This is a genomic window from Siccirubricoccus soli (assembly GCF_024178315.1).
Classification (GTDB): domain Bacteria; phylum Pseudomonadota; class Alphaproteobacteria; order Acetobacterales; family Acetobacteraceae; genus Siccirubricoccus; species Siccirubricoccus soli.
Genome location: NZ_JAMZIK010000086.1, coordinates 1 through 57376, shown reverse-complemented (window position 1 = coordinate 57376; position 57376 = coordinate 1). Strand labels below are relative to the sequence as shown.

Below are 57376 nucleotides of genomic sequence, written 5' to 3'. Positions count from 1 at the left end.
CTGGCCTTCTCGCCGGACAGCCGCATGGTCTACGTCACCCTGCAAGGGGCGCGGCGGCTGATGGCGATCGACCTGACCACCCGCCGTCCGACCTGGACGACCGAGGTAGGGCCGCAGCCGGCTGGGGTGCTGTGGCACCGCGACAGGCTGCTGGTCGGCATCATGGGCAGCGACCAGGTGGCGGTAGTGAACCCGGCCGATGGCAAGCTGGAGCGCGGGATCCAGACCGCCCGCGGAGCCCATACCGTCTTCGCCTCCCCCAATGGCGGACCGCTCTATGCCACCAGCCGGGTGGACAGCCGGCTGACGGTGCTGGACCCGGAGACGTTGGAGGTGAAGGCGCGGTGGGAGCTGCCGGGCGGGCCGGACTGCATCGCCTTCGCGCCGGATGGCAAGCTTTGGGTCACGCTGCGCTGGGTGGCCCGCGTGGCGGTGGTGGACCCGGCAACGGGGGAGGCGGAGACCATCCCGGTCGGGCGGTCCCCGCATGGCGTCTTCGTGCAGCCCCGGCAGCTTCCCCTGCCGCCGGCGCCGGTGCCCGTGGTGGAGGCGCCGGCCACCCCGGTGATGGTGCCGGGGGTGGTGCCGGCCGCGCTGCGATGAGCGGGGTCGAGGGAGGCTCTGCCTCCCTCGAGCTCCCTCCGCCAAAGGCCGAAGGGCCTTTGGAAACCGGGAGTTTTTGCCCGGCGGTGGAACCTGCCGACTCAAGGGATCCAAGGGCCTTTCGGCCCGTGGCAGGGGGTCCCGAGGGGGACGGCGTCCCCCTAGGACGCCGGGCCCTGCTGGCGGCCCTGGCCGTCCCCACCTCCGCCCCGCCCGTCTATCTGACGATCGACACCGGCTGGGGCCGCGAGGCCGAGGCCATCGCCGCCATTCTCCGCCACCACCAGATCCGCGCCACCCTGTTCCTGGCGAACGAGCCCAGCTTCACCGGCGAGGACACGCTGTCCGATGCCTGGGCTCCTTTCTGGCGCGCCCGCGCCGCGGAGGGACACGTTTTCGCCAGCCATACCTGGCGCCACTGGTATTTCCGCGGCGACCCTGGCCCCGGCCGGGTCCGCTACGCGTCCCGCCAGGGGCACGGGGCGGAGGTGCTGGACGGCCCCGCCCTCTGCGCCGAACTCCGGCGCCCGCTGGACCGGCTGCGGGAGATCGCCCCGGCGGCGGAGATCCTGCCACTTTGGCGCGCCCCGGGCGGCATCACCACCCCCAATGCCCTGGCCATGGCCTCTGCCTGCGGCCTGACTCATCAGGGCTGGACCGCCAATGGCTTCTGGGGCGATGAGCTGGACGGCACCCGCCACCCCAACCCCGCGCTGGCCCGCCGTGCCATCGAGCGCACGCGGCCGGGGGAGGTGGTGGTGCTGCATTGGGGTGTCCGCAGCCGGCAACCTCCCTTTGCCGCGGTGCTGGAGGAGGTGGTAAGCGGCCTCCTTGCCCGTGGCCTGCGCTTCGCCACGCTGCCGCCCACAGGGGTCAGATGATCGAGGACACCTACGCCGCCTTCACCGGCTGGCTCTTTGAGCACACGCTGCAGCCCGTGCTCTACGCCACGGGGATGATGGACTGGGCGGAGGACCTCTTCGCCTGGCTGGACTTCGCCCTGCGCGGCCTGTTCGGCATCCTCGTCGTCTATTTCGTCTGCCGGCCGCTGGAGGCCTGGCGGCCGGTAGAGCCGCGGCAGGATGGCGCCGCCATCCGCACCGACATGGTCTATACCTTCCTCAGCCGGCTCGGCGTCCTGCCGCTGGTCGCCTTCGTCCTGCTCGCCTCCCTGCAATCGCGCTGGGAGGGGTGGCTGACGGAGGTGGGGGTGATGCCGCCGACGCTGGAGGAGCTGTTCCCGCCGCTGCGGGACCACCCGCTGCTGGCGCTGGTCGCCTACGTCATCGTGCTGGATTTCGGCGAGTATTGGCGCCACCGGGCACAGCACGGCTTCCGCTGGTGGTGGGCGCTGCATGCCATCCACCACGCCCAGCGGCAGATGACCTTCTGGACCGATGACCGCAACCACGTGCTGGATGATGTGCTGGCCGCGTTGTGGTTCGGCGGGCTGGCGCTGCTGATCGGCGTGCCGCCGGGGCAGTTCCCGCTCATCCTGCTGTTGCTGCGGCTGGCGGAGAGCCTCTCCCACGCCAATGTCCGGCTCAGCTACGGGCGGGTGGGGGAACGGCTGCTGGTCTCGCCGCGCTTCCACCGGCTGCATCACGGAGAGCTTTCGGCCGGGGCTTCGGGGAAGAATTACGCGGTGCTGCTGCCGATCTGGGACTGGATCTTCGGCACCGCGGATTTCCGCCGCGACCACTACCCGCCGACCGGCGCCGCCGATGCTGGGGAGGCGATGGAGCGCGGCGGCTGGCTGCGCCAGCAATGGGCGGGGTTCCAGCGGCTCGCCCTGACGATTGCAAGGCGGGCCTAAAATTCCCCACAGAACCGCTGCGCGGCTTGGTGGGGGCCAGGGTCGCTTTGCTTTCCAGACCTCGCACAGCCTTCCGCGGCGAAGCCGCGGAAGGGCAACAGGCAGCGGGGGCTTCGATGGGCAGTTTTCAAGTCGGAGCCCGGTCGCCAGCCCGCATCTTCACCAAGGCCGACATCCACCTGCCTATCGCGCCGGCGGAGGAGGGGCGCGCCCCCTCTCCCCTCACTGGCAGCGGAGGCCGGGGGAGAACCCAACGAGATTTCAGGACCCTCAGCCCATGCCCATTCCCCGTCGCGCCCTCTTTGCCACGCCGCTTCTCACCCTCCCGGCCCAGGCCCAGCCTGCGCCATTCGCCGCGCTGGAGGCCCGGCATGGCGGGCAACTCGGCGTCGCGGTGCTGGATACCGGCAGCGGCCGCGGCCTGGCCCATCGCCCCGATGAGCGCTTCCCCCTGACCAGCACCTTCAAATTCCTCGCCGCCGCCCTGGTGCTGGCCCGCGTCGATGCAGGGGAGGAGCGGCTGGACCGCCACCTCGCCTATGGCGAATCCGCCCTGGTGACCTATTCCCCCGTCACCGGCCCGGCCGCGGCGCGCGGCGGGCTGACCATCGGGGAGGCCTGCGAGGCCGCCGTCATCCTCAGCGACAACACCGCCGGCAACCTGATGCTGGACAGTTTCGGCGGTCCCGCCGGCCTCACCGCCTGGCTGCGCCGCATCGGCGATGCCGAGACGCGGCTCGACCGCCGCGAGACCGAGCTGAACGAGGCCGCCCCCGGCGACCCGCGCGACACCACCACCCCGGCAGCCATGCTTGCCACCATGCGGAAGCTGCTGCTGGGCGAGGTGCTCTCCCCTGCCTCCCGCGCCCGGCTCCTCGGCGGGCTGGAAGCCTGCCGCACCGGCGACAGGCGGCTGCGCGCCGGCTTCCCGGCCGGCTGGCGCGCCGGCGACAAGACGGGCAGCGGCAACCGCAACGCCACCAACGACATCGCCATCGCCCACCCGCCCGGGCGCGCGCCCCTGCTGGTGGCGGCCTACTACATCGGCGCCGAGGCCCCGATGGCCCAGCGCGAGGCGGTGCTGGCGGAGGTCGGGCGCCTCGCTTCTGCTTGACCGGGCCGGTGGTGCCCGCATCATGCGCGGCACCACCCCGGAGACCGCCATGCATCGCCGCCAATTGCTGGCCGCCGCGGCCAGCCTTGCCGCGCCTGCGGCCCTAGCCCAGCAGCACCAGCATCACGGGGCGGAGCTGCGCCCCATCCCGCCCGCGGCGGACCAGTATCACAGCCTGCAGGGCGGCACGCCGCACCACATCACGCCCGACCAGGCGGCACAGCGGGTGACGGACAGCCCGGCGCCGGCCGGGCCGCCTGGCCGCTGGGTGAGCCGCGCCGCCCTGCCCATTCCGCGCAGCGAGATGGCCTGGGCGACCGAGGCGGCCGGCCGCATGCATGTCATCGGCGGCTATGGCGAGGGCCGCGTCGATCGCGGCTACCACCATGTCTATGAGCCGGCAGGCGACCGCTGGTTCGACGCCGCCCCCCTGCCGCGCGGCGCCAACCATGTCGGCGTCGCGACGTTGGAGGGCCGGGTCTATGCTTTCGGCGGCTTCATCGAGCAGAACCGCAACCCCGATGCCAATGGCTATGTCTATGACCTGACGAGCGACCGCTGGACAACGCTGCGCCCCATGCCGCGGCCGCGCGGGGCGGTGGGCGTGGTTCCGCTCGCGGGCAAGCTGCATGTCATCGGTGGCGCCAGCGCACCGACCATGGAACGGGCCAGCGTCGGCTGGCATGAGGTGTATGACCCGAAGGCGGATAGCTGGGAGATGCGCAAGGCCCTGCCCGGTGCGCGCGACCATGTCGGCATCATCGCGCATGAGGGCGCAATCCATGTGATCGGTGGCCGCTTCAACACCTTCGAGTACAATACCGGCCTGCATCATGTGTACCTGCCGGCCCGGGACACCTGGGAGGAGCGCGCCCCGCTGCCGACGCCCCGTTCCGGCCATGGCCTTGTGCTCTATCGGGACCGCTTCTTCGCCATGGGCGGGGAGGGCGGCATCCTGGAGCGGGGCGTGCCGCGCAATGCCAAGGTCTTCGGCCAGATGGAGAGCTACGATCCGAAGACCGACACTTGGCAGCACCACGCCCCGATGCCGACGCCGCGCCATGCCGTGGCGGCTGTCACCATCGGCGACTGGGTGTATGTGGCCGGCGGCGGCGCCGTCCTCGGCGGCAGCGTACAATCCTCGATCCACGAAGCGTTTACGCTAGGCTGACGCGCTAGAGCCTGCAGACTCACAGAAATAGATGGGGGGCGCGGGGGGAATACCTTCCCCCCGTCATTTTTCCTTATGTTCGATGCCATCATCCTCGGCGCCGGCGCCGCCGGCCTCATGGCCGCCGCCACGGCCGGCCAGCGCGGCCGACGGGTGCTGCTGCTGGACCACGCGCCGGAGCCCGGCCGGAAGATCCTCATCTCCGGCGGCGGCCGCTGCAACTTCACCAATCTGCAGTGCGCGCCGGACCGTTTCCTCTCGGCCAACCGGCATTTCGCCCGCTCGGCGCTCGCCCGCTACACCCAGCAGGACTTCATCGCCCTGGTGCGCCGCCATGGCATCGCCTTCCATGAGAAGACGCTGGGGCAGTTGTTCTGCGACGGCTCCGCCCGGCAGATCCTGGCCATGCTGCTGGCCGAGGCGCGGGCGGGCGGGGTCGATCTGCGCCTGGGCCATCGCGTCACGGCCGTGACCCGCAGCGCCCGCTTTCGGGTCGAGACCGACCATGGCGCGTTCGAGGCCCCGGCCCTGGTGCTGGCCACTGGCGGCCCCTCCATCCCGAAGCTCGGCGCGACCGGCTTCGCCTATGAGGTGGCGCGGCAATTCGGCCTGCCGGTCGTGCCGCCCCGTCCGGCCCTGGTGCCGCTGACCTTCGAGGGCGAGGCCTTGGCGCTGATGCGCCCGCTCTCCGGCGTGGCGCTGGAGTGCATCGCCCGCATCGGCCGGGCGAGCTTCCGGGAGGCGATGCTGTTCACTCATCGCGGCCTCTCCGGTCCGGCGATCCTCCAGGCCTCCTCCTACTGGTCCCCTGGCGAGGCGCTGAGCCTGGATCTGCTGCCGGGCCAGGACGCTGCGGCCCGGCTGCGCGAGGGGAAGCGCACCCGGCCGCGCGCCGAGCCCCGCACCCTGCTGGCCGAGCTGCTGCCCCAGCGCCTGGCCGCCGCCCTGACGCCGCTGCACCTGCCGCCCAAGCCCCTGGCGGAAGTGCCGGACCGCGCCCTGGACGCGCTGGCCGCCCTGCTGAAGGCCTGGCGCCTGACGCCTGCGGGCACCGAGGGCTATGCCAAGGCGGAGGTGACGGGGGGCGGCATCGACACCGCCGCGCTCTCCTCCCGCGACATGCAGGCCAAATCGGTGCCCGGCCTGTTCGCGGTGGGGGAGGCGGTGGACGTCACCGGCTGGCTCGGCGGCTATAATTTCCAATGGGCCTGGAGCAGCGGCTGGGCAGCGGGGCAGGTGCTCTAGATCTCCCCACGACACCGCTGCGCGACGCCGCGAGGGCCCGGGTTCGCTGAATTCCCCAGGTCTCGCACAGCCTTCCGCGGCCAAGCCGTGGAAGGGCAGCGGGGAGCGGCTGGCCCGGCAGGGGTACTTGGTTCTCCACGACGCCTCGGCGCCGAAGGCGGGCGTGCCGAGACCTTGTTGCCCACTGCCGCAGGCAGCGCCCCTTCCGGCGAAGCGGCTACAGCGCCAGCCGTACCAGCCCGGCCACCGCCACCACGCCGAGCGTCTTCACCACCCCGAGCTTCAGCCGGAACAGGCAGAGCGCCGCCAGCACCGCCAGCATCGCCGCCAGCGGATCAAGGCTCGCCGGCACCGGCACATCGAGCGCCAGCGGCCCGAACGGCAGCCGCACCACCTCGGCGAAGAGCACCCGCAGCCCGAACCAGAGGGCGAGGTTGCCGATCACCCCGACGACCGCCGCCGTCACCCCGGCCAACGCGCCCTTCAGCTTCGGCGCGTCATGCAGCCGCTCCACGAAGGGGGCGCCGAGGAAGATGAAGGCGAAGCAAGGCAGGAAGGTGACCCAGAGGGTCAGCGCCGCCCCCGCCACGCCGCCGGCCACACCCCCCGCCGCATGGCCGGCCAGATAGCCGACGAATTGCAACACCAGGATGAGCGGCCCCGGCGTGGTCTCCGCCAAGCCGAGGCCCGCCAGCATCTGGTCCGCCGTCAGCCAGCGGTAATGCTCCACCGCCTCCTGCGCCACATAGGCCAGCACGGCATAGGCGCCGCCGAAGGTGACGACGGCCATCTTGGAGAAGAACCAGGCGATGTCGCCCCAGGGGGCATGGTCCATCAGCAGCGCGACCGGCCAGACCCAGAGCGCCAGCGCCGCCAAGCCCGCCCGCCGCGCCGCGCCGCCGAGGCGCGTCATCCGCCCCGGCTCCGCGGCCTGCAGCGCATCCAGCAGGGCAGGGGGGCCATCCGCCGCGGCGCCATGCCCGCCGCCGGCGAGGCCGCGCGGCACGGCGTAGCCCAGCAGCGCCGCCGCCAGCACCACCACGGGGAAGGGAAGCTGGAAGGCATAGAGGGCGAGGAAAGCCGCCCCCGCCAGCGTCCAGGGCAACGTCCCGTGCAGGGCGCGCTTCGCCACCCGCAGCAGCGCCTCCAGCACCAGCACCAGCACGGCGCATTTCAGCCCGAAGAACAGCGCCGCCACCAACGGCACCTGCCCGAGCGTGGCATAGAGAATGGACAGCGCCAGCATGACCAGCGCGCCTGGCAGGATGAAGAGCAGCCCCGCCGCGACGCCGCCCGCCACCCCATGCATCAGCCAGCCGAGATAGGTGGCGAGCTGCGTCGCCTCCGGCCCCGGCAGCAGGGTGCAGAAATTCAGCGCATGCAGGAACCGGGCATCGGAGACCCAGCGGCGCTCCTCCACCACCTCCCGGTGCAACAGCGCGATCTGCCCGGCCGGCCCGCCGAAGGAGAGGCAGCCGATCCTCGCCCACACCCGGATCGCCTCGCCGAGGCTGGGGAAATCTGCCCCCGACATGGCGGCAGGTGCCGCTGCCGCTTCCTTGCCCGCCATGTCCCGCCCCCGCCGTCGCGCACCCTTCTGCCACAGGATGGCAGCGAGGGCGTGCCCGGCCACATTCTAACCGAGAGATCATCGTCGGACGTTGCCGCGATGACGCGCCGCGATTGACCGCGCCGCGGCCGCCCGGGAGACTGGCCCCCCGACCCGGAGGCCCGCATGCCGCCGCGCCACCTTCTGCTCTGCCTCCCGCTGCTGCTCGCCGCCTGCGCCGGTGCCGGGGATAAATTCGGCTCGCCGGCGGTGCCGGCGGGCGGCGTCGGCACCGCCAGCGCCGCGGTCACCGCCTTCATGCATCTCTGCGGCCGGCTGGAGCCGGAGGAGGTGGAGCGGCGGGCCCGGACCTACGGCTTCGTCGCCATCCATCCCAGCCGGTTGCCGAGCGGCGCGCCGCTCCCCGCCGGGTCCCGCATCATGGCGCGGCCGCAGGGCGCCCCGGCCCTGCTGTTCTGGAGCGATGTGGGGCCGGGCTGCGAGCTGGCGGTGGGCGGGGTGGACCCGGAGGCGCTGGCCACCGAATTCGACACCATGCTGCGCGGGCTGGGGCAGCGGCCGGAGCTGGCGGTGAATACCAACCTGCCCCTGCCGCCCGACCCGGGCGGCGAGCTGCGGGTGCAGCGCGTGGCGCTGGTCTCGCCGCGGGCGCTGCTGCCCTCGCCGCCGCGGCTGATGGCGCTGCGCACCGCCAACGCCCCCCGCACCATCCAGGCAGTGCTGACGCTGCGGGTGATGACCCCGGGCGCGACCGCCGCGGCGCCGCCCGGGATGCTGGCTACTCCGCCGCCATCGCTGGGGGCGCCGAAGGGCTGAACACGGCCTGCTCCAGCTCCGCCATCCGGGCGCGGGTGGCGGCGGCGTTCCGGGCCTTCACCGGGCCGTAGCCCTTGATGCCGGCAGCCGCTTCCGCCCAGTCGCAGATCGCCGCATGGGTGGCGGGGGAGAGCGGCACCAGCAGCCGCTCGATGCCCGCACGGTATTCGGCGATCAGGGCGCGCTCCATGCGCCGCTCCTCGGTGCGGCCGAAGGGGTCGAGCGCGGTGCCGCGCAGCACCTTGCCATGGCGCAGCCAGCCCATCGCCTTCCCCATCCAGGGGCCGAACACCATCTTGCGCGGCTGGCCCGTCACCGGGTCCGGCTTCGCCAGCAGGGGCGGGGCCAGGTTGAATTCCACCCGTTGCGTGCCGGTGAAATGGCTGTCGAGGAAGCCCTGCCATTCCGGCAGGGAGTGCAGCCGCGCCACCTCATACTCGTCCTTGTAGGCCATGAGGCGGTAGAGCTGCGTCGCCACGGCGCGGGTCAGCCGCTCCTGCCCCGGCGCGTCGCGCCGCTCCGCCTCCCGCACGCGGGCGACGAAATCGGCGTAGTCCCGGGCATAGGCGTCGCTCTGGTACTCGGTCAGGTCGGCCACGCGGCGGGCGATGAGCTGATCCAACGGCAGCTCCTCCGGCCGCACCGGCGCCGGCGGGGTCAGCGCCGCCTGGCGGCCGAGGGCGAAGGCGGCCTTGTTGCGCTCGATCTGCGCGCCGTTCAGCTCGAGGGCGCGGTTGATCGCCTCCGCGCTCAGCGGCACCAGCCCGCGCTGGAAGGCGATGCCGAGCAGCCAGACATTCAGGTAGATGAGGTCGCCCAGCGCCTCCTCCACCACCTGCACGCCGGGCACCGTCACCACTTCCCGGCAGGCGCTGCGGACGCTGGCCAGCATGCCGTCGCGGTCGTAGCGGGTGGCGGGGTTGAGGACGAATTGCGCGGTGGGCTGCAAATCGTCGTTCAGCACCGCGACGGTGCGTTCGCTGCCGAGCAGGGGGCGGGCGGTGCGGCCCTGCGCCACCACCATGTCGGCGGAGAGCAGCAGATCCGCCTGGCCCATGCCGATGCGCGGGCTGTCGATCGTCTCCGGCGCCGCGCCGGGGCGGCCGATGCGGAGCTGCGCGAAGACGCCGCCGCCCTTCTGTGCGAGGCCGAGCATGTCGACCGAGCGCGAGGGCCGCCCTTCCAGATGCGCCGCCATGCCGAGGATGGCGGAGAGTGCGGTGACGCCCTGGCCGCCGACGCCGGCGATGAGGATGTTGAAGGCCGGTTCGCCTGCGCGCGGCTCGGGGATCGCTGGCTCCGCCACCGCCTCGCCGAGCTTCGGCACCGGCTTCTTCACCGGCTCCGCGCCGACCAGCGTGATGAAGGAGGGGCAGAAGCCCTCGACGCAGGAGAGGTCCTGGTTGCAGGCGCTCTGGTCGATCTGCCGCTTGCGGCCGAACTCGGTCTCCAGCGGCTCGACGGCGAGGCAGTTGGAAGTGCGGGAGCAATCGCCGCAATCCTCGCAGACGCGCGGGTTGATCGCCACGCGCTTCTCGGCCACCGCCTGGGTGCCGCGCTTGCGCTTGCGGCGCCGCTCGGTCGCGCATTGCTGGTCGTAGATCAACACCGTCACGCCCGGCACCTCGCGGAGCTGCCGCTGCACCGCATCGAGGTCCCGCCGGTGATGATACTCGATGCCTTTCGGCATGGACTCGTCGCCCTGGTGCCGGGCCGGATCGTCGGAGACGACGACGATCTTCTCCACGCCTTCGGCGGCGACGAGCTGGGCGATCTCCGGCACGCCGAGTTCGCCATCCACGGTCTGGCCGCCGGTCATCGCGACGGCGCTGTTGACCAGGATCTTGTAGGTCATGTTCGCGCCGGCGGCGACCGCCTGGCGAATCGCGAGGCTGCCGGAATGGGCAAAGGTGCCGTCGCCGATATTCACGAACATATGCGGTTCGGAGACGAAGGGGGCCATGCCGAGCCAGGGCATGCCTTCCGCACCCATATGCGTGTAGAGGTCCGTCTTCCGATCCATGTAGATCGCCAGCGTATGGCAGCCGATGCCGGCCATGGCATGGCTGCCTTCCGGCACCCGCGTGCTGGTGTTGTGCGGGCAGCCCGGGCAGAAATGCGGCGTGCGGTCATGCACCGGCGGCGCCTGCAACTGCGCAATGCGGTCGAGCCGGCGGATGGCGTCGCGGAGCTGCTCGGTCTGCAGCTCCTCCGGCAGCCGGGCGGCCAGCGCCCGCAGCACCGCGCCGGTGTCCAGCTCCGTCAGGTCGGAGAGCAGGCGGCGGCCTTCCTCGTCCCGCTTGCCCACCACCCGCGGCCGGTCGTCCAGCGCATAGAGGGCGTCGCGAAGCTGCGGCTCGATCACCGGGCGGCGATCCTCGACCACCATGATCTCCTCGAGGCCGCGGGCGAAGGCGCGGGCGCCCTCGACATCCAGCGGCCAGGCGAGGCCGACCTTCCACAGCCGAAGCCCGGCCATGCGCGCCAGCTCCTCGGTGATGCCGGCATCGTGCAGCGCCTGGCGCAGCGTGGCGTAGCCCTTGCCGCGCGCGGCGATGCCGAAGCGCGCGCGCGGGCTGTCCATGACGATGCGGTTCAGCCCATTGGCCCGGGCGAAGGCAAGGGCGGCCGGCAGCTTGAAGTGCCGCAGCCGCTCCTCCTGCGGGATGGCGTGGTCGCGCAGGCGGATATGCACGCCATCCGGCGGGAAGGCGAATTCCGGCGTCACCGCGGCGTAATGCGCCGGGTCCACCAGGACGGTGCCGGCGCCGTCCATCGTCTCCGCCACGCATTTCATGCCGACCCAGAGGCCGGCGAAGCGCGACATGTCGATGGCCTTCAGCCCGAAATCGAGGATCTCGTGCACCCCGGAGGGGTCGAGCACGGGGATCTCGACATCCATGAAGGAGTATTCGCAGCCGGAGGTGATGGTGGACGACTTGCAGGAGGGATCGTCGCCGGCCAGGGCCAGCACGCCGCCCTTCGGCGAGGTGCCTGCGCTGTTGGCATGGCGCAGCGCGTCGCCGCTGCGATCGACGCCCGGGCCCTTGCCGTACCAGATGCCGAAGACGCCATCGAATTTCTGGTTGCCATAGAGCGCGATCTGCTGCGTGCCCCAGATCGCGGTGGCGGCCAGATCCTCGTTCAGCCCGGGGCGGACGACGATGTTCGCTGCGTCCAGCCGCGCCTTCTGGCGCATGAGCTGCATGTCGTAGGTGCCGAGCGGGGAGCCGCGATAGCCGCTGACATAGCCGCCGGTGTTCCAGCCCAGGACGCGGTCCAGCTCATGCCGGATCAGGGGCAGGCGGACCAATGCCTGGATCCCGGTCAGCAGCAGCGCCTCTCCCGACTTCTCCCACCGGTCGTCCAGCGTGGCGTCGGGGCGTTGAATGCTGCCCATGGTGTTCGTCTCCAGACCCTTGGACGTGAAATGTCGGGCCGGGAGGCGCCCAGGACAAGCCCCCGGCGGCCCGGCTGCTATCGGAAGGATGCGCCGGGTCGTGCGGAGTTTTCTGCTGAAGTTTGGCCCTGGCCGGCGGCGAGGCAGAAGATCCTTCCGGAACTGCGCGGGGTTGCCGTAGAATCCTACCGAGGGCCGGGCTGCTGGTGCCGGCCGGATGCCCGATAGCTGGCGGACGGCCCAATTCTCGGCATGGGCTGGCCGCTCGACGGGACAGAAGACGGCCGGAGGTCGGGCAGGTGAGTCCGGGGAGACATTGGCGGTACTGCCGCTCCTGCAACACCACCTCGGGGACACGCTCCTGGCATCCACCTCCATGGATCGCCAGTGGCGGGAGGGCCGCGCCCGGACAGCGATGGAGCTGATGGCGGCCGCCGAATTGGGCGGGCGCGTCATGGCGATGCTATGACCGCTCTCCACCCATTGCCGCCCTGAGCATGGGACCCAGCGTCGGATCGCGAAGCTGCCATGGACCCGCCCCGTCTCGACGCCACCGACCGTCGCATCCTGCGCGCCCTGCACCGCAATGCCCGGCTGACCAATGCCGAGCTGGCGGAGCAGGTGGGACTCTCGCCCTCGCCCTGCTGGACACGGGTGAAGCGGCTGGAGCAGGCCGGGGTGATCCAGGGCTATGTCGCGATCCTGGACCAGGCGCAGTTTGGCCTGCCCGATACCGTCATCATCGAGGTGATGATGGAGCGGCATGACGAGGAAAGCCTGCGGCGCTTCGAGCAGGCGGTGACCGAGATGCCGGAGGTGATCGAGGCCTGGCTGGTGACCGGCGAATACGACTACGTCATCAAGGCCGCGGTCGGCGGCACGGCGGGCTATGAGAGGCTGTTGCGGGAGAAGCTCTACCGCCTGCCCGGGGTTCGCCACACCCGCACCAGCTTCACCCTGCGCTGCCTGAAGCAGAGCTGGACGCCGGCACCCTGAAGCCGCCCCTGGCGTCCGGGCCTCACATCACCCAGACCCCATCCGTGGCCGCCGCGGGAGGGCCGGCCGCCTGGGCGAGCCCGCCGGCATCGGTGCGCCACTCCCCGCTGCCCGTCGCGGTGGAGCTCCAGAGCCCGTCCGGATGCAGCGCCGCCTGGTGCGCCAGCCCTTCGTCGCTCAGCGCCAGATCCACGGCGAGCTGCGCCCGATCGAGGCCGGAGGCGAGGCGCCCGGTCTGCAGCGCCAGTTCCGCCCCGCTGGGCGCGCGGCCAAACACCGCGTCGAACAGCGCCGCCACGAAGGCTGCATCGCCCGGCACTCCCAGCCCGGCGCCGCCGAGGGAGGCGGCAAGGTCCACCCAGGCCAGCCCCGCTTCGGCCGCGGCCGTCGCGGCGCCCAGCGCCGCGCCTTCCGCCGCCTCGCCCGTCACCGCCACCTGCAGCGCCGCCGCCTTGGCCGCCGGGCTGTCCACGGCGTAGTCCACCTGGCCATCGGCCAGCTTCACCTGCTCCACCCCGGCAACCCAGACCTCGCCCTGGCCGTTCTGCAATTGCCGCACGCCCTCGCCATAGGCGTTGTCGGTGCCGACCTGCCGTGCCTCGAAGGCGCCGCGCAGGGTGGTGCCGTCGGCGTCCAGGGTGAAGCCGGCCAGGCTCTCGCCCGGCAGCAGCAGGGGGATGACGCTCTGCTGGTCCTCCGGCATGCGCACGGTGATCGGCAGGGCGAAGCTGGCGCTGTTCAGCCCGTCCGAGACCTCGATGATGATGGTGCGCACCGGCCCCTCGTCCAGGCCGAGGCTGACCCCGCTCTTCAGCCGCAGCGCGTTGTCCACCACCTCGAAGCGCCAGGCATCCTCCTCGGGGAAGCTGAAATGGAAGCTGCCGCTGCTGTCGGGGTCGGTCACCGCCAGGGTGCCGATGGTGGCGCCGATTGCCCCGGCCGTCACCGCGCCGCCGGTGGCGAAGGCGAGGGCGATGGGCGGGGTGTCGTCCCGGTCCAGCACGGCCACCTGGTAGTGCTGCGGCAGGTCCTGCACCGAGTCATCGGCGAAATTCAGGCGGAATTGCAGGTCCACCAGCGGGTTGCCGCCGTGGAAGGCCTCGAAATCCAGCAGACCGGCCGGGGTGACGGCGAGGAGCTTGGTCGCCGGGTCCCAGCGGGCGCTGAAATAGAGGCCGTGGCTGCCGATGACCTCGACGCCGGCGAGGCCGGCGAGGTCGCCAGTGAGGCTCAAATTGCCAACCCAATCGCCGACTTGGCTGTTCTCGGCGATGGCGCTGGGCAGGACTCCGTTCACGGTTATGGCGCGGGGCATGGCTGAGGGTCTCCGGCGTCTCCCTTCATGAGACGTATGAGACCTGAAGGATCTCTTATGGGCGTGTTTTTGATACGCCGGCCTTCGGTATATCGATCCCGTTCCAGAAAGCGGCGATGCCGTCCCGCAACCGGGGCTGCCGGCAGGCAGGCTGCCGCCGGTGCGGGGCCAGCGGCCGGATCGCGGGTGACGGCGCCCCCGACCCGGCGCTACATCCGAGGGCAATGCAGACCGTCCCCGCCAGCACCGCCCCACAGCTTGCCCCCCTGGCCTTGACCATGGGCGAGCCCGCCGGCATCGGCGCCGAGATCGCCGCCGGCGCCTGGGCGGCGCTGCGCGCCACCGGCCCGGCCTTCTTCCTGATCGACGATGCGGACCGCATCGCCGGTGTGCCGGTGCGCCGCATCGCCGCGCCGGAGGAGGCCGAGGCTGCCTTCCCCGCGGCGCTGCCGGTGCTGCACCGCCCCCTGCCGCGCCCGGCCACCCCCGGACGGATCGACCCCGCGAATGCGCCTGCCGTCATCGGCTCGATCGACGAGGCGGTGGCGCTGGCCAAGGCTGGCCGCGCCGCCGGGGTGGTGACCAACCCGATTCAGAAATCCGCCCTCTACGCCGCCGGCTTTCGCCACCCCGGCCATACCGAATACCTGGCGGAGATCGCTGGCACCGGCGTGCCGCCCATCATGCTGCTCGCTTGCCCGGAGCTGCGGGTGGTGCCGGTGACGATCCACGAGCCGCTGAGGCAGGCCATCGCCCGGCTGACGCCGGAGCTCATCGTCGAGACCGCCCGCCTCACCGCCGCCGGGCTGCGGCGGGATTTCGGCATCGCCGCGCCGCGGCTGGCCATTGCCGGCCTCAACCCGCATGCGGGCGAGGACGGCACGCTCGGCACCGAGGATCGCGACATCGTCGCCCCTGCCGTCGCCGCGCTGCGGGCCGAGGGGATCGATGCGCGCGGCCCCATCCCGCCCGACACCATGTTCACCGCCAAGGCGCGGCCGGGCTACGACGTGGCGCTCGGCCTCTATCACGACCAGGCGCTGATCCCGATCAAGACGCTGGACATGGCGGGCGGCGTGAACGTCACGCTCGGCCTGTCCATCACCCGCACCAGCCCTGACCACGGCACGGCGCTGGACATCGCCGGCACCGGCCGGGCCGATCCTGCCAGCCTGATCGCCGCCCTCCGCCTGGCGGCGGAGATTGCGAGGAAAAGATGCGCCTCTCCGTGAATGTCGATCACGTCGCCACCCTGCGGAATGCCCGTGGCGGCACCCATCCGGACCCGGTGGAGGCGGCACGCGTCGCCATGGCGGCCGGCGCCGATGGCGTGACCGTGCATCTGCGCGAGGATCGCCGCCACATCCGCGACCGCGATGTGGAGCGCATCAGCGCCGAGGTGGCGACGCGGCTGAATTTCGAGATGGCAGCGACCGAGGAGATGGTCGCCATCTGCGCCCGCCTCCGCCCCCCCGCCTGCTGCCTGGTGCCGGAGAAGCGCGCCGAGCTGACCACCGAGGGCGGGCTGGACGTGCTGCGCGCCGGACCCTTCCTGGCCGAGGCGGTGAAGCGCCTCGCCGGCAACGGCACCGAGGTCTCGATCTTCATCGAGCCCGACCCGGCGCAGATCGAGGCCGCGGCGAAGCTCGGCGCTCGGGCGATCGAGCTGCATACCGGCACCTATGCGGATGCCGCGCCCGAGGCGCGCGGGCCGATCCTGGCGCGGCTGAAGGCAGGGGCGGCGGTGGCGGCCTCGCTCGGCCTGCACTGCCATGCGGGACATGGGCTGAGCTACGAGACCATCGGCCCGATCGCGGCGATGCCGGAGGTGGCGGAGGTCTCCATCGGCCACTTCATCATCTCGCAAAGCGTGTTCGAGGGGCTGCCTGCGGTGATCGCCCGCTTCAAGGCGCTGATCGCCGCGGCGCGGGGCTGAGGCGATGGCGGAGCCGGCGCTGACGCTGTTCATCTTGCCCGACTCCAGCTCCATGGCGCCGCATATCGCGTTGCGCTAGGTGGGCGCGCGTTTCGCACGGCGCTCGCTCTTCTTCACGCGGCGGGAGCACCAGGGGCCGGACGTCCTGGCGGTGAACCCGGAGGGCAAGGTGCCGGTGCTGCTGGTGGATGGGCGGCCGCTGACGGAAGGTGGCCGGCATCCTGTTCTGGCTGGCGCGCCGGTATCCGGCGGCGGCGCTGCTGCCGGCGGGGGGAGGAGGCCTGGGTGGTCTCCTGGATGTCCTTCCTCGCTTCGACGGTGCACCCGGCGCGGCGCCAGGGGGCGACGCATGCGAATGCCGTCTGGGCCCTGGCGGAGCAGCGCCTGGGCGGCGCCGATTGGGCGGTGGGCGGGCGCTATTCCATCGCCGACATCCATCTCTTCCGCCTCTATTGGCGCTTCCGTCCCGTTGCGATGACCGGCGCCCTGCCGGGGCTGGAAGCGCATTACGTGCGGATGATGGCGCGCCCCGCGGTGCAGGAGACGATCGCGGTGGAGGCGGGGCTGGGTTACGAGTTGCCGGCCTAGGCTGGGGGAGGGCGCTGCCCTCCCCCAGAACCCCCACCCGCCAAGGGCCGAAGGGCCCTTGGAACCCTTAAGTCTCGGCCCGGCGGTTGAAGCGCTAAACTCAAGGTTTCCAAAGGCCCTTCGGCCTTTGGCGGGGTGAGCTCGAGCGGGGCAGCGCCCCTCTCGACACCGCCTTTCCACCCTGCGACCCTCCTTCCAGAAGCTACGGGAGGCGACATGGTGCAGTTCACCCTGAACGGCGCGGCTGTCACGCTGGATATCCCGCCCGATACCTCCCTTCTCCACGCCCTGCGCGGCCCTGCCGGCCTCTCCGGCCCCCGCTTCGGCTGCGGCACGGAGGGCTGCGGCGCCTGCATGGTGCTGGTGGAGGGCGTGCCTGCCTATGCCTGCACCCTCGCGGCTTCCGCCTGCGCCGGCAAATCCGTGACCACGGTCGAGGGGCTCGGCACGCCGGACGCCCCGCACCCCCTGCAAGCCGCCGTCCTCGCCGAGCAGGCCGGGCAATGCGGCTATTGCCTCTCCGGCATCCTCGTCAGCGCCGCCGCGCTGCTGGCGAAGACGCCCGATCCGGATGAGGTGGCGATCCGCGCCGCGCTCGACCCGCATCTCTGCCGCTGCGGCAGCCACAACCGGATTGTCCGCGCCGTGCGGCGGGCGGCGCGGGAGATGGCGGCATGAGTGCGCCCGATCGCGGAGAGCCGGAGGCCCGCAGCGAGACTCGGCCGCACCTGCCATCAAGCGGCTTCACCAACGTGACGGGCGGCCCGCCGCCCGGCGCGCCGAAGCTGCCGGGCAGCCTCAACGCCAATCGCCGCCTGTCGCAATGGCTGGCCTTCCACGCCGATGGCCGCGTCACCATCACCCCGGGCAAGGTGGAGATCGGCCAGGGCATCCTGACCACGCTCTCCCAGATCGCGGCGGAGGAGCTGGACGTGGCGCTCTCCCGCGTTACCGCCCGCGCCGCCGTGGCGCCGGAGGCACCGGATGAGGGGGTGACCAGCGGCAGCCTCTCCACCCAGGACAGCGGCAGCGCCATGCGCCATGCCTGCGCTGCAGCGCGGGGCATCTTCCTGCAGGTGGTGGCGCAGCGCACCGGCATTCCGGTGGAGGACATCACCGTGGACGACGGCATCTTCCACGGCCCCGCCGGCCCCATCGGCAGCTACTGGGCGCTGGCCGATGCCGCGCTGCTGGACTGCGAGGCCCCGGCCGAAGCGCGCGTGAAGCCGGCTGCCGCCCGTCGCATCGCCGGCACCTCCGTGCCGCGGCTCGATCTGCCGGACAAGGTCTTCGGCGCCGCGCGCTATGTGCACGACCTTCGCCTGCCGGGCATGCTGCATGCGCGCGTGGTGCGCCCGCCCTCCCGCGGCGCCGCGCTGACCGCGCTGCGCGAGGGCCCCTTGCCCGGCGAGGCGCGGGTGGTGCGCGGCGGCAGCTTCCTCGCCGTGCTGGCGGCGACGGAATGGGACGCCGAGACGGCCGCTGCGCGCCTCGCCGCCCGCGCCGAATGGGCGGAGCGCGACACGCTGCCGGAGCAGGCGGGGCTGCCGGACTGGCTGCGCGAGGCCGCCATGCGCGGCGAGCGCAGCGAGGTCGCCGCCCGCGGCACGCCGCCCGCCACCGTGTCACGCAGGCTGAAGCGCCAATTCCACCGTCCCTACCTGGCGCATGCGTCCATTGGCACGAGCTGCGCCGTGGCGCGCTGGCAAGGGGAAGCGCTGGAGGTCTGGAGCCACTCCCAGGGCCCCTACAACCTCCGCGCCGATCTCGCCAAGGCGCTGCGCATCCCGGATGCGCGGGTCACCGTGCGCCACATGGAAGGCGCCGGCTGCTACGGCCATAACGGCGCCGATGACGTGGCGCTGGATGCGGCGCTGGCCGCCCGCGCCGTGCCCGGCACGCCGGTCCGCCTGCTCTGGTCCCGCGCCGAGGAACTGGGCTGGGCGCCCTTCTCCCCCGCCATGCTGGTGGAGATCGAGGCCGATACGGATGCGCAGGGCAGGCTGCTGAGCTGGCGCAGCCACATCATCAGCAACGGCCATTCTAGCCGCCCCGGCCGCGCGCCGGAGCCGACGCTGCTCGCCGCCTCGATGCTCGCCGAACCCTTTCCGGTGAAGCCCAGCATCAACCCGCCCATGGCCGGCGGCGGCGGCGCCCCGCGCAACGGCGTGCCGCTCTACGCCATCCCGCATCTGGCCATCGAGACGACGCGGCTGCTGGAGATGCCGATCCGGACCTCCGCGCTGCGCGGCCTCGGCGCCACGCTGAATGTGTGGTCGATCGAGAGCGTGATGGATGAGCTGGCGGAGGCGGCCGGCGAGGACCCGCTGGCCTACCGCCTGCGGCATCTGGAGGATCCGCGCGCCATCGCCGTGCTGGAACGCGCGGCAGAGCTGGCGAACTGGGCCGGCCGAAGCAAGCGGGAAGGCTGGGGCATGGGCCTCGGCATGGCGCGCTACAAGAACAGCGGCGCCTGGGCGGCCGTGGTGGCGGAGATCGAGGCGCGGGAGCGCATCTTCTGCCGCCGCCTCTGGGTCGCCGGCGATGTCGGCGAGACGGTGAACCCGGACGGCGCGGCGAACCAGTATGAGGGTGGCGCCATCCACGGCGCCAGCGTGGCCCTGCTGGAACAGGTGCGCTTCGACCGCCGCCGCGTCACCAGCGACAATTGGGATGCCTATCCGATCCTCCGCTTCTCGGAGGTGCCGGAGGTGACGACCAGCCTGATCGATCGGCCGGACCAGCCCTTCCTCGGCGCGGGAGAGGCGGCCATGGCGCCGACCATCGCGGCGATCGCCGGGGGTATCCATGATGCGCTGGGCCTCCGGCCCCGCGCGCTGCCCTTCACGCCGGAGACTCTCGCGGCCGGCATATAGGCCAGAGAAGGCCCGACCGGATCGACCGCTGCGAAGGAGGTGGTCCCCCTTCGAGCAGCAGGCCGGAGCGGCTTGCGTGAACCCGGGCAAAGGCAAGCCGCCCCTTCGTGCCGGCCCCGCAGGTCCTGGGCTTCCGGGCTCCGGAAGGCCGCTTGGGCGCCGGCTCGGTGTCCTGCGCGAAGGATCGCGCAGGATGTCAGGACGCGAGACGAGCCGGCACCAGCGGCACCCCGAGGGCGGTTGGTCGTGACCGACCAACCGCCCTCGGTCGCCGCCGGGCCGCCGCAGCGGCCCCGGCGACGGTTCGGGACCGATGCCGCCGGTATCAGGCGATGCCGATGTCGCCCAGCGACCGGCCCTCATACACGCCATAGCTCAGATAGTGCTGCAGCGGGTTGACGCCGGCGGCCGCCACATCCGGATTCGCCGCCAGATAGGCGGTGGTGTCGAAGCCGGCCGAAGGGTCGCGCCCCTCGTGCCAGCCATAGAGATTGTAATGGGTCAACGGGTTCAGCCCGGCAGCGGCGACGTCCGGATTCCGGGCGAGGTAGTAGGAGGTGTCGAACAGGTAGGAAGGGTCGCGCCCCTCGTGCCAGCCATAGAGATTGTAATGGGTCAACGGGTTCAGCCCGGCAGCGGCGACGTCCGGATTCCGGGCGAGGTAGTAGGAGGTGTCGAACAGGTAGGAAGGGTCGCGCCCCTCGTGCCAGCCATAGAGATTGTAATGGGTCAACGGGTTCAGCCCGGCAGCGGCGACGTCCGGATTCCGGGCGAGGTAGTAGGAGGTGTCGAACAGGTAGGAAGGGTCGCGCCCCTCGTGCCAGCCATAGGCCTCATAATGGGCGGCCGCGCTCAACCCGGCCGCGCCGACATCCGGGTTGGCCAGCAGGTAGTATTGCGCATCCAGCCCGCCGGCGAGCGAGAAGCCGACCGCGGGATGCGCCGCCCGCCCTTCCGCCTGGCCATAGGACAGGTAGTGCTGCAGCGGGTTGACGCCGGCGGCCGCCACGTCCGGGTTCTGCGCCAGGTAGAGCGAGGTGTCGAACCGCGCGGAGGGATCCCGGCCCTCGCGCCAGCCATAGGTCATGTAATGGAAATAGGCGTCGAGCCCGGCGGCGCGCACATCCGGATTGGCCGAGAGATAGCCGTTGTAGTCGAAGAAGCCCGGCTGGATGACGAGTTGTCCGCTCGAGAGGTCCCAGACGGTGCCGGTGCGCTCGAACACGACGCTCTCGATCGCACCCCGGAAGGCCGGATTGACCCCGGTGTTGAAGAAATTCTCGAGCGTGATCGCCTGGGCGTTGTTGGTCTGGCTGATGACCAGGTCGTTGGAGGCGCGGACGGCGCGGAAATCCAGCTCGGAATAGTCGGCGGCGATGCGGATCTGGTCCACCCCCGCGCTGTCCGCGATGGAATCGCGGCCGAAGGCGCCAAAGAACAGGTAGGTGTCGTTGCCCTCCAGCCCGCGCAGCGTGTCATTGCCGCCGAGCCCGAAGATGGCATCCGGGCCGGAGGTGGCGGTGATCGTCTCGTTGGCGTTGGTGCCGACGAAACCCGGGTTCAGGAAGGCCGCGCCGCTGGCCAGGTTCCAGATCGCGCCGTTCTGGGCGAAGGCGACGCTCTCCACCGCGCCGCGGAAGGCCGGGTTGACGCCAGGGTTGAAGTAGTTCTCGAGGCTGATCGACTGGCCACCATTGACCTGCAGGATCCGCAGGTCGTCGGAGACGCGGGAGAGGCGGAAATCGGCGCTGGAATAGTCGGCGCCGATGAGGATCTGGTCCACGCCGGTGGTGTCGTAGACCGTGTCGATCCCGAAGGCGCCCCCGAAGATGTAAGTGTCGTTCCCATCCAGGCCGCGCAGTGTATCGTTGCCGCCAAGGCCCGTGAGGGTGTCGTTGTCCGGCGTGCCGGTAAGCGTCTCGCTTGCATTGGTACCTGTGAAAGCCGCCATGCCGAACGTCTCCCGCCCATAAAGTTGAGGTAATTTGTATACAATCACTCGACCGGGATGCGCTTGTAATGGAGATTATGATCACTTTTTCGTCACGACTTCCATGCGTGGACGCGGGGGCTGGCTTGGCAGACGGCAGGGCCTGCAATGGCGCAGGCCCTGTCCGAATCGCTGGCGCCCTTGCGCCGCAGCCCGACGGGATGAGCCGCCCATGACGTCCGGGACCATCGCGCTGAGCCTCGCCTGCGTCGCAACCGACCGGACCCGGCCGATCCTGGACGGCCGCGTCAGCATCCCGGGCGTCAACCTCACCCCGCTGCCGGGAGAGCCGGAGGACATCTTCCGCCGGGCGCTGCGCGACCGCGCCTTCGAGGTGACGGAGCTCTCCATGGGCTCGCACATCGTCACCACGGCGCGGGGCGACAGCCCCTATGTCGGCGTGCCCGCCTTCCTCTCCCGCGCCTTCCGCCACGCCGCCATCACCATCCGCACGGATCGTGGCATCCGCAGCCCGGCCGACCTGGCCGGCCGGACCATCGGCCTGCCGGAATACCAGCAGACGGCGGCGCTCTGGGTCCGCGGCATATTGCGGGAGCACTACGGCGTGGATACGCGCGGCATAAGCTGGCGCACCGGCGATGAGCGCGTGCCCATCACCCTGCCGCCCGGCGTCGATGTCCAGCCCCTGGGCCGGGACCCCGCCGAGGCGCTGGCCAGCGGCGCCGTCGATGCGCTGATCTCCCCCCGCCCGCCCACCTGCCTGACGGAGGGCACCGCCCCGGTCGCCCGCCTCTGGACCGATACGCGCGCCGAGGAGATCGCCTGGCACAAGGAAACCGGCTTCTTTCCCATCATGCACTGCCTCGCCGTGCGGAAGGACGTCGCCGAGCGCCATCCCTGGCTGCCCCTCGAGCTGCATCGCGCCTTCCGCAAGGCGCGCGACCTGTCCCTTGCGGAGCTCCGGCTCACCAACGTGCTGCGGGTCTCCCTGCCCTGGATCGCCGACGCCTATGCCGAGCAGGCGGCGATCATGGGCGGCGATCCCTGGCCCTATGGCTTCGCCCGCAACCGCGGGGAGGTGGAGGCGATGATCCGCTTCGCCGTGGCCGATGGCCTCGCCGTCCGGCCGATCCCGCCGGAAGCCCTTTTCCACCCCAGCACCCTCGCCGAGGCCTGAGTCGGCCCGCCGCCCATGCCGATCCTCCTACACCTCCCATAGCTGCGTGGGATTGGCCGGGTCGTGCCGTGCCGCCCGGCCTCGCGCCACCTTCGGCTACGGCATGACTCGGCCATGCCCGAAGCGCCTTCCCTCTCGGCGGCAGGGAGGCGGCCGCACCCATCATGGCACCGGGGCTCTCGCCGCGGCTGTCGTTGGCCCAGCTCCTCGCCAGCCCGGCCGCTGCGGCAGGCGCGGGCAGCCGCCGCTACCGCACCCCGGCCCCCGGCCACAGCACCACGCGCAGCGTCTGGGCCAGGATCAGCAGGTCGAACAGGAAGCCCTGATTCTTCACGTAGTGCAGGTCGTAGGAGAGCTTCGAGCGGGCATCGTCCAGCGAGGCGCCATAGGGGTAGTTGATCTGCGCCCAGCCGGTCAGCCCTGCCTTCACCAGGTGCCGCTCCTCATAGAGCGGCAGGGCCTCGGCCAGCTTGCGGGTGAATTCCGGTCGCTCCGGCCGCGGCCCCACCAGGGACATGTCGCCGCGCAGCACGTTGAGGAGCTGCGGCAGCTCATCCAGCCGCGTGCGCCGCAGGAAACGGCCGATGCGGGTAATGCGCGGATCCTGTGCCTCGGCCCAGACCGCGCCGAAGCGCTCCGCGTCGCGGCGCATGGTGCGCAGCTTCAGGATCTCGAAGAGCCGCCCGCCCTGGGTCACGCGCTTCTGCCGGTACAGCACCGGCGCGCCGTCCTCCGCCAGCACGGCCAGCATGGCGGCCAGCAGGAAGGGTCCGGTCAGCAGCAGCAGCACCAGGCTGGCGGTCACGTCCAGCAGCCGCTTCAGCGCCAGGTCGATCGGCCCGAAGGAGAAGCCGTCGTTGAAGACCAGCCAGCCCAGCTCGATGCGCTTCACGTCGATCCGGCCGATCTCCTTCTCAAGGAAGCGGTGGTATTCCTGGACCGGGTAGCCGGCGGTGCGGCAGGCCAGCAGCGCCATCATGTCCAGCCCCCGCCGGTCATCCGGCGCGACCACGATCTGCTCCGCCCTGGCCCGCCGCGCCATGCCGAGGAATTCCGCCCCGGCGGGCAGGATGAGGTTGTCCGGATTGGCGGCCAGGCGGGGATCGATCTCCCCCATGCCCGGCGCATGCACGAAGGTCACCTCGTAATTCAGGGTGCGGCCTTCGCGCTGCAGCAGCAGTGCCAGCTCCCAGGCCCGCTGCCCGGCACCGATGACCAGCAGGCGCCGGCGGAAGGCGCCGCGGCGGCGCAGCACGAAATGCATCACCCGGGAGGCGAAGCCGGCGCTGACGAAGGCGGTGAGGGCGGCCAGGAGCAGCCCCGCCCCGGCCGGGCCGCCGAGGGGTGGCGGCAGCATGGCGGAGGCAAAGGCGACGGAGAGCGCCGCCAGCACCGCCGCCAGCGGCGCCCGGCCCATGGATTTTCGCGTCTCCACCAGCGCGTCCCGGCGATAGAGGCCGAGGGCGTAGAGGAAGAGCAGGTAGCAGGCCGGGTAAAGCAGCAGGGTGAAGGGGCTGGGCCGCGTCCCATCCGGCAGGCTGCCCAAGGCCACCAGCAAGGCGGCAGGCCAGGCCAGGGCGGTGAGGCCGGCATCCAGCAGCAGCAAGGCCGGTCCGGCGGTCAGTCCTGGGCGGGTGGTCGTGGCCATGGCGGGTTGGGGGTCCTTTCGGCGCCCGCACAGTCTAGCGTGTTTTTGTTGAAGGAACCTCTCCGGCGGCGCCTACAGGTTGTAGGCCCCACCTCGGCCGAGGGGCGCCAGCCACACCCCGCGGCGGGAGCCCTGCCGCATGGCGGAGGCCGACCGCCGGCGGCGGACCGTCCATTCAACGGGCGGGGGCGGCGAGACCGCCCGGCCTGCGGAGGGCTTCCGGATGCCAGGCCCCAAGCCATGCCGCGCCTGCCTATCGGGCTGCCCCCGGCGGCCCGGCCGCATGGCAGAGGCCGGCATCCGGCGGAGCGGCACCCCCGGTGAAGCAAGGTCGGACCATCCCGGCCTTCGGGGGCTTCGGGATGCCGGCCCAACGCCATGCCGCGCCGGCCAACCGGGCCCCGCATGGCGGCAGCGCCGGACCGGCCCCCCACCCGCGCCGGGACCGGCCCGATACTACGGCCGCCGCCGCCCGTCAGGCATGCAGCGCCGTCGGCACATCCTCGCCGAAATAGGCCCGCTCCAGCCGATGCGGCAGATCCTCCTCCTTCGCGTCGGCCGCCAGCACGATGCGGCCCTGCGCCATGGCATAGACGCGGTGGGAGACGGCCAGCGTCTTCTCGATGAGCTGCTCCACCAGCAGCACCGAGGTACCCTTGGCGCAGAGCTCCCGTACCACCCCCAGCACGCGGTCCAGCAGCACGGGGGAGAGGCCGGCCGAGGGCTCGTCCAGCATCAGCAGCTTGGGCCGCCGCACCAGCCCCTGCGCCACCGCCAGCATCTGCTGCTGCCCGCCGCTCAGCGCGCCGCCGCGGTCCCGCCGCTTCGCCGCGATCTCCGGGAAGAAGGCCAGCGCCTCCTCGATCCGCGCCGCCCGCTCCCCGCGCGGCAGGTCGTAGCCGGCGAGCTCCAGATTGTCGGCGACCGAGATCTGGGTGAAGACGCGGTGCCCCTCGATCACATGCACCATGCCGGCGCGGGCGGCGTCCCGCGGGCTGGCATTGGTCAACGCCTGCCCGTCGAAGGTCACGCTACCGGCCGTCACCGGCAGCAGGCCGGAGAGGGCGCGGAGCAGCGTCGTCTTGCCCGCGCCATTGGGGCCGAGCAGGGCCACCACCTCGCCCGCGCCGATGCCGAGTTCCACGCCGTGCAGCACGGCGATCTTGCCATAGCCGGCCTCGAGGCCCCTGACCTCGAGCAGGCTGCGCTCAGGCGCCGAGATAGGCACTGACGACCTCCTTGTGCACGCGGATCTCGGCCGGCGTTCCCGCTGCGAGGACCTTGCCGAGATTGAGCACGGTCACCTGGTCGCAGATGTCGAAGATGAGGTCGGCATGATGCTCCACCAGCAGCACGCCGGTGCCATGCCGGCTGATGCCACGGATCAGCGCACCGAGCCGGCGGATCTCCTCGGTCGAGAGGCCGGCCGCCGGCTCGTCCAGCAACAGGAAGGCGGGGCGGAGCATCAGCGCGCGGGCGATCTCCATGAAGCGCAGCTCACTGTGCTGCAGCCGGTCGGCGCGGGCCTCGGCCAGGCCGGCAAGGCCCACCGCCTCCAGCGCCAGGCGGGCGCGGGCCTCGAATTCCCGCTCCTCCTGCCGCTGCCGCGGCAGGGCCAGCAGCGCCTCGGCGAAGCCCGTCCTGCCGTCGGTCGTGCCGCCGATCATGACATTCTCCAGCACCGAGGCCTCGCCGATCAGCCGCGGCGTCTGGAAGGTGCGGGCGATGCGCAGGCCGGCGCGGCCCTGCGGCTTCCCGGCCGGCAGGGGCGCCGGGCCGATCGCCATGCTGCCGGCCTCCGGCCGGTAATAGCCGGAGATCACGTTGAGCGTCGTCGTCTTGCCGCTGCCATTCGGGCCGATGAGCCCATGCACCTGGCCGGGCGTCACCTCCAGGTCCACGCCGTCGATGGCGCGCACCCCGCCGAAGGCGAGCACGATGCCGCGGAGGGTGAGCGGCGCCGGCACCTCCCGCCGGCCGAGCAGCGCGTCCAGCGCCGCCGGCTGGGGGCCGATGACCCGGTTCTCCGGCAAGTTGCGCCGGTTGCGCGGGTCGATCAGCGCGGCGATGCCGCCCGGCATGGCGAGCACGATGACCAGCAGCAGCGCCGCGTAGAGGAAGGTGGACCAGGCGGCCAGCGGTGCCGCGATCTCCGGCAGCACCGTCAGGATCGCCGTGCCAAGCAGCGGCCCGAGGATGGAGCCGCGGCCGCCGATCAGCACCGCGATGAAGAAGAGCAGCGAGAGGTCGAAGGTGAAGGCGTCCGGCGTGATGTAGGTCTGCAGCGTGGCGAAGAGCCCGCCGGCCATGGCCGCCAGCGCGCCCGCCAGGATGAAGACCAGCACCAGCAGCTTCGGCTTGTGGATGCCGGAGGCCTCCGCCGCCACCTCCGCATCCCGCACCGCGACCAGGGCGCGGCCGAAGCGGCTGCGGGCGATATTGGCGGTGAGCCAGGTGCAGATGGCGGCGAAGCCGAGGCAGAAATAGAGGAAGCCCCAGGTGGTGTCGAAGGGCGCCGGCAGCATCGGACCGGCGATGCCGATGCCGCCCCCCGTCACGTCTTGCCAGGCCAGGGTGATCTGGGTGACGATGGTGGCGAAGCCCAGCGTGGTCATCGCGAAGTAGAAGGTGCGCAGGCGCAGCGCCGGCAGGCCGACCACCACGCCGAACACTGCGCCGGCAAGCCCCGCCACGCCCAGCGCGGCGAAGGCCGGCAGCGGCGGGAGGACATTGCCCGCAGCCAGCACGCTGGTGGTATAGGCGCCGATGGCCAGCAGGGCGACATAGCCGATGGCGAGCTGCCCGGCATAGCCGACGATGAGGTTCAACCCGGCGACCAGCACCCAGTAGATCGCCATGCGGGTGGTGATCAGGCCCCAATACTCGTTGCCCGTCAGCGGCATGGCCAGGCCGATGGCGAGCAGCAGCAGGAAGGGCCAGAGCGGCCTCAGCGGCCCCGCCAGCCTTGCCGCCGCCGCCGCGCGCGGCGGTGCGGTCCCGGTCGTCGCATCCATGTCAGACCCTCCGCGCCGCCTGCGCGCCGAACATGCCCTGCGGCGCGGCGAGAAGGACGATGATGAACAGCGTGAAGACGGCGACCGAGGAGAAGATGCCGCCGACCAGGAAATTCGCCGCCTGCTGGAACAGGCCGAGCAAGAAGCCGCCGATGACGGCGCCGCGGTTGTTCCCGAGCCCGCCCAGCGCCACCGGGATGAAGCCGTAGAAGTTCAGCAGCGGCCCATTGGCGAAGAAGGCGAGGAGGAGCTGCCCGCCGGCGAAGCCGGCCAGCGCGCCGATGGCGCCCGCCAGCGCATAGCTGGCGATGCGCAGGTTGCGCTCCGGCAGGCCGAGGGCGCGGGCGGCGAAATTGTCCTCGGCGATGGCAACGAAGGCGCGGCCGACCAGGGTACGGCGGTAGAGATATTCGAGGCCGAGGATGGTCAGGATGCAGACGGCCACGGGCAGCCAGTATTTCTCGTCCCAGATGCCGCTGCCGAGGTCGAGCAGGCGGGGGAAGGGCTGCGGCTCGGTGCTCCATTCCATCGCCGTCATGTGCTGGATCAGCAGCGCGACGGCGAGGGTGGTCAGCACGTAGAGGTGTTGGTCGAGGCTCTTCAGCACCGGGCGGACGGCGACGATTTCCGTCACCACGCCGATCAGCGCGCAGCAGGCCAGGGTGAGCACCAGGGCGGGCAAGATGGGCAGGCCCAGGCGCAGCGTGAAGAGCGAGCCGAAGACGCCGCCGAGCATGCCGAGCTGCCCGGCGGTGAAGCTCATGACGCGGGAGGTGGCGAACATCGTATTGTAGGTGATGCCGATCAGCGCATAGACGGCGCCGACCGCCAGCCCCGAGGCAATGATGGAAGCGAGCATCTTTCTCCTCCCGCGCCGCCGGCTCAGTAGCCCGGGGCCAGGGCGAAGGCGCCGTTCTTCGCGGAATTCGCCGCGGACATCACGACCTCCTCGGTCGGGTAGCCGTTATGCTGCGTCGGCGAGTAGGTATAGGTGCCGTAATAGCCGGGATAGGCCTTCAGCCCATTCCAATGCTCGATGATCGCTTCCTTGGCGGTCGAATTGCTCGCCTCCACCGCCTTGGCGATCAGTTCCACGGCGTCGATCGCCGAGGACACCCACCAGAGCAGCGAGTCCTGCAGGTTCACCTTGCCGGCCAGGCGCCGCACCAGTTCCGCCGTGCGCGGCGGCAGGTTGCCGGAGGCGTCGTAGGAGCAGCTCTTGTAGCCGATGGCGTAGACCTTCTCCCAATTCGCCGGGCGCTCCACCAGGCTGCCGACCTCGCCGGAGGACATGGCGGGATGGCCGACGAAGGGCACGTCCCAGTTCATGTTCGCGCGGGTGTTGAGCAGCCGCGCGATCAGTCCGGTGGACACCGACCAGAAGACGATGGCCTCGGCCCCGGCATTGCGGGCGCGCAGCATGTCCGGCGTCATGTCCGGCTGGGTGGCGTCGATATTCGCCTTGTACACCACCTCCGCCTTGTCCCGCTGGAAGGCGGCGACCGACGCGTTTACCGCGCTGACGCCATAGCCCGTGGTGTCGCCGATGACCGCCACCTTCTTGGCGTTGACGCGGGTCAGGCAGTAGCTGCGCACCGCGTCGTCCCACTGGGTGTTGGACGGGGTGAGGCGGAAGGCATTGGGATAGCGGCGCTCGTCGATCAGCGTATCGACGACGCAGGGGTGGATGTTCGGCATCTTCGCCCGCGCCATGATGGCGGTGACGGCCAGGGATTCGCCGGAATTGGTCGGCCCCCAGATGGCATGGACGCGGAGCTGGCTGATCATCTCCTGCGTCGCGTTCACCGCCTTGGTCGGGTCGCCCTGGGTGTCGCGGGTGATGATCTCGACCCGGCGGCCCTTCACGCCGCCGGCGGCGTTGATGGCCTCGGCGGCGAAGAGCACGCCGCGATTGAAGCCGATGCCGGGGGCGGAGCTGGGGCCGGTGAGGGCGGCGAGCCAGCCGATGCGGATCGGCTCGTTCTGTGCCAGGGCGGGGGTGGCCAAGTGGGTGCTGAAGGCGGCGCCGGCGGCGAGGCTGGTGCCGCCCAGGGCCAGGGCGCGGCGGGTGATGGTCATGGCGGTCTTCCTCCGGTGGCGATGGGCCGCTGCGCCGCGGCCCTTATGATTGCAGGTGGCGAATGTAGTCGCGGTTCAGGGTGAAGCCCCAGCCCGGGCGTTCCGGAACCAGGGCGTCGCCCGCCTCGAATTCCAGCGTCTCATCGTAGAGGCGCGAGAACCAGGGCATGTATTCGAGGTAGATCGCATTCGGCAGCGCGCCGAGGACCTGGATGCTGGTTTCCGGGAAGAGGTGGCTGGAGACGGCGATGTCGTGGCTCTGCGCCATATGGCCGATGCGCATGAATTCGGTGACGCCGCCGGCACGCTGCAGATCCGGCATCAGGATGTCGGCCGAGCGGAGATCGAGCATGCGGCGGAAGCCGTAGCGGGTGTATTCCGTCTCGCCGCTGGCGATCGGCGTGTCGAGCTCTGCCGCGACGCGGGCGAGCCCTTCGAGGTCCCAGCAGGGCAGGGGCTCCTCGAACCAGGTCAGGCCGTAGGGTTCGATCATCCGGCCGAGCCGGGTGGCCTGCGCTTCCGTCAGCCCCTGATTGGCGTCCGCCATCAGCGCGATGTGGGGGCCGATCGCCTCCCGCACCGCCCGCACCCGCGCCGCATCCTCCGCCGGGTCGGGCTTGCCGAGGCGCATCTTCACGGCGCGGAAGCCCTGCGCGACGAAAGCCTGCGCCTCGGCCACCAGCTCCTCCACCGTGTGGGAGAGCCACAGCCCGCCCGAGTGATAGGCCGGCACCCGGTTCCGTGCGCCGCCGAGCAGGCGGTAGAGCGGCAGCCCCGCCGCCTTGCCGAGCGCATCCCACAGCGCGCCGTCGATGGCGGAGATGCCCATCACCGCCACGCCCTGATGGCCGATGAAATTGATGTCCTTCCAGGCGCGCGCCCAGAAGCCGGCGATGTGCCCGGCATCCTGCCCGACGACCAGCTCGGCCAAGCTGTCCACCATCTGCCGCAGCACCGCGGTGCGGCGGTTGTTCAGGGTGAAGATCAGGTTCTCGCCGGTGATCCCCGCATCGGTGCGAATGGTCGCCAGGATGACGCCGAACTGGGCGATGGCGCCGAGCGCGCTGCCCAGGGGCTTGTCGAGCGGCAGGACGACCGGGGTCGTCTCGAGGGCGGTGACCTTCATGACGGCGTCCTCGCCGCGGTGCGCGTGGGCGGGGCGGAGAGATAGCGGGCGAGGATTGCCGGATCCGGGTCGCAGCCGAGGCCCGGGCCCTGCGGCACGGTCACCTGACCGTTCCGCGCGCGCACCCAGGGGTCGAAGGGGTTGGCCTCCATCTCCAGCCACAACACCTCGACCAGCGGCCGCTCGCAGAGGGCGGCGGCGATGTGCAGGGTGGCGACGAAGCCCGGGCCGAAATAGGGGCAGTGCGGCACCACCTCCACGCCCTGCGCCTGGCAGAAGCGGAAGACCCGCAGCATCTCCCCGATGCCGCCGACCTTCGTCACGCTGGGCTGGGCGATGTCGATGGCACCGGCCTCCACCAGCGCCTTGAAGCCGAAGAGGCCGGCGGTGTTCTCCCCGGCGGAGAGTGGGATGCCGTGGCGGCGCAGGCTGGCGAGGCCCCGCGAATCCTCGGGCGGCCAGACCGGCTCCTCCAGCCAGTAAAGGCCGTCCCCGGCCAGGGCGGCGGCCATGTCGCGCGCCACCGGCGGCGTCCAGGCGCAGTTCACGTCCAGCATGATGGCGGCGTCCGGCGCCGCCCGCTTGGCCGCCAGCACCGCCTCCCGCGTCAACTCGTGCAGCTTGATGTGGCGGTAGCCGGCCTGGCGCGCCTCGGCCGTGTTGCGCGCCACCAGCGCCAGGTCGTTGCCGTAGGAGAGCAGGCTGGCATAGGCCGGCAGGCTCGCCCGCTCACGCCCGCCGAGCAGCGCCCAGACCGGCATGCCGGCGCGCTTGCCGAGCAGGTCCCACAGCGCGATCTCGATGCCCGAGATGGCGTAGAGATGCGGCCCGTTGCGGCCGAGCAGATGCGTCGCATGCATCAGCCCCCGGGTCAGGGTTTCGATCGCCTGCGCATCCCGGCCGAGCACGAGCGGCGCGACGGTGGTGTCGAGCGCCGCCTTGGTCGCGGGGATGGCGGCATGGCCGAAGGCCTCTCCCCAGCCGACGAGTCCATCCTCGGTCTCCACCCGCACCAGCAGGATCTCGAGCTTGTCCCAAGGCCGGCCGGCAAAGAGTGGATGCGGGCCGCCCATGGTGAAGGGCAGGGCGACAACGGAGGTTTCGACGGAGGTGATGCGCATGGACATTCCTGCGGCGCCCCATTCCCCCTGTCGGCGGGGGCTTATCGGGCGCGGCCAGAGCATCCTGCGCGCCTGTCGGAATAAGCTCAACCCCTCGGCTCTTATGAGAATATAAGAAGAGCTGATGCGCTTGACCTATCGCCAGATCGAGGTTCTCCACGCCGTTGCTCGCCACGGCACCGTCACCGCGGCGGCGGAGGCGCTCGGCATTTCCCAGCCCGCCGTGAGCATGATGCTGCGCGAAAGCCAGGCGGTCGCGGGCTTCCCCCTGTTCAGCCGGCGCCGCGGCCGGCTGCATCCCACCGTGGAGCTCAACGTCATCCTCCCGGAGGTGGAGCGGGTCTTCCAGGGCGTGGCGCGGATCGACCGGCTGATGGACGGCATCCGGGAGATGACGGTCGGCTCCGTGCTGGTTGCGGCGACGCCGACGCTCGCGGACCATTTCCTGCCGCGCGCCATCGCCGCCTTCCGGCGGTCCCGCCCCGGCATCCAGGTGGCGGTGCAGACCATGGACAACACCGCGGCGGTGGAGGCTGTGGCGCGGGAGCGGGTGGATCTCGGCTTCGTGCTGTCGCCGCTGCTGATGGGGGAGGTGCAGGTGGCGATGCTGGACGAGACCGAGCTGGTCTGCGCGGTGCCGGCGGCGCATCCGCTGGCCGGGCAGGGGAGCGTGACGGTGCGCGACCTGCTCTCCTGGCCGCTCATCGGCGTGGGGCGGGGGTTGCCGCTCGGCGATCTGGTCGATGATGCGTTCCGGGCGGAGGGGCTGCAGCGGCGCATCGCGATCGAGGTGACGCAGACCTCGGTGGCGCTCTCCCTGGTGCGCGCCGGGACGGGGGTGGCGATCGTCGATCCCTATGTGGCGATGAGCGGCACGCCGCCTGACCTGGTGCTGCTGCAGCTTCGTCCCCGGGTGGCGGTGGGAGCCGCTGCCATCGTGCAGCGCGGGCGCACGGTGTCGCGGGCGGCGCGGCTGCTGCTGGCGACGGCGCGGCGGATCGCCTCGGCGGAGGCGAGGTAGGCGGATACAAGCCACGCCGACGGGCCCCGGCAGCACGGCTTTCGCCGCGATCACGAACGGCCAGGGGTGGTGTCCTACAGGAAGCTGGCGGAGAGGGTGTCCGACAAATACCTAGGAAATCTGGTGCTTCTGGGTGGAAGTTGTAGAAAACCCACGATTTGCCCCACACTTGTGCCATCGCGCTTCGGGTCGATCACTGATTGCTTCCGCTGCTTCGTGGAGTCGTGCCCGCAGCTCCTGACGTGCCAGGAACTGTGGGTGTCGGGGCGTCTGTGGCGCCGACCGCGGCGCTACTTGTCGGGCGTGCCCTTCAGGTGCTGGCCCAAAGCGATCATCTCCGCGGCTAAGCCGGCGATGGCGTTGGCTAGATCGCGCATACCGACGGAGCTGCCGCCGGTTGCAGCGGCCGACATCTTCGCTCGTATCTCAGCCAGGCGGTCGGCCATCCGCTGAAACTCCGAATCGTCCATCATGTCCTTTGCCCCTTGTCGGCTGCGCAAAGATATTAGAACCCGTTGCGCTGGGCCAGGGCGAGGAGCTGCATCATGCCGAGGCTGGTGGAGGTCATGCCGGCCTCGTCCGCCAGGTCCCGGCCGCCCTTGGCGTCGAGGAAGCGGGCGATCCGGTCCACGTTGGCTTGGAACTCCCCGCCCCAGATCCGCTGAAGCTGGGCTGTGGCTTCCTTCACCGTGGCCTGGCGCACCTCTGGGGGCGTCGCCTGCCATCTCACGGCGTCCCGCAGCGCGGTGTCGAGGCCGGCCTGGTCCATCCCCACCGAGCCGGCCATCTGGCGCACCACCGCCACCGCTCCGTCCAGCCCCTCCCGCGGCCCGAAGGCGGCAAGGTGCTCCTCGGATACCACCAGCCCGACCAAGCCGTTCAGCGCCGCTCCCTGGGACTGCGCGGGCGTGTCGCCGGGCGCGGAGGGGTGCTTGGCCTGGAACGCGGCGTTGCGAGCTGCGACGAAGGGCTGCCGCTCCCAGGAGAACGAGCTGTTGAAGGGGTGCTTCGGGTCGCCGAACCATCGGTTGGTTTCGGCGATTCGGGCGTCGATCATCTCCGGCGTGGCGTCCTCGGGCAGCGGCGCGGGCACGGGAAATGCGGCGGTGTCGCTCATGGCTGCTTGCCTCCTGCTGTTTCTGGATCGACGGGGAGGCGGCCGATCACGAAGAGGGGGCGCATCCCCGGCGCATGCCAGCGGCGCGCCGCGCCCATGAAGGCCTCGCAGGCCTCGGGGTTGGCCGCGATGACGGCGGGGATCGTCACCACGGGCGTCTCCGCTGGCGGCGGCGCGCGAGGGCGGCGCGCGGGGGCGCTCATCGGCGCCATCACTGCAGGATCCGCTTCGCGCGGCCAACGGGGCGGAGCTGCTCCCCATGGTCTGGCGGCGTCACCCCGGCCCAGCGGTAGACCACCACATGGTCAACACCGGCGGTTTCCTGCTGCCGCGCCATCCAGGCGTCGAGGGCGGCGCCGCGCAGGTCATCCGGAGCCCAGAGGTAGAGGGTGTTGCTGGGGCTCGCGGTGAGCCTAGCCTGCATCTCTGCAGCCATGCGACGCAGGTGGCGCGTCGTCGTCATTGGGGTATCGAGAACCGCCTGCACTGGGTGCTCGACGTCGACTTCCACGACGACCCGATGCGCCTTCGAACCAACCACGAACCTAAAAACATGGCCGCCATCAAACGCATGGCCATGAACCTCATCCGCAGCACCGCCGGAGAAGACAGGCGCAAGAGCCGACGCAAGGCCGCCGTCTGGAACCACGACTATCTCCGCTCACTCATCACCAGAACCACTCTCTGACCTTCAAGCGATCCCCCTGCCTCACGCCCAGCCGGTGTTGACGCGCGTGAACCGCTCCTGCACAGTTTTGGGAAGATTGCACTGCCGGGAGTACGCCAGCGCGCCGCCTAGGGCCCGAAACCCAAGGAGAGTGGATGCGCTGCCAGTCAACAGATACCGTCGTTGCAGGCGGGGTAGGTGATCGGAGCCGCAGGCCCGATGCCGAAGCGGCCCGTCCGGCTTATCGTTGCGTAGGCGTTCGTCCATGATCGGACCGTCGTCCGCAACCCCAGCGCTGCCCCGCCGCGGCTTCGCCATCCCCATTGCCACCACAATGCGCCCAACCCGGACGTCCACGCGAGCGGGTTCGGGGATCGGCCTGCGCATCACGCAAGGGGTTGCCCAGGCACCCGCCTGCGACAATGACCATTCGCCGGAGAACCGGGTGTGAACGACCTGCACTATCTCACCATAGCCGAGGCGGCGCAGCGTATCGCCGCACGCGACCTCTCGCCGGTGGACCTCACCGGCGCATTCCTCGACCGGATCGCTTCGGTCGACGGGGCATTGAACAGCTTCATCGCCGTGACGGCGGACCTCGCCTTGGCTGCAGCGCGGCAGGCCGAAGCGGAGGTCATGGCCGGCCGCCACCGCGGCCCGCTACACGGCGTGCCCTACGCGCTGAAGGACATCTACGAAACAGGCGGCATTGCCACCACCGGCCATTCCGCGCGCTGCAGGGACCACATCCCGGCCGACGACGCGCCCGTGGTGGCGCGGTTGCGCGAGGCGGGTGGCGTGCTGCTCGGCAAGCTGGCGACGCATGAATTCGCAACCGGCGGCCCTTCCTGGGATCTTCCCTGGCCACCCGCGCGCAACCCGTGGGACCTCACGCGCTTCCCGGGTGGTTCATCCTCCGGCTCGGGCGCTGCGGTTGCAGCAGGCCTGGTGCCCGGCGCAATGGGTTCCGATACCGGCGGCTCCATCCGCCTGCCTGCCGCTTTCTGCGGCACGGCGGGCATCAAGCCGACCTATGGCCGGGTCAGCAAGCGCGGCGTGCTGCCGCTATCCTTCACGCTCGACAATGCCGGCCCGCTCGCCTGGACGGTGGAGGACTGCGCCATCATGTTGCAGGCCATCGCCGGCCATGATCCGCTCGACCCGGCGAGTGCTGAGGTGCCGGTGCCAGACTATGGCGCTTCCCTGCGACAAGGTGTGAGAGGCCTCCGCATCGGCCTGGTCCGCCACTGGTACGAGACCGAGGGCAGGGCCACCGCTGAGGTTGTCGCCGCGATGGACACCACAGCGGAGGTATTGCGATCCCTCGGCGCCGAGGTGCGCGAGGTCACGCTGCGGCCACTCGCCGAGTACCAATCCTGCATGCGGCTTATTACCCTGTCGGAGTCCTTCTCCATTCACGGTGACCGGCTGCGCGAACATCCCGGCGACTACGGCGAGGTCTTCCGCTATCGCATCATGCCGGGCGCCTTCGTTCCTGCCACCGACTACGTGCAGGCACTGCGGCAGCAGCGCATCCTCGCGCAGGGAATGTTCGACGCCCTGCTTGATGTGGATGCACTCATCACGGCCTCCACATGGGGCGAGGCGCCGGAGATGGCGGCGATGCGGGCGGAGGCGAATTTCGCGTCACCGCCGCTGACCAACCCGTTTAACGTGTCGCAGCTGCCTGCGCTCTCGCTGTGCAACGGCTTCTCCGCCAATGGCCTGCCGCTTTCCATGCAGATCGCCGGCAGGGTCTTCGACGAGGCGACCGTGTTCCGTATCGGCCATGCCTATGAGGCGGCGACGTCCTGGCGCGCGCGGCGCCCAGCAGTGCCTGCCACACCCGTGCGCGACACGCCCGTGGACCAGGCCGCACCGCCGCCGCCGGAAGCGACACGAGCAACCTATGCGACGCTCGCTACACAGGCTGCCCTGCCGCTAGACGCGCGGCAATTCGCCCAGGCCTGCGAGGCGATACCACATGTAGAGGCTATGGGCGCCGCCATACCGCGCACCCTGCCCTTCGGCGCCGAGCTTGCCACCACCTTCGCCTTCGACGGGGAATGACCGAAATGCCCGACACCGCCCCCGCCGCGCTCTACCACCTGACGATTGCCGAGGCCGCGCGCTTCATCGCGGCGCGGAAGCTTTCGCCGGTTGAGCTGACCCGTGCCTTCCTGGCACGGATCGAGGCGGTCGATCCGCAGCTCAATGCCTATCTGCTGGTGGCCGCGGAACAGGCGCTGGACCAGGCGCGCCGGGCCGAGAGTGACATCATGGCTGGCAATCACCGCGGCCCGCTGCACGGCATCCCCTATGCGCTGAAGGACATCTACTGCACGGCAGGCATCCGGACGACCGGCCATTCGCGCAGTGCGCAGGACTTCGTGCCTACCGAGGATGCCGACACGGTGGCGCGGCTGAATGCGGCAGGTGCCGTGCTGCTCGGCAAGCTCGCCACGCATGAGTTCGCGCACGGCGGACCAAGCTTCGACCTGCCCTGGCCGCCGGCGCGCAACCCGTGGGACCGCGATCGCTTCACCGGGGGGTCGTCATCCGGCTCCGGCGCGGCGGTGGCGGCGGGGCTCGCCATGGGCGCGCTCGGCTCCGACACCGGCGGGTCCATCCGCAATCCCGCGGCGCTTTGCGGCTTGGTCGGGCTGAAACCGACTTATGGGCTCATCAGCAGGCGAGGCATCTGGACCAACAGCTTTTCCTTCGACCATGCCGGCCCGATGACCTGGACCGTCGAGGATTGCGCGCTGATGCTGCAGTCGCTCGCCGGCCATGACCCACTCGACCCCGCCAGCGCGTCACGGCCGGTACCGGACTACCTTGCCGCCCTGACCGGCGACATCCGCGGCCTGCGCATCGGCCTGCTGCGCCACCAGTTCGAGGTGGAGGTGCCAGTGCCCCCGGTGGTGCGGCAGGCGATGGAGGCGGCGCTGGATGTCCTTCGCGGCCTCGGCGCCGAGGTGGAGGAGGTGCGCATTCGCCCAGCGCAGGACTACGCTGATGTGAAGATAATCGGCGCCGAGAGCGAGCTCTACGCAGTGCATGAGGCGGCGCTGCGGGCTCATCCCGGACTGTTCGGCGACGATTTCCTTGGCCGATCCCTCGCCGCCGTGTTGATTCGCGCCGAAGATTACGTGAACTCCCAGCGCGAGCGGCGCGCCATGGTGGCAGAGGTGAAGCCGCTCTGGGCACGCTACGATGCGCTGATCACTGCCGGCCCGGGCCCCGCGCCCCTGCTTGATACCTGGCGGACGATCCAGTTCTGGCAGAAGGCGTCGCTGACCACGCCCTTCAACGTGCTCGGCGGCCCGGCACTCGCGCAGTGCATCGGCTTCAGTGCTGAGGGGCTGCCGCTCTCCATGCAGGTGATCGGCCGCCCCTTCGCCGACGCGACCGTGCTGCGCATCGCCGACGCCTATGAGCGTGCGACGCCCTGGCGCGGGCGGCGGCCAGCCCTCGACCAGGCGACATCCTCCTCCACGGCACTGCCGCCGATGCCTGAGCCGACGCCGGCGGAGATTCCGGCCGCTGAGCGTGACGGTATTGCGCTCGTCGCGCGCCGGGCGGGGCTGACGCTCGACGAACGTCAGTTCGAGCTGCTTTGCGCGGCGGCGCCCTATGTCGAGGCCATGGCCGGCCGGCTGCGCACGCCGCGTGGCTTTGCAGGGGATCCGTCCAACGTGTTCCGCTTCACGGGATACCGCGGGATCTGAAGGGCGTGCAGCACCGGACGGCACGAGGGACCGTCTGCACGAATGCGTCCGTTCCCGAGGAAATGTCAGGACCCACACTCGGTCCTCCCGGCTCCGCCGGCGTCTGGTGGCAACGCAGCACCAAGCGCGCGACCCAGGGTTGGCCAAGCCGTATGACAGGGAAAGCAACGTCAATGAATGATCCGACACGTCGAGACGCTCTGGGGCTTGGCGCCGCGCTGGCCGCCGGGGCCTTCGCGGCTTCGGCTTCGGCACAGGCGGCCTCCGGAGGTGAATTGCGCATCGGCATGACCCTGGCCGACATCCCGACCACGCGCGGTGCGCCGGATCAGGGCGGTGAGGGCATTCGTTGGATGGGGTTCACCATCTACGACTCGCTCGTCTACTGGAACCTGAACCAGGAGCAGTCGATCCCCGAAATCGTTCCTGCGTTGGCGGAACGCTACTATCCAAGCCCGGAAGATTCGAAGGAGTGGATCTTCGAACTGCGCCGTGGCGTGAAGTTCCACGACGGATCGCCCTTCAATGCCGACGCGGTGATCTGGAATATCGAGAAGCTGCTGAAGCGCGACGCGCCGCAGTACGATCCGCAACAGAACATGACGCTGTCCTTCCGCATTCCGAGCGTGAAGACCTGGCGCAAAATCGACGACTTCAAGATTGCCATCGGCAGTACGGCACCCGATGCCTCCATGCCGGACCAAGTGGTATTCCTGCACATCTCAAGCCCAGCTCAATGGCAGAAGCTCGGCGGATGGGACGGGTTCAGCCGCCAGCCTTCCGGTACCGGCCCCTTCCGCGTGCAGGAAATTGTGCCGCGACAACGCGCCGTGCTGGTGCGCAACGACGACTACTGGGATCAATCCCGCCGACCGAAACTGGATCGTCTACTGCTGCTGCCGATCCCGGACGCTAACATCCGCGTCGCCGCGCTGCTGACCAACCAGGTCAACTTCATTGAAGCGCCGCCGCCCGATGGCGTCCCGCGTCTGCGCTCCGCGGGGATGGTCATTAAGACCAACCCCTATCCTCATGTATGGCCTTACATCCTGCGGCAGTCCGGCGAGAACACGCCATTGTCCGATGTGCGGGTTCGCCAAGCGTTGAACCTGGCGATCAACCGCGAGGAGATGGTCGAACTCCTCGGTGGGATGGCCGAGCCGGCCCGCGGCATGGTCCTCCCCGACAGCCCCTGGTTCGGCAAGCCGAAATTCGAGGTCCGATATGACCCCGCTGCAGCGCGGCGGTTGCTGGCGGAAGCGGGCTATGGGCCAGGCAATCCGCTGCGCGTCAAATTCATGATCTCCGCCTCCGGCTCCGGCCAGATGCAGCCGCTGCCAATGAATGAGTTCGTGCAGCAGAACCTGCGGGAAGTGGGCGTGGACCTCAGCTTCGAGGTCGTGGAATGGAACGCCATGCGCGGCCAGCGCAGCAAGGGGCCACTTGACCCCAGCGCGCGGTCCGTGCACGCGCTGAACAACAGCATGGGCACCTCGACGCCCTTCGATGCCTTCGCCCGTCACTTCAGCTGCGAGGCGGCACCACCGCACGGGATGAACTGGGCCGGAGTCTGCGACGAGAAGCTTCAGGCGCTGCTCGATCAAGCTTCAAGCACTTTCGATACCGCTGAGCGCGACAGGATCGTTGCGCGGATTCACGAGCATGTCGTGGACAACGCCTACTGGCTTTGGGTTGTGCACGACGTGAACCCGCGTGCCCTACGGCCGGAGGTGCGAGGATTTTTCCAGGCGAAGAGCTGGTACCAGGACCTGACACAGGTCTACATCCGGCGCTGAGTGAAGACCAAGTCCGGGCCTTAGAGAACCGCACCGCCGCCGAAGCGGCGGTGGCCAGGGGCAGTGTCGCAGCGATCGATAGGACGAGAGCGGTAGTACCAGCGGCTCTGTTCGATGCCCAGGAGGATGACCCAGCCGCCCATGAGCAATGGCGCAGGGGTGGCCGATCAGGTCTGCCCCAAGGTGCCCAAGCTTGCCGCCCTAATGGACACCGCCCAGGAGGAGGTGCTGGCCTATATGCACTTCCCCGGCCCACCGGACCAAGTTGCACAGCACCAACCCGATCGAGCGACTCAACGGCGAGATCAAGCGCTGCCCCGACGTGGTCGGCATATTCCCGAATGAAGCCACCACCATCCGGCTGATCGGCGCCATTTGCTCGAGCAATCCGATTAGTGAGCCACCCAGCGCGCCCGCTACATGACCCTGGAGACCATCGGCGCCATCAGCGATAACGCCGCCGTCAGCCTGCCTGCCTGCCGTGGCCGCCTGACCAAGCGGCCCAGTCCACCCTGGAGCTGCGCTCCCACACCACGCAGTGGGAAATGACCGCTTCGCGTTGGCCGAAGCCTCGCCGCGTGATCATCGAAGGCATTCACCGCCTTAACGCCCATCCGCGGCACCATCCGGTTCAGCCTGAAGGCTGGCGCGCATCGCGGCGTGGCCGCCGGGATCGACCGGGCATCGTTCCCGAACGCGATGCAGGCAACGATGCCCCTCGGATGCAGGCACTGCACGATGCAACGACAGCGCAATCATGCATAGATTGGGCAGATTGCTGGCATTTATTCGCGCAAAATGATGGTGATTTAGCCAATTCTCGTCGCGGCGCGCGATTTTGCCTTTTCTTTCCGCAGATCATCGCGGGCCATCTGAGAGAGAGAGAGGTTAGGCTCCTACCCAACGGCACCTGCTCGACCAGCTCCACGGCCGTCGCCGAGCTGCTGCCCAGCGCGGCGACGAGCGCCGCAACAGTCAGGAGGCACAATGTCGAAGCCGATCGATCCGCCCGCAGGTCATGGCCGACGCGGCGTCCTCAAGGCCGCACTCGGTGCCGCCGCCGGCTCCGGCACGCTCGGCGGCTTCCCCACCATCTGGGCGCAGAACATCCGCGACGTGGTGCTGCAGCATGCCGGCCCACCGGTCACCGCCATCGGCCTCATCGCCGACCAGGCGACCAAGGATCTCGGCTTCACCGTGCGCATGCAGGCCAGCGAGAACGCGGACCTGCTCAACCGCTTCCTGTCGCAGTCGAGCGCCATCGACGTCGCCGATGTCAGCATCACCTTCATGAAGTACCTGGTCGGCCGCAACGTGTTGCAGGGCATTCCGCGCAGCAAGATGCAGCACTGGGATGTCACCATCCCGCTGTTCACCAAGGGCCGCTACCCGGATGGCCGTGTGGCCTCCACCGAGGGCGTGGCGCCTTATGGCGTGCTGTACCTGACCGACGCGGAAGCCAAGGCCTTCGCCCCTGGCGAGACCGAATGGCTCACCGGTGTCCCCTCGGTGACCAACGCGGATACGCTGGGCATCCGCCCCGACCTCACCGGCCGGCCGATCACCAGCTGGGCCGACCTGCTTGACCCCGCCTTCAAGGGCCGCGCCGCGCTGCAGGACCAGCCGGCGGTTGGCACCATCGACGTGGCGATGGCGGTGGAGGCGCGCGGCGGCGTCAAATACGGCAACAAGGGCAATATGACCCGGGCCGAGATCGACCGGACCATGGCGATCATGATGGACATCAAGCGCAGCGGCCAGTTCCGCTCCTTCTGGACCACCTTCGACCAGTCGGTGAACCTGATGGCCTCGGGGGAGGTGGTGATCCAGTCGATGTGGTCGCCGGCGGTCTCGGCGGTACGCACCCGCGGCATCCCCTGCATCTTCCAGCCCTTGAAGGAGGGCTATCGCGGCTGGGGCTACACGCTCGGCATGATGAAGCACCTCACCGGGCTGAAGCGCGACTGCGCCATCGAATACGCCAACTGGTATGGCTCCGGCTTCCAGGGCGCGGTCATCGCCCGGCAGGGCTATTACTCGACGCAACCGGAGAACGTGAGGAAGTTCCTGACCTCGGCGGAATGGGACTACTGGTACGACGGCAAGCCCGCCGCGGAAGTGCTGCCCGACCCCTTCGGCAAGCCGTCCATCCGCCCCGGCGAGGTGCGCGATGGCGGCAGCTTCGAGCAGCGCATGGGCAACATCGCCGTGTGGAATTCGGTGATGGATGAGGATCGCTACCTCACCCGCAAATGGAACGAGTTCATCACCTCGTAGGAGGCATGCCATGCAGCTCGGCGTCTTCATCCCGATCGGCAACAATGGTTGGCTGATCTCCACCACCTCACCGCAATACAAGCCAAGCTTCGACCTGAACCGCACCATCGTCGAGAAGGCGGAGCGGTTCGGCTTCGACTTCGCGCTGTCCATGATCAAGCTGCGCGGCTTCGGCGGGCCCAGTGGCTTCTGGGACTACAACCTGGAAAGCTTCACCCTGATGGCCGGGCTGGCCGCGGTGACCGAGCGCATCCAGCTCTTCGCCACCTGCGCCGTGCTGACCATCCCACCGGCGGTCGCCGCGCGGATGGCGGTCACGGTGGACAGCATCAGCCATGGCCGCTTCGGGGTGAACCTCATCACCGGCTGGCAGCGGGCCGAATACACCCAGATGGGGCTGTGGCCCGGGTCCTCGCACTACGCGCGACGCTACGAGTACTGCACCGAATACGTGCAGGTGATGAAGGAGCTGTGGAGCACCGGCGTTTCCGACTTCAAGGGAGAGTTCTTCCAGATGGAGGATTGCCGCCTGCTGCCGATGCCGGAGAAGCCCATCCCCATCATCTGCGCGGCGCAGAGCGATGCCGGCACCCGCTACGCCGCGGAGCATGCCGACTATAATTTCTGCGCCGGCTACGGCTTCAACACGCCAAGCGCCGTCGCCCCCAGCGTCGCCCGGTTGGTGAAGGCCACCGAGCTGACGGGGCGCGAATGCGGCGCGCTGGTGCTGACCATGATCATCGCCGACGAGACCGACGCCGCCGCCGAGGCGAAGTGGCAGCACTACGTCGCCGGCACCGACCACGAGGCGATCGCCTGGCGCGACAGCCAGTCCAGCGATGACCCGAGCAAGGACCCCTTCGCCGGGCCGAACCGCCGCCGCTACCTGACCGAGAACAAGCTGCCGACCAACCAGGGCGTGCTCTGCGGCTCCTACGCCAAGGTGGCGCGGCTGCTGGATGAGATGGCGACGGTGCCCGGGGTGACGGGGGTGATGATGACCTTCGACGACTTCGTCATCGGCATGGAGCAGTTCGGCACCCGCGTGCTGCCGCTGATGCGCTGCCGCGAAGCCCTGCTGCAGGTCGCCTGATGTCGTCGACGGCCGAGGCGACAGCGAGGATCGCCCCGCGCAGCCGTGGCCGCCGCTGGCGGCCTTCGCCGCGCGCCACGTCCTGGCTGCAGGTCAGCCCGCTGGCGATCATCCTGGTGACCTTTTTCGCCCTGCCGACGGTGATCTTCCTCGTCGTCAGCTTCTACGACTACGACCGCGTGGGCATCTACCCGGACTTCCTGCTGGACAACTACAAGGAGTTGCTGACCACGCCGGCGACGCTCAGGGTCTATCTCAGCTCGTTGAAATTCGCCTTCATCGTCTGGGGCATCACGCTCTTCCTCGGCTTCAACATCGCCTACTTCCTGGTCTTCCACGTCCGCAGCCGGGCGGTGCGGACCATGCTGTTCCTGGCCTGCGCCATCCCGTTCTGGACCTCAGGCATCATCCGCACCATCGCCTGGATCCCCTTCCTCGGCCGCAACGGCGTCTTCAACCAGATGCTGCAAGGGGTGAAGCTGATCGACCAGCCGCTGGAATTCCTGCTGTTCTCGCCCTTTGCGGTTTGCGTCACCTATATCCACCTGTTCACCCTGCTGATGATCGGTCCCATCGCCAATTCGCTAGCGAAGATCGACCCCGCATTGCTGGAGGCAGCGCGCGATGCCGGGGCCAGCCGCTGGCGCACCATGGTGGATGTGGTGATCCCGCTGTCGAAGACCGGCATCGCGCTCGGCTCCATCCTGGTCTTCACCCAGGTGATGGGCGACTTCTTCGTGGTGAAGGCGATGAGCGGCGGACAGAGCGCCTCCATTGTCTCCCAGCTCGCCACCGAGATCCAGGCGATGCAGTACCCACCCGCGGCCGCCAGCGCGATGATCCTGGTGCTGTTCGTTGCCGTGATGGTCGGCGGCATGATGCGCGTGGTGGATGTGCGCAAGGAGCTGGTGCGGTGACGGCGCGCGACCCGCGGGAGAAGCGGCCCTGGACCTTCTATGCCCTGGCCACGCTGATGGCGGTGTTCCTGCTGTTCCTCTATGGCCCGATGGCGGTGATCTACCTGCTCTCCTTCCAGGGGCCGGATGGCGGCGTCACCTTCCCCATGGTCGGCACCAGCACCTATTGGTTCGCCGAGATTCTGAAACCCGGGCAGATGGCCAATATCCCGGTGGCCTTCGGCCGTTCCATGGCGCTGGCCACCATCGTCAGTATCATCACCGTGGTGGTCACGGTCTCCGCCGGGCTCGGCTTCCGCCGCCGCTTCCCGGGCTCCGCCGCGCTGTTCTACCTGGCCGTCGCCAGTCTGGTGATGCCCAGCCTGCTGGTCGGCTTCGGCATCGGGTTGGGGTTCAAGCTGTTCGACTGGCAGGCCGATCTCTTCACCTCCGCGCTGGCGGCGCAGCTGACCTGGACGCTGCCATTCGGCCTGTTCGCCATGTTCGCCGTGTTCAACCGCTTCAACCGCACCTACGAGGAAGCGGCGACCGATCTCGGCGCCAGCGCTTGGCAGCGACTGCGCTGGGTGACGCTGCCGATCCTGATGCCCGGCATCCTTGGCGTCGCTATGGGCTCCTTCACCCTCAGCTACGACGAATACGCCCGCACCACGCTGGTGGCCGGCAACCGCAATACCCTGCCGCTCGAGATCTATGCGCTGATCTCGAGCGCCACCTCGCCGGCGCTGTTTGCCATCGGCACGATTACCACCGCGGTGTCCTTCCTGGTCATTTGCACCACCCTGGCCGTGATCCTGCGGATGCAGCGCCGCCGCGCCACCCGCTCCCGGCTGGCCTGAGGAGCCCCTCCGCATGGACATCACCCCCCAGCGCCTGCCGCGCCGCTTCGATGTGGAGCTGGTGAAGGTCACCAAGCGCTACGGCGCGACCACCGCCGTGGATGGCATCTCGCTGCGCATCCCGCCGGCCAGTTATTGCTGTCTGCTCGGCCCCAGCGGCTGCGGCAAGACCAGCACCCTCAGGATGATCGCCGGGCATGAAGTGATCTCGGAAGGCGACGTGCTGATCCACGACGTCAACGTCACCGACCTGCCGCCGGCCGAGCGCGGCACCGCGATGATGTTCCAGTCCTACGCGCTGTTCCCGCATCTCGATTGCCTGGACAACGTCGCCTTCAGCCTGAAGGCGCGCGGCATGCCGAAGGCGCAGCGCCATGCCAAGGCGCGCGAGTACCTCGCTCTGGTGCAGATGGAGGGCTTCGCCAACCGGCTGCCGGCGCAGCTTTCCGGCGGCCAGCAGCAGCGCGTGGCACTGGCGCGGTCCCTGGTGACGGAACCGCGGGTGCTGCTGCTGGACGAGCCGCTCTCGGCCCTTGACCCCTTCCTCCGCACGCGGGTGCGGGAGGAGCTGAAGCGGCTGCAGCGCGAGCTCAGCATCACCTTCATCCATGTCACTCACAGCCAGGACGAGGCGATGGCGCTGGCCGACCTGATGGTGGTGATGGAGGACGGTCACATCCGCCAGGCCGGCCCGCCGCGCGAGGTCTTCGAGCGCCCGGTCAGCGCCTTCGTCGCGCGCTTCATCGGCGGCCACAACGTGCTGCAGGGGCCGGGCGGGATGATCGCTGTGCGCGCCGACCGCTGCCGGCTCGGCGATTCGACGGCGGGGCCGCACCTGCCGGCGCGCGTCGCCGCGGTGGAATACCAGGGGCCCAGCGTGCGGATCGCACTGTCGGTCGAGGACGGCCGCGATGCCTCTGTGCTGGTGCCGGACGATGTGTTCTACGCCGGCCCGGTGCAGCCCGGCGACACGGCGACGCTGGTTTGGTCGGAGCAGGATGCGCATGCTCTGGTCGACGCCGGGTAGCAATCGCCGCCATCAGCTCGAGGAGCGCATGCCGAAGCACCACGCGATTCCCGCCAACCCCGAGAGCATGATCTAGGGCACGCTCGACGCGGCGATCCGGCCGGTGATCGAGATCGACTCCGGCGACACCGTCGCCATGGCCTGCGTGCCGGCCGGCGGCACCCCCAGCCTGCCCGCCGACCGGTCGCAGGTACCGGAGCTCTACCGCCAAGCGATCGAGACGCTGAAGCAAGGGCCTGGGGCGCATTTCGTCACCGGGCCGGTCTTTGTCCGCGGCGCCTCGCGGGGCGACACGCTGCAGGTGGATATCCTGGAAGCGACCCGGAACATGGACGGGGGCTTCACCACCATCCTGCCGCTGCTCGGTACTTTGCCGGAGGAGTTCACCGATTACGAGACCATCCATCCTCGGATCGACCGCGAGCGCGGAGCCTGCGTGCTGCCCTTGGGGGCGGAGCTGCCGCTGGCCCCCCTCTTCGGCGTAATCGACATCGCGCCGCCGCCGGAATGGGGCGCCTGCAGCACCAACATCCCGCGCGCCTTCGGCGGCAACATGGAAAATATGGAGCTGAAGCCCGGCACCACGCTCTACCTGCCGGTCTCCACCGAGGGTGCGTTTGTTCTACGCCGGCGACGGCCATGGCGTGCAGGGCGATGGCGAGGTCTGCATCAGCGCGCTGGAGACCGGCCTCGACGGCCGCTTCCGGCTGACGGTACGCAAGGACCTACAGCTAAAATGCCCCCGCCGAGACCGCAACGCACCTGATCTCCATCGATCCTGGCCGGGCCGCAGGCGGCGACGGCCCTGGCGGCGCTAACGTGGAGCCGAGGCTAGATCCGGATTCGTTCACATTCGTTCACGCATCCGGATTTGGCCTTTTGTTTTGCCGCGTGATTCACGCTTCTCGGTGGTCACATCTCAAGCGATCACGCTTTAAGCTTCGGCCGGCGCAACTTCACGCGTGGACCGCCGGCCGGCGAGGCCGCGCGGCACGGCGGCGATCAGGGTGCGGGTATAGGGGTGCTCCGGCGCGAACAGCACGCGGGCAGGCGGGCCCTCCTCGACGATCTGCCCGGCCTGCATCACCGCGATCCGTTGGCAGATACGGGCGACCACCGCCAGATCGTGGCTCACCAGCACGATGGTCAGGCCGAGCCGTGCATTCAGCTCGCGCAGCAGGTTGACGATCTGGCCCTGCAGCGAGACGTCGAGCGAGGAGACCGGCTCATCCGCCACCAGCAGCGCCGGGTCCATCGCCAGGGCCCGGGCGATGCCGACGCGCTGGCGCTGGCCGCCGGAGAGCTCATGTGGCAGGCGGTCCAGCATCACCGCATCCAGCCCGACCTGGTCCATCAGCGCCAGCAGCTTCGCCGGGATGGCGGCGCGCGGTTGGCCGCTGGCGGCCAGCGCCTCGGCCAGGGCACGGCGGATGCGCTTGCGCGGATTGAGTGACGAATGGGTGTCCTGGAACACCATCTGCACGCCGCGGCGATACGCCTGCCGCGCCTCGCCCCGCAGCGCGGCGATATCGGCGCCGCGGTAGAGCACCTGGCCAGAGCTTGGCGCCAGCAGGCCGACGGCGATCTGCGAGAGGGTGGATTTGCCGCAGCCGCTCTCGCCGACCAGGCCGAACACCTCCCCCGGCTGGATGGCGAGCGAGACGTCATCGACCGCGGCGACCCGCTCGGCCCGGCCAGTGAGCCGCGCGAGCAGGCCCTGGCGCAGGGCATACTCCTTGCGGATGTCCCGGAGTTCGAGCAGCGGCGCTGCGCCTTGGTGCGGCCGATCCAGGCCTCCATGCCTTTCGCCACTCCGGTCATCGAGCGGGCTCATCGCAGCGCCTCCCAGCAGCGCGCCATGTGGTCGCCCCGGCGCCAGATATCGGGCGCCTCCGCCGTGCAGCGGGCAAAGGCGGCATCGCAGCGCGGCGCGAAGGGGCAGCCGCCGGGAATGGCGCCGAGCCGCGGCGGCAGGCCGGGGATGGTAGGCATCGGGCCGGTCTCGTCATTGAGGCGCGGAATGCAGCGTAGCAGCTGCCGCGTGTAGGGGTGGCGGGGGGCTTCGAACAGCGCCTCCACCACGGCGCCTTCCACCACCCGGCCGGCATACATGACGGCGACGCGGTCGCAGACCTCGGCGACCAGCTCCAGGTTGTGGCTGATGAACAGCACGGCGATGCCGAGCTCACGCCGGATGCGGTCGAGCATCGCCATCACCTGGGCCTGCACGGTGACATCGAGGGCGGTGGTCGGCTCGTCGGCGATCAGCAGTCGCGGGTCGTTGGCGACGGCCAGCGCGGTCATCACCCGCTGCCGCATGCCGCCCGAAAGCTCGTGCGGGAAGGCGCGCAGGCGTTCGCGCGGCCGGGCGATGCCGACCAGGTCCAGCAGCGCCTCCGCCCGTGCCAGCGCGGCAGCGCGGCCGAGACCCTGATGGGTGCGGATGCTGTCGGCGATCTGGTGGCCGACCGGCAGGGCAGGGTTCAGCGCGGTCAGCGGATCCTGGAAGATCATCCCCATGGCGCTGCCGCGCAGCCGATTCATGCCACGCTCGTCGAGCGCCAGCAGGTCGGTACCGGCGAAGCGCATGCGGCCGCTTGAGATGCGGGCACCACGCGGCAGCAGGCGCATGATGGCAAGCGCCGTGAGGCTCTTGCCCGAGCCGCTCTCGCCGACCACGCCCACCACCTCCCCGGCATGGATGCGGAGATCGACGCCACGCACCGCCTCAAACCAGCGGTCGCGTGCACCGAAGGCGATGTGCAGCCCCTCGATCTCGAGGAGCGGCTTGCCCGGTGCGCCGCGTCCTACAACAGGGATTGGCGCCATATCGGACACGCCCAGATCGTCTCGCGGGCTCATCCCGCCACCGTCGGCAGGGCGTGGCGCGGGTCGAGCCGGTCGCGCAGCCCGTCGCCCAGCAGATTGAAGCCGATGACCGTCACCGAGATTGCGGCGCCGGGGAAGACGGAGAGCCACCATTCGCCGGAAAGCAGGTAGTTTCGCGCATCCGCCAGCATGTTGCCCCAGGAGGGTGTCGGCGGCTGCACGCCGAGGCCGACGAAACTCACCGAGGCCTCGATGATGATGCCGAGCGCCAGCATCAGTGTGGCCTGCACAATGACCGGGGACAGGCAGTTGGGCAGCACGTCGGAGAGCATAATGCGCCAGCCCGGCACCCCCTGCAACCGTCGCGCCGCGACGTAATTGGCCTGGGACTCGCTGGCCGCGGAGGTGTAGGTGATGCGCGCCAGGGTCGGCACGTAAAGCAAACCGAGCATGAGCATCAGCTTTACCTCGTTCCCGAAGGTGAAGGGACCGATCTCGATCTCGCGGATACCGAAGATGCCGACCAGGGCGATGGCCCAGATCAGCACCGGGATGGCGGCGACCGCGTCAAGCAGCCGCATGATCGCCTGCTCCGCCCAGCCGCCGCGAAAGAAGCCGGCGGATAAGCCTAGGGTGACACCGAGGGCCAGGCCGATCAGCACCGCGACGCCGGCGACCGCGAGCGAGGCGCGGCTGGCCCAGATGACGCGGCTCAGCACGTCCCGCCCGGACTGATCGGTGCCGAAGGGGAAGTCGCCGCCCGGCTCCAGCAGCTGGTCGGGCAGGCTGACGCGGAGCGGATCATGAGGCGCGATCCAGGTGGCGAATACCGCCAGGACCAGCAGCGCCAGCACGATGGCGGCGCCGAGGCAACCGGCCGGGCCGCCGCAGGCGGCGACGATCCTGCGCAGCCGATCCATGCCGCGGCGCCAGGCACCGTCATGGGTGAGAGTGACGCTCATGCGGCGCGCGCGGCTAGGCGCGGGTTGAGCCAAGCGTTCAGCAGATCCGCGATCAGGTTCGCCACGACGAAGATAATGGTGAACATCATCACCACCGCCTGCACCAGCGCGTAGTCGCGCTGCTGGATGGCGGTCAGCAAGGCCCGGGACATGCCGCCGATATTGAAAACCCGCTCGATAATCAGTGCCAAGCCGAACATGTGGCCGAAGGAGACGCCGGCGATGGTAACGACCGGCACCAGCGCGTTGCGCAGTCCGTAGAGCAGCACGCGCGGGCGGGACAGACCGGCGGCGCGTGCCGTGCGCATGTAGTCCTGGCCCAGAACCTCCAGCAGCGAGGAGCGGGTCATGCGCGTCAGCACCGCCATATAGAAGACACTGAGGCAAAGGCATGGCAAGGCGATTGAGCGGAGATGTTCGGCGAGCCCCTCGCCGAGTGGGACGAAGCCACCAGGTGGGAACCAGTCTCTCTCCACCGTCAGGGCGAGCACCAGCACCAGCGCCGGCCAGAAGCCGGGGATGGAGACACCGAGCACCGCGAGCAGCCGCGCCGCGTAGTCCACTGGACTGTCGCGCCAGAGCGCCGAGAGCGTGCCCAGCACCAGAGAGATGGTCAGCGCCACCACGAAGCCGATGCAGACCAGCTCCAGCGTGACTGGCAGCGTCTCGGTCACCTGGGCGTTCATGTCGAGCCGCGTGGTGAAGGAGCGGCCGAGATCGCCGTGCAGCACCAGCCGCTCCAGCCAGGCGAGGTACTGCACCAGCACTGGCCGGTCGAGGCCGTGATCGGCCTCGAATTGCGCGATCTGCTCCTCGGTCGCCTCGTCGCCGAGAACGATCCGCGCCGGGCTGTCCGGGATGGAGCGAGTGAGGGCAAAGAGAATCAGGCTGACGACGAGGAGGGAGAAGAGCGAGAAGCCTGCGCGGCGGAGAATGAGGACCAGCATCAGCCGAGGCTCACATCGCGCACCATGACGGTCTGTCCGGTGCTGACTTTGAAGTTCTTAACCCGATCACGCCACAGATTGGCGGCGCTGAAGAAGCCGAGCCAGATGAATGGCGACTTCTCCGCCAACAGCATCTGCATCTCGTGCAGATGCGGCTTCATCGGCTCCTGCTCATTCTCCCGGAAAGCCAGCTTCATCAACTCGTCCAGCCTTGCATCGGTGAAGGAGGAGGATTTGGACATGAACTGCCCGGCGGTCAGATAGACCATGATCATGTAGGTAGGATCGCCGGGGGACATGAAGTTCGCCACCAGCGCATCCAGCTCGCCGCGACTCAGCATCGGCGACAGCACGGATTGTTCGGCGAGGCGGATCTTCACCTCGACGCCGATCTTGGCCAGCTCCGATTGCAGGAAGATCGCCGCATCGCGGCTGTCCAGCAGGTAGGGAACGGAGGCGCAGGCGAGCTCAAAGCTCGCCCCGTTCGGGTATTTCGACTTCTTCAGGTAGTCTCGTGCCTTGTCGAGGTTGTAGTCCAGCACCGCATCCGCCGCCGGGTTGAACCACCAGGAGGAGCGGGGAGCGGGGACCGCGGTGGTCTCCACCATGCCGTGGTAGATCCGCTCATTGATGGTCTTGCGGTCGATGGCGTGGGCGATGGCGCGGCGGAAATTCACGTCGTCGAAGGGCGGCCGCGCATTATTGAGGGCGATGAAGCTCCAGCCGCCGAGCGTCGCCCTGGCATTGCCCTGAATGCCGCGTCGCGTCTTGAGGCGGGCGTAATCGCGCGGCGGCGGGACGCTGATGATATCGGCCTGACTGCTCAACAGATAGGCGACACGAGAGGTATCCTCCGGCACCTGCTTGATGATGAGGCGCTCCCATGCCGGCTTGCCCGGCTGCCAGTAGTTCGGGTTGCGGCGGAAGCTGATATAATCGTTCGGTTTCCACTCCTCGAAGAGGCCGGGGCCGGTGCCGACACCGGTCGGGTGGCGGCGGAAATGGTCGGGGCCGTACTGCTCGCGCGAACCCTTGGGCCAGATGCCCATGAATTTTGTCAGCATGGTCAGCCAGGGGGAGAATGGCTCCTTCAGGATCACCCGCAGCTTCGTCGGGCTGTCCACTTCGACATGGGAGAGGCGGTTGAAGGTGGGGCCGCGCGCCGCCTTGTTGGCGGGGTCCAGCATCCATTCGAAGCTGTACTTAACATCCTCCGAGGTGAGCGGCTGGCCATTGTGGAACTTGATGCCCTCGTGCAGCTCGAAGGCGTAGGTCAGCCCGTCCTCGGAGACGGTGGGCAGCGCCTTGGCAAGCTGCGGCCGCAGTACGCCGTCGATGTCGTACTCGACCAGGTTCTCGAAGATGTTCTGGGTGACGATCATCCAGTCATGGTCGGGCGGGTTGACCGGGTCGCAGGAGGTCGGAGTGGTCGGCAGCGCGACGGTCAAGGTGCCGCCGGCCTGGGCGCGGCTTTCGCGGATCAGCGCGGCGGATAGCGGCAGGCTGGCGCCAGCGCGCAGCAGGCCGCGCCGCGTGGCGTCGGTGAAGGCCATGGTCGTAGTCTCCGGCAGGTAGGAACGGGCGGACACACGGCCCGCCCAAGGTGTCACTCCGCGGCGATACGCACCACTTCAGGAGCCTTTTGCACACCGCGTACCAGCCGCCCCGGCAGGGTGCCGGTCGGCCTGCCATTCTCCTGCACCACCACGCCGGAGAGGATGGTGGCGGCGTAGCCCTCGATCTTCTGGATCAGCCGCTTGCCGCCGGCCGGCAGGTCATAGGCGACTTCCAGCGGGCCGATCGCCAGCCTGTCGTAGTCGATGACGTTGAGGTCCGCCTTGTAGCCCGGAGCCAGCAGGCCGCGATCCTCGAGCCCGATCGCAACCGCCGCATCCCGCGTCAGTCGCTGCACCATCCAGGGCAGCGGGACCTTTTCGCCGCGCGTCCGGTCCCGCGTCCAGTGCATGATGGAATGCGTCACCGTGGAGCTGTCGCAGATGAAGCTGTAGTGCGCGCCGCCATCGCCGAGGCCCATTACCGTGTTCGGGTGCCGCATCATCTCCAGGCAGACATCGAGGTTGCCCTCGACGTAGTTCGTCACCGGACGGTAGAGCGTGGTCTTTCCGTCGCCGGCGACCATCAGGTCATAGACGAACGCCTCGACCGGAATGCCGGCGCGGGCGGCGCGGCCGGCCAGGCTGTCCTCCGGATGGGGTTCGTAATTCGCCGGGCTGCCGAGCTCGAACATCCGGTCGTAGCTGTTGAGCCGGCGCCGCAACATCGGGTCCTCGGTGACCTCGGACAGCAGCTTCGCCCGCATCTCCGGCGTTTTGAGAAGCGCCAGCCGCTCGGCGAAGGGCAGGTGGGCGATCCCCTTGTAGCTCGGCCGCTCGCAGAAGGGGTTGATAGACAGCTCGAAGCCGAGGTTGATGGCGATCGGCCGGCCCATGACCTGGGCGATCATCCGCACGCCGTCGCTGTTCGCCTCGTCGAGCAGATCCAGCAGCCGCTTGTAGCGCTTCGGGTCGTTCTCCCGCTGCGCGAAGGTCAGGCTGATGGCGCGGCCCTTGCTGCGGGCAGCGACGCGGCGCAGCAGGGCGAACTCCTCCTCCGGCTCATCGAAATCGGAGATCACCTGCAGCCAACCGGCGCCATGCTGGCCGACCGCCTCGGCGATGACCGCCAGCTCCTCCTCGGCCGAGCCGAGCGTCGGCGTCGGCTCGCCGGCCAGCGTCTTATGGGCGATGGCGCGGGAGGTGGAGAAGCCGACCGCGCCGGCCTGCATCCCTTCCACGGTCAGCCGCGCCATCTCGGCGCGCTCCTCGGGCGTGGAGGGTTCGCGCCGGAAGCCGCGCTCGCCCATCACATAGACGCGGATCGCGGCGTGCGGCACCTGGGCCACGATGTCGAGGTCGAATTGCCGCGCATCCAGCCGGTCCAGGAATTGCGGGAAGGTCTCCCAATTCCAGTCGAGGCCTTCGGTCATCACCACTTCGGGGATGTCCTCGACGCCTTCCATCAGCGCCACCAGCATCTCCCGGTCCTCGGGCTTGCAGGGCGCGAAGCCGACGCCGCAATTGCCGATCATCGCGGTGGTGACGCCGTTCCAGGAGGAGGGGTCGAGCCGGTTCGACCACATGGCCTGGGCGTCGTAATGGGTGTGGATATCGATGAAGCCCGGGGTCACCAGCAGGCCGGTGGCATCGATCTCGCGGTCGCCGCGCCAGGCGACCCGCCCGACCTCGGTGATGATCCCACCGCGGATGCCGACATCGCCGGTGAAGGGCGCGCGCCCCGTGCCGTCGACGATCGTGCCGTTGCGAATGACCAGGGTGGATGGGTCCGCCATGACGCCCTCCTGCTCCTCGGTGGCCGTCCGGCTGCCATCCGCGGCAGCGCCGGTCACGCGAGCGCACAAGACCGAAACCAGCGGCCATGCGGTGTTCCGCATTGGTCCTGGTTACGGGAGTTGCCGGCCGGTGTGGGTTCCTTTGCGATAGGCTAGGCGCAAAATACCAGCGCCGTAAACCCGGATTCCAGCGGTCCGGACGCTTGCGACGGATCGCGCCGATGCCATGACGTGGCCCGCCGCAGGCGAGGGAACTCGCCCTGTGGGGCTGCTGTTGGAGAAGTGACGCAGCGCCTGGCAGGAACGACCGACGGACGGCGCGTGCCTCTCCACTCGAACTATCAACGGACATTTTCCCGCAGGATGGCGGCCAGGTTGGACGCTGTCTCTCAGGTCCCGTGGGTGCTGCGGTGTGTCGCGGATCGCCGCCGCACAGGACGTGGCCGGGAGCGACCTTGCCTGTGACAGGGCAAGCTGCCTGTATTCTGGCTTGCGCTACTTCGACAGCATCAGTGATGCGGCAGCCAGATTTCAAAGCTCCGGCTTCCCGCATCTGGCGCTAAGGCTGCAACGCGCCAGGCGTTTCCCCGGCAACCCTTAAACTGCGAAGCAAGCTTATTGCCTTCTGCCGCATCCTCCGCCCGTAAGTAGCGCAGTTCCCGTGTGGAGGGTACCTGCGCCGTGGCCCGGATTCTAATCGGCTTGCCGCCTGCTTTGCGCATCTCACTGGCGATCCGCACCGCCGCTCGCTGGCCGGCCGCCGAGCCGAGGCGGTGATAGATCAGCACCTCTGGCTTCCCCGACACCGGGACGTCGGGCAGGGCCGCAGTACTGCGTTGTAGCGCGTCCTGGTCGTCCTCCCGCGGGATATGCGGCCCGGCCGTGGCAATGACGCCGCTGGCTGCCGTTGCCAGCTGGGCGGCCGGCGCATCTGCTGCCGAACTGCGCAAAGCGTCACCAAGCATCGGTTGTGGCGCACTGATCGGAGTCCTTCCGCGCGCATCGGATGACATCCTCGGCGAAGCCGGGACAGAGATTGCGTGCAGCAAGGCGAAGGCCAAGCCGCCACTGCCGTCTTTCAATCCATTATCGACGAGCGGCGCATCCCGTAGAGCGTCGGCGCCAGTCGGTCCATCTCGCGCGTTTCGTCGGTCCGTGGGAGCTTGTACGCCATTAGCTGAAGAAGGACTCACCTGGTGCACCCTCTCCCTCCCGGGCGCCTCGCGGCGGCCGTCCCTGCCCTGATGCTACTGCTCCTCGTCGGGCAAGCCCGAGGCCAGAACCTGCCCCAAGACAGTCTGGTGGGAGAGCCGCCTGTACGACACAAGGTTGGCCTCTACGTTACCGACCTACATAGCTTCGACCTCCTCCGCGGCACCTTCGGCGCCAGCTTCTGGGTCTGGAGCGTTGGGTCGTCGTCGGCATACGTCCTGCGAACCATGGAGTTTGCCAATGCAGATCAGGCCGCGGTCAGGTTGGACAGCACTATCCCGCGGGGAGACGTGACCTGGAGCCAACGCAAGATCACCGGCACCTTCCGTGAGCATTGGAACGTGCAGAATTTCCCTTTCGATCGTAACGCATTGGAGATCCATCTCGAAGAAGGCATCGACGAGGAAAGCAGGTTTGCCTACGACGCCGATGTCGCAAACTCGGGATACAACCCACATGGCGTAATTGAGGGCTGGCGCGTTCGGCGCATGCGCGTCGATGTCGGCGCCGCGCGATACGCCACCAGCTTCGGTGACCCTGCGGCGAACGGCCCGGAGAGTCGGTTCAGCCAGCTGCGAGCAGTGCTGGATCTGGAGCGTTCAAACTACACGGGGTTCCTGAAGCTGACAGCGGCGCTCTACGCGGGCTTTCTCATGTGTGCCATCGGCTGCCTGGTCCCCATCACCGCCACGACCTTCGCGCCCCGTATCACGTTGCTCGTCGCCTCGCTGTTTGCTCTGGTGGTCAACATGCGCACCGCCAGCATCGCGCTTGGGAGCGAACATGGTGCAACGCTGATTGATAAACTCCACATCGTGGGGCTTGCGTACGTGGTGGCGATCACCGCGGTGACCGTGCTGGTCCGGATCCGTACGGAGCATGGTGGTTCAGGTGACGTTGGTCCGCTGCTCCGCCTGGATCACCGGTACTGCCTGGCGGCCGCGTGCCTTTTCATTGTTCTGCACGCAGTCCTCATCCTCCACGCTGCGTTCGAGGGATAGCGACCTCGCCTGCGAACTGCACTCCCGGTATTCCATCAGGCGGCGGACTGCCGCAGCACCTTCGGTCCATCATCGATGAACGGCGCATCCGCGCCGGGCGCACTACCTGTCGGCGCATCAAGGACTGCGGGAAGGCGGGTGCGGCAGTGGCCTGGTCGCTGGGGACAATGATCTGGCTGGCCATGATGCCCCAGAACCGCTCGCCGTAGCGGTCGGCGCCGAGCACGGCGAGCGCCGCGCGGGCGTAGACCGCACATTCCAACGCCTCATTGTCACGCAGTTTGCGCCACTCATTCCGCGCGGAGCCATTGCGTGTGGTATGGGTCACCAGCTGCTCGGCGGCCAGCTGCTTCACCAGGCTGGCGTCCAGCCAGTCGGGAAGATGCACCCAGCCCGGCGGGTAGCCGGCGCCTTCGCCGCGGCTCTTCCAGAGCCGGCGGTAGAGGTCCAGCTTGTAGGTGCTGACCGCCACGGTCCAGAGCGCGATGCCTTGCCTGATCTTCACGCCGCGCTCGTTCACGTCGACATAGGTCGGGCCAGTGACCGGGCTCGAGCGGTTCCAGCCCTCGATGCCCTTCAGCGGCACCAGACGCGGATCGCGCAGCTGGGCGTAGACCCCGGCCGTATGGTAAGCGTCAGCCGGTCACCACGGGCGGCGTCTCGGGCTTGGAGTTCCAGGGCGGGAGTTCGTGGAGGCGGCCGATGGTGTGGCCGCGAGCAAGGCGGTCGATTACGGCGGCGATGTAGGGTTCCGGGTCGAGGCCGTTGAGCGTGGCAGTCTCAGCGACGGTGTAGATGCTGGCCGCGCGTTTGCCCTCGGCATCGGAACCGAGGAACGGAAAATTCTTCGTTGTTAGGGCGATCCCTCGCAGCTGCCGCTCGGCGAGGTTGTTGTCGATCGAGAGCCTGCCGTCCTCGAGATAGCGCGCGAGAGCCTCCCACCGATTGAGCGCATACTGCATCGCCTTGCCCAGGGTCGACTTGCCCGACAAGCGGCGTCGCTGGGTCAGCAGCCAGTCGTGCAGGCGG

The 57376-nt window shown here is 69.6% G+C and carries 49 protein-coding genes and 2 pseudogenes (1 of these 51 cut by a window edge); 27 read left to right on the top strand and 24 right to left on the bottom strand.

All coding sequences use genetic code 11. From position 1 onward, the window contains the following. The 6 genes from NJ376_RS14235 to NJ376_RS14210 form a co-directional block, all read left to right on the top strand. Window positions 1–603, top strand: the 3' portion of a protein-coding gene (locus NJ376_RS14235; protein ID WP_305879983.1) for a YncE family protein. 420 nt of this gene lie to the left of the window's left edge; only the last 603 of its 1023 coding nucleotides appear in the window; its start codon lies beyond the left edge, outside the window; its stop codon occupies window positions 601–603. A 128-nt stretch (window positions 604–731) separates the two neighbouring features. Beyond that, entirely contained in the window at window positions 732–1484 is a 753-nt protein-coding gene (locus NJ376_RS14230) for a polysaccharide deacetylase family protein (protein WP_252953941.1), read from the top strand. Next, window positions 1481–2419, top strand: coding sequence for a sterol desaturase family protein (locus NJ376_RS14225; protein WP_252953940.1), 939 nt, complete (start codon window positions 1481–1483; stop codon window positions 2417–2419). Before NJ376_RS14230 ends, NJ376_RS14225 begins: the two co-directional genes overlap by 4 nt. Window positions 2420–2696: 277 nt before the next feature. Next, window positions 2697–3533 (top strand): class A beta-lactamase, encoded by an 837-nt coding sequence (gene bla / locus NJ376_RS14220; protein ID WP_252953939.1) that lies wholly within the window; start codon window positions 2697–2699, stop codon window positions 3531–3533. A 22-nt stretch (window positions 3534–3555) separates the two neighbouring features. Then, window positions 3556–4704 carry a Kelch repeat-containing protein gene (locus NJ376_RS14215; protein ID WP_252953938.1) on the top strand — a complete coding sequence of 383 codons (1149 nt, stop codon included), beginning with the start codon at window positions 3556–3558 and terminating at the stop codon, window positions 4702–4704. A gap of 75 nt (window positions 4705–4779) precedes the next feature. After that, complete coding sequence (locus NJ376_RS14210; protein WP_252953937.1) at window positions 4780–5949, top strand: BaiN/RdsA family NAD(P)/FAD-dependent oxidoreductase; 1170 nt, start codon at window positions 4780–4782, stop codon at window positions 5947–5949. Between the two features lie 217 nt (window positions 5950–6166). Here NJ376_RS14210 and chrA read toward each other — a convergent pair whose 3' ends face one another. Continuing rightward, window positions 6167–7519 (bottom strand): chromate efflux transporter, encoded by a 1353-nt coding sequence (gene chrA, locus NJ376_RS14205; protein WP_252953936.1) that lies wholly within the window; start codon window positions 7517–7519, stop codon window positions 6167–6169. 165 nt (window positions 7520–7684) lie between these two features. Here chrA and NJ376_RS14200 point away from each other — a divergent pair, with 165 nt between their 5' ends. Continuing rightward, window positions 7685–8335: a hypothetical protein gene (locus NJ376_RS14200; protein ID WP_252953935.1), complete on the top strand. Its 651-nt coding sequence runs from the start codon at window positions 7685–7687 to the stop codon at window positions 8333–8335. On the opposite strand, the gene NJ376_RS14195 is transcribed toward NJ376_RS14200, so the two are convergent. After that, window positions 8298–11735 (bottom strand): indolepyruvate ferredoxin oxidoreductase family protein, encoded by a 3438-nt coding sequence (locus tag NJ376_RS14195; protein ID WP_252953934.1) that lies wholly within the window; start codon window positions 11733–11735, stop codon window positions 8298–8300. The genes NJ376_RS14200 and NJ376_RS14195 overlap by 38 nt on opposite strands. A 528-nt stretch (window positions 11736–12263) precedes the next feature. Here NJ376_RS14195 and NJ376_RS14190 point away from each other — a divergent pair. After that, complete coding sequence (locus NJ376_RS14190) at window positions 12264–12731, top strand: Lrp/AsnC family transcriptional regulator (RefSeq protein ID WP_252953933.1); 468 nt, start codon at window positions 12264–12266, stop codon at window positions 12729–12731. Between the two features lie 22 nt (window positions 12732–12753). On the opposite strand, the gene NJ376_RS14185 is transcribed toward NJ376_RS14190, so the two are convergent. Next, a complete protein-coding gene (locus NJ376_RS14185) occupies window positions 12754–14046 on the bottom strand; it encodes a DUF4214 domain-containing protein (RefSeq protein ID WP_252953932.1) in 1293 nt (430 codons plus the stop codon). A gap of 224 nt (window positions 14047–14270) precedes the next feature. On the opposite strand from NJ376_RS14185, the gene pdxA reads away from it, so the two are divergent. From pdxA to NJ376_RS14160, 5 genes are all read left to right on the top strand, one after another. Next, entirely contained in the window at window positions 14271–15278 is a 1008-nt protein-coding gene (gene pdxA / locus NJ376_RS14180) for a 4-hydroxythreonine-4-phosphate dehydrogenase PdxA (protein WP_252953931.1), read from the top strand. Continuing rightward, the gene (locus NJ376_RS14175) at window positions 15263–15982 is read left to right on the top strand and encodes a pyridoxine 5'-phosphate synthase (RefSeq protein ID WP_252953930.1); all 720 of its coding nucleotides are present in this window, start codon (window positions 15263–15265) and stop codon (window positions 15980–15982) included. Before pdxA ends, NJ376_RS14175 begins: the two co-directional genes overlap by 16 nt. Window positions 15983–16267: 285 nt before the next feature. Further along, window positions 16268–16570: a glutathione binding-like protein gene (locus tag NJ376_RS14170; protein ID WP_252953929.1), complete on the top strand. Its 303-nt coding sequence runs from the start codon at window positions 16268–16270 to the stop codon at window positions 16568–16570. 216 nt (window positions 16571–16786) lie between these two features. Continuing rightward, the gene (locus NJ376_RS14165; RefSeq protein ID WP_252953928.1) at window positions 16787–17248 is read left to right on the top strand and encodes a (2Fe-2S)-binding protein; all 462 of its coding nucleotides are present in this window, start codon (window positions 16787–16789) and stop codon (window positions 17246–17248) included. After that, window positions 17245–19446, top strand: a complete 2202-nt coding sequence (locus NJ376_RS14160) for a xanthine dehydrogenase family protein molybdopterin-binding subunit (protein ID WP_252953927.1) — start codon at window positions 17245–17247, stop codon at window positions 19444–19446. Before NJ376_RS14165 ends, NJ376_RS14160 begins: the two co-directional genes overlap by 4 nt. A gap of 325 nt (window positions 19447–19771) precedes the next feature. Here the strand turns inward: NJ376_RS14160 and NJ376_RS14155 are convergent, their stop codons facing one another. Beyond that, window positions 19772–21397, bottom strand: coding sequence for a calcium-binding protein (locus tag NJ376_RS14155; RefSeq protein WP_252953926.1), 1626 nt, complete (start codon window positions 21395–21397; stop codon window positions 19772–19774). A gap of 211 nt (window positions 21398–21608) precedes the next feature. Here NJ376_RS14155 and NJ376_RS14150 point away from each other — a divergent pair, with 211 nt between their 5' ends. Further along, on the top strand, window positions 21609–22574 hold the full coding sequence (locus tag NJ376_RS14150) for a type 2 periplasmic-binding domain-containing protein (protein WP_252953925.1): 966 nt from the start codon (window positions 21609–21611) through the stop codon (window positions 22572–22574). 247 nt (window positions 22575–22821) lie between these two features. Here NJ376_RS14150 and NJ376_RS14145 read toward each other — a convergent pair whose 3' ends face one another. The 7 genes from NJ376_RS14145 to NJ376_RS14115 all read right to left on the bottom strand — a co-directional run bounded on the left by NJ376_RS14145 (window position 22822) and on the right by NJ376_RS14115 (window position 31562). Then, on the bottom strand, window positions 22822–24222 hold the full coding sequence (locus NJ376_RS14145) for a TIGR03013 family XrtA/PEP-CTERM system glycosyltransferase (protein WP_252953924.1): 1401 nt from the start codon (window positions 24220–24222) through the stop codon (window positions 22822–22824). Window positions 24223–24697: 475 nt separating this feature from the next. Then, window positions 24698–25450: an ABC transporter ATP-binding protein gene (locus tag NJ376_RS14140; RefSeq protein WP_252953923.1), complete on the bottom strand. Its 753-nt coding sequence runs from the start codon at window positions 25448–25450 to the stop codon at window positions 24698–24700. Then, window positions 25431–27236 (bottom strand): branched-chain amino acid ABC transporter ATP-binding protein/permease, encoded by a 1806-nt coding sequence (locus tag NJ376_RS14135; RefSeq protein ID WP_252953922.1) that lies wholly within the window; start codon window positions 27234–27236, stop codon window positions 25431–25433. The genes NJ376_RS14140 and NJ376_RS14135 overlap by 20 nt, the downstream gene beginning before the upstream one ends. Before the next feature lies 1 nt (window position 27237). Continuing rightward, the gene (locus tag NJ376_RS14130; protein WP_252953921.1) at window positions 27238–28095 is read right to left on the bottom strand and encodes a branched-chain amino acid ABC transporter permease; all 858 of its coding nucleotides are present in this window, start codon (window positions 28093–28095) and stop codon (window positions 27238–27240) included. 23 nt (window positions 28096–28118) lie between these two features. Continuing rightward, window positions 28119–29315: an ABC transporter substrate-binding protein gene (locus NJ376_RS14125; protein WP_252953920.1), complete on the bottom strand. Its 1197-nt coding sequence runs from the start codon at window positions 29313–29315 to the stop codon at window positions 28119–28121. 43 nt (window positions 29316–29358) lie between these two features. Beyond that, the gene (locus NJ376_RS14120) at window positions 29359–30441 is read right to left on the bottom strand and encodes a mandelate racemase/muconate lactonizing enzyme family protein (protein WP_252953919.1); all 1083 of its coding nucleotides are present in this window, start codon (window positions 30439–30441) and stop codon (window positions 29359–29361) included. Further along, window positions 30438–31562: a mandelate racemase/muconate lactonizing enzyme family protein gene (locus tag NJ376_RS14115; protein ID WP_252953918.1), complete on the bottom strand. Its 1125-nt coding sequence runs from the start codon at window positions 31560–31562 to the stop codon at window positions 30438–30440. The genes NJ376_RS14120 and NJ376_RS14115 overlap by 4 nt, the downstream gene beginning before the upstream one ends. A gap of 124 nt (window positions 31563–31686) precedes the next feature. On the opposite strand from NJ376_RS14115, the gene NJ376_RS14110 reads away from it, so the two are divergent. Continuing rightward, window positions 31687–32583 (top strand): LysR family transcriptional regulator, encoded by an 897-nt coding sequence (locus NJ376_RS14110; protein WP_252953917.1) that lies wholly within the window; start codon window positions 31687–31689, stop codon window positions 32581–32583. A 290-nt stretch (window positions 32584–32873) separates the two neighbouring features. Here the strand turns inward: NJ376_RS14110 and NJ376_RS14105 are convergent, their stop codons facing one another. From NJ376_RS14105 to NJ376_RS14090, 4 genes are read right to left on the bottom strand one after another with little or no spacing between them, the layout of a single operon-like run. After that, complete coding sequence (locus NJ376_RS14105; RefSeq protein ID WP_252953916.1) at window positions 32874–33056, bottom strand: hypothetical protein; 183 nt, start codon at window positions 33054–33056, stop codon at window positions 32874–32876. A 32-nt stretch (window positions 33057–33088) separates the two neighbouring features. Continuing rightward, window positions 33089–33700 (bottom strand): hypothetical protein, encoded by a 612-nt coding sequence (locus NJ376_RS14100; protein ID WP_252953915.1) that lies wholly within the window; start codon window positions 33698–33700, stop codon window positions 33089–33091. Next, window positions 33697–33852: a hypothetical protein gene (locus NJ376_RS14095; protein ID WP_252953914.1), complete on the bottom strand. Its 156-nt coding sequence runs from the start codon at window positions 33850–33852 to the stop codon at window positions 33697–33699. The genes NJ376_RS14100 and NJ376_RS14095 overlap by 4 nt, the downstream gene beginning before the upstream one ends. Window positions 33853–33911: 59 nt before the next feature. After that, a complete protein-coding gene (locus tag NJ376_RS14090; protein WP_252953913.1) occupies window positions 33912–34124 on the bottom strand; it encodes a hypothetical protein in 213 nt (70 codons plus the stop codon). Between the two features lie 21 nt (window positions 34125–34145). Here NJ376_RS14090 and NJ376_RS14085 point away from each other — a divergent pair, with 21 nt between their 5' ends. The 11 genes and pseudogenes from NJ376_RS14085 to NJ376_RS14035 all read left to right on the top strand — a co-directional run bounded on the left by NJ376_RS14085 (window position 34146) and on the right by NJ376_RS14035 (window position 46813). Beyond that, a complete protein-coding gene (locus tag NJ376_RS14085; RefSeq protein WP_252953911.1) occupies window positions 34146–34388 on the top strand; it encodes a hypothetical protein in 243 nt (80 codons plus the stop codon). A 426-nt stretch (window positions 34389–34814) separates the two neighbouring features. Next, window positions 34815–36437, top strand: a complete 1623-nt coding sequence (locus NJ376_RS14080; protein WP_252953910.1) for an amidase — start codon at window positions 34815–34817, stop codon at window positions 36435–36437. Window positions 36438–36442: 5 nt separating this feature from the next. Further along, entirely contained in the window at window positions 36443–38098 is a 1656-nt protein-coding gene (locus tag NJ376_RS14075) for an amidase (RefSeq protein ID WP_252953909.1), read from the top strand. Between the two features lie 173 nt (window positions 38099–38271). Continuing rightward, window positions 38272–39894: an ABC transporter substrate-binding protein gene (locus NJ376_RS14070; protein WP_252953908.1), complete on the top strand. Its 1623-nt coding sequence runs from the start codon at window positions 38272–38274 to the stop codon at window positions 39892–39894. 116 nt (window positions 39895–40010) lie between these two features. Continuing rightward, window positions 40011–40443: pseudogene (locus tag NJ376_RS14065) on the top strand (transposase); the annotation flags it as partial. A 438-nt stretch (window positions 40444–40881) separates the two neighbouring features. After that, complete coding sequence (locus NJ376_RS14060) at window positions 40882–42171, top strand: ABC transporter substrate-binding protein (RefSeq protein ID WP_252953907.1); 1290 nt, start codon at window positions 40882–40884, stop codon at window positions 42169–42171. A gap of 10 nt (window positions 42172–42181) precedes the next feature. After that, a complete protein-coding gene (rutA, locus tag NJ376_RS14055) occupies window positions 42182–43264 on the top strand; it encodes a pyrimidine utilization protein A (RefSeq protein WP_252953906.1) in 1083 nt (360 codons plus the stop codon). After that, window positions 43264–44181, top strand: coding sequence for an ABC transporter permease (locus NJ376_RS14050; protein WP_252953905.1), 918 nt, complete (start codon window positions 43264–43266; stop codon window positions 44179–44181). Before rutA ends, NJ376_RS14050 begins: the two co-directional genes overlap by 1 nt. Next, window positions 44178–45020 carry an ABC transporter permease gene (locus NJ376_RS14045; RefSeq protein WP_252953903.1) on the top strand — a complete coding sequence of 281 codons (843 nt, stop codon included), beginning with the start codon at window positions 44178–44180 and terminating at the stop codon, window positions 45018–45020. Before NJ376_RS14050 ends, NJ376_RS14045 begins: the two co-directional genes overlap by 4 nt. 13 nt (window positions 45021–45033) lie before the next feature. Beyond that, complete coding sequence (locus NJ376_RS14040) at window positions 45034–46047, top strand: ABC transporter ATP-binding protein (RefSeq protein ID WP_252953902.1); 1014 nt, start codon at window positions 45034–45036, stop codon at window positions 46045–46047. 103 nt (window positions 46048–46150) lie between these two features. After that, complete coding sequence (locus tag NJ376_RS14035; protein WP_252953901.1) at window positions 46151–46813, top strand: acetamidase/formamidase family protein; 663 nt, start codon at window positions 46151–46153, stop codon at window positions 46811–46813. 168 nt (window positions 46814–46981) lie between these two features. On the opposite strand, the gene NJ376_RS14030 is transcribed toward NJ376_RS14035, so the two are convergent. The 7 genes from NJ376_RS14030 to NJ376_RS14000 form a co-directional block, all read right to left on the bottom strand. Next, on the bottom strand, window positions 46982–47881 hold the full coding sequence (locus NJ376_RS14030) for an ATP-binding cassette domain-containing protein (protein WP_252953900.1): 900 nt from the start codon (window positions 47879–47881) through the stop codon (window positions 46982–46984). Further along, window positions 47878–48876, bottom strand: a complete 999-nt coding sequence (locus NJ376_RS14025) for an ABC transporter ATP-binding protein (protein WP_252953899.1) — start codon at window positions 48874–48876, stop codon at window positions 47878–47880. The genes NJ376_RS14030 and NJ376_RS14025 overlap by 4 nt, the downstream gene beginning before the upstream one ends. 29 nt (window positions 48877–48905) lie before the next feature. After that, entirely contained in the window at window positions 48906–49838 is a 933-nt protein-coding gene (locus tag NJ376_RS14020; RefSeq protein ID WP_252953898.1) for an ABC transporter permease, read from the bottom strand. After that, the gene (locus tag NJ376_RS14015; RefSeq protein ID WP_252953897.1) at window positions 49835–50785 is read right to left on the bottom strand and encodes an ABC transporter permease; all 951 of its coding nucleotides are present in this window, start codon (window positions 50783–50785) and stop codon (window positions 49835–49837) included. The genes NJ376_RS14020 and NJ376_RS14015 overlap by 4 nt, the downstream gene beginning before the upstream one ends. Next, on the bottom strand, window positions 50785–52338 hold the full coding sequence (locus tag NJ376_RS14010) for an ABC transporter substrate-binding protein (RefSeq protein ID WP_252953896.1): 1554 nt from the start codon (window positions 52336–52338) through the stop codon (window positions 50785–50787). The genes NJ376_RS14015 and NJ376_RS14010 overlap by 1 nt, the downstream gene beginning before the upstream one ends. Before the next feature lie 53 nt (window positions 52339–52391). After that, the gene (locus NJ376_RS14005) at window positions 52392–54134 is read right to left on the bottom strand and encodes an N-acyl-D-amino-acid deacylase family protein (RefSeq protein ID WP_252953895.1); all 1743 of its coding nucleotides are present in this window, start codon (window positions 54132–54134) and stop codon (window positions 52392–52394) included. A gap of 509 nt (window positions 54135–54643) precedes the next feature. Continuing rightward, window positions 54644–54922 carry a hypothetical protein gene (locus NJ376_RS14000; protein WP_252953894.1) on the bottom strand — a complete coding sequence of 93 codons (279 nt, stop codon included), beginning with the start codon at window positions 54920–54922 and terminating at the stop codon, window positions 54644–54646. A 456-nt stretch (window positions 54923–55378) separates the two neighbouring features. Here NJ376_RS14000 and NJ376_RS13995 point away from each other — a divergent pair, with 456 nt between their 5' ends. Next, window positions 55379–56347 carry a ligand-gated ion channel gene (locus NJ376_RS13995; protein WP_252953893.1) on the top strand — a complete coding sequence of 323 codons (969 nt, stop codon included), beginning with the start codon at window positions 55379–55381 and terminating at the stop codon, window positions 56345–56347. Here the strand turns inward: NJ376_RS13995 and NJ376_RS13990 are convergent. Then, window positions 56319–56963, bottom strand: a pseudogene (locus NJ376_RS13990) (terminase gpA endonuclease subunit); the annotation flags it as partial. The gene NJ376_RS13995 and the pseudogene NJ376_RS13990 overlap by 29 nt on opposite strands. 19 nt (window positions 56964–56982) lie before the next feature. After that, window positions 56983–57376, bottom strand: a 394-nt coding sequence (locus NJ376_RS13985; protein ID WP_252953891.1) for an IS66 family transposase, incomplete at its 5' end; no start/stop codon positions are given.

Coding starts and splice junctions, on each gene's coding strand:
- NJ376_RS14050 (WP_252953905.1), top strand. CDS start 43,264: ATGTCGTCGACGGCCGAGGCGACAGCGAGGATCGCCCCGCGCAGCCGT.
- NJ376_RS14130 (WP_252953921.1), bottom strand. CDS start 28,095: ATGCTCGCTTCCATCATTGCCTCGGGGCTGGCGGTCGGCGCCGTCTAT.
- NJ376_RS13995 (WP_252953893.1), top strand. CDS start 55,379: ATGCTACTGCTCCTCGTCGGGCAAGCCCGAGGCCAGAACCTGCCCCAA.
- NJ376_RS14010 (WP_252953896.1), bottom strand. CDS start 52,338: ATGGCCTTCACCGACGCCACGCGGCGCGGCCTGCTGCGCGCTGGCGCC.
- NJ376_RS14100 (WP_252953915.1), bottom strand. CDS start 33,700: ATGAGCGACACCGCCGCATTTCCCGTGCCCGCGCCGCTGCCCGAGGAC.
- NJ376_RS14190 (WP_252953933.1), top strand. CDS start 12,264: ATGGACCCGCCCCGTCTCGACGCCACCGACCGTCGCATCCTGCGCGCC.
- NJ376_RS14150 (WP_252953925.1), top strand. CDS start 21,609: ATGACGTCCGGGACCATCGCGCTGAGCCTCGCCTGCGTCGCAACCGAC.
- rutA (WP_252953906.1), top strand. CDS start 42,182: ATGCAGCTCGGCGTCTTCATCCCGATCGGCAACAATGGTTGGCTGATC.
- NJ376_RS14155 (WP_252953926.1), bottom strand. CDS start 21,397: ATGGCGGCTTTCACAGGTACCAATGCAAGCGAGACGCTTACCGGCACG.
- bla (WP_252953939.1), top strand. CDS start 2,697: ATGCCCATTCCCCGTCGCGCCCTCTTTGCCACGCCGCTTCTCACCCTC.
- NJ376_RS14110 (WP_252953917.1), top strand. CDS start 31,687: ATGCGCTTGACCTATCGCCAGATCGAGGTTCTCCACGCCGTTGCTCGC.
- NJ376_RS14105 (WP_252953916.1), bottom strand. CDS start 33,056: ATGATGGACGATTCGGAGTTTCAGCGGATGGCCGACCGCCTGGCTGAG.
- NJ376_RS14015 (WP_252953897.1), bottom strand. CDS start 50,785: ATGCTGGTCCTCATTCTCCGCCGCGCAGGCTTCTCGCTCTTCTCCCTC.
- NJ376_RS14090 (WP_252953913.1), bottom strand. CDS start 34,124: ATGCAGGCTAGGCTCACCGCGAGCCCCAGCAACACCCTCTACCTCTGG.
- NJ376_RS14115 (WP_252953918.1), bottom strand. CDS start 31,562: ATGCGCATCACCTCCGTCGAAACCTCCGTTGTCGCCCTGCCCTTCACC.
- NJ376_RS14030 (WP_252953900.1), bottom strand. CDS start 47,881: ATGAGCCCGCTCGATGACCGGAGTGGCGAAAGGCATGGAGGCCTGGAT.
- NJ376_RS14135 (WP_252953922.1), bottom strand. CDS start 27,236: ATGGATGCGACGACCGGGACCGCACCGCCGCGCGCGGCGGCGGCGGCA.
- NJ376_RS14040 (WP_252953902.1), top strand. CDS start 45,034: ATGGACATCACCCCCCAGCGCCTGCCGCGCCGCTTCGATGTGGAGCTG.
- NJ376_RS14195 (WP_252953934.1), bottom strand. CDS start 11,735: ATGGGCAGCATTCAACGCCCCGACGCCACGCTGGACGACCGGTGGGAG.
- NJ376_RS14145 (WP_252953924.1), bottom strand. CDS start 24,222: ATGGCCACGACCACCCGCCCAGGACTGACCGCCGGACCGGCCTTGCTG.
- NJ376_RS14020 (WP_252953898.1), bottom strand. CDS start 49,838: ATGAGCGTCACTCTCACCCATGACGGTGCCTGGCGCCGCGGCATGGAT.
- NJ376_RS14075 (WP_252953909.1), top strand. CDS start 36,443: ATGCCCGACACCGCCCCCGCCGCGCTCTACCACCTGACGATTGCCGAG.
- NJ376_RS14225 (WP_252953940.1), top strand. CDS start 1,481: ATGATCGAGGACACCTACGCCGCCTTCACCGGCTGGCTCTTTGAGCAC.
- NJ376_RS14185 (WP_252953932.1), bottom strand. CDS start 14,046: ATGCCCCGCGCCATAACCGTGAACGGAGTCCTGCCCAGCGCCATCGCC.
- NJ376_RS14120 (WP_252953919.1), bottom strand. CDS start 30,441: ATGAAGGTCACCGCCCTCGAGACGACCCCGGTCGTCCTGCCGCTCGAC.
- chrA (WP_252953936.1), bottom strand. CDS start 7,519: ATGGCGGGCAAGGAAGCGGCAGCGGCACCTGCCGCCATGTCGGGGGCA.
- NJ376_RS14215 (WP_252953938.1), top strand. CDS start 3,556: ATGCGCGGCACCACCCCGGAGACCGCCATGCATCGCCGCCAATTGCTG.
- NJ376_RS14200 (WP_252953935.1), top strand. CDS start 7,685: ATGCCGCCGCGCCACCTTCTGCTCTGCCTCCCGCTGCTGCTCGCCGCC.
- NJ376_RS14025 (WP_252953899.1), bottom strand. CDS start 48,876: ATGGCGCCAATCCCTGTTGTAGGACGCGGCGCACCGGGCAAGCCGCTC.
- NJ376_RS14005 (WP_252953895.1), bottom strand. CDS start 54,134: ATGGCGGACCCATCCACCCTGGTCATTCGCAACGGCACGATCGTCGAC.
- NJ376_RS14070 (WP_252953908.1), top strand. CDS start 38,272: ATGAATGATCCGACACGTCGAGACGCTCTGGGGCTTGGCGCCGCGCTG.
- NJ376_RS14160 (WP_252953927.1), top strand. CDS start 17,245: ATGAGTGCGCCCGATCGCGGAGAGCCGGAGGCCCGCAGCGAGACTCGG.
- NJ376_RS14165 (WP_252953928.1), top strand. CDS start 16,787: ATGGTGCAGTTCACCCTGAACGGCGCGGCTGTCACGCTGGATATCCCG.
- NJ376_RS14125 (WP_252953920.1), bottom strand. CDS start 29,315: ATGACCATCACCCGCCGCGCCCTGGCCCTGGGCGGCACCAGCCTCGCC.
- NJ376_RS14210 (WP_252953937.1), top strand. CDS start 4,780: ATGTTCGATGCCATCATCCTCGGCGCCGGCGCCGCCGGCCTCATGGCC.
- NJ376_RS14060 (WP_252953907.1), top strand. CDS start 40,882: ATGTCGAAGCCGATCGATCCGCCCGCAGGTCATGGCCGACGCGGCGTC.
- pdxA (WP_252953931.1), top strand. CDS start 14,271: ATGCAGACCGTCCCCGCCAGCACCGCCCCACAGCTTGCCCCCCTGGCC.
- NJ376_RS14175 (WP_252953930.1), top strand. CDS start 15,263: ATGCGCCTCTCCGTGAATGTCGATCACGTCGCCACCCTGCGGAATGCC.